Source organism: Streptomyces sp. STR69 (assembly GCF_024519455.1).
GTDB lineage: Bacteria > Actinomycetota > Actinomycetes > Streptomycetales > Streptomycetaceae > Streptomyces.
Genome location: NZ_JALJRY010000032.1, coordinates 1 through 56,234, shown reverse-complemented (window position 1 = coordinate 56,234; position 56,234 = coordinate 1). Strand labels below are relative to the sequence as shown.

Annotated in this window: 55 protein-coding genes and 1 pseudogene (1 of these 56 running past the window's edge); 22 read left to right on the top strand and 34 right to left on the bottom strand. The window is 70.9% G+C overall.

The window, feature by feature from the left end:
• Positions 1–35, bottom strand: partial view of an arsenate reductase family protein gene (locus tag OC490_RS40285; RefSeq protein ID WP_262063006.1) — the 5' portion only. It extends 325 nt beyond the left edge of the window; the window shows 35 of its 360 coding nt (coding positions 1–35); the start codon lies at positions 33–35; its stop codon lies off the left edge, out of view.
• A 164-nt stretch (positions 36–199) separates the two neighbouring features.
• Between OC490_RS40285 and OC490_RS40280 the strand changes: the two genes are divergently transcribed.
• Complete coding sequence (locus OC490_RS40280; RefSeq protein ID WP_262063005.1) at positions 200–514, top strand: hypothetical protein; 315 nt, start codon at positions 200–202, stop codon at positions 512–514.
• 284 nt (positions 515–798) lie between these two features.
• Here OC490_RS40280 and OC490_RS40275 read toward each other — a convergent pair whose 3' ends face one another.
• Positions 799–1,980 carry a winged helix DNA-binding domain-containing protein gene (locus OC490_RS40275; RefSeq protein ID WP_262063004.1) on the bottom strand — a complete coding sequence of 394 codons (1,182 nt, stop codon included), beginning with the start codon at positions 1,978–1,980 and terminating at the stop codon, positions 799–801.
• 132 nt (positions 1,981–2,112) lie between these two features.
• On the opposite strand from OC490_RS40275, the gene OC490_RS40270 reads away from it, so the two are divergent.
• Positions 2,113–3,453: a DUF2252 domain-containing protein gene (locus tag OC490_RS40270; protein ID WP_262063003.1), complete on the top strand. Its 1,341-nt coding sequence runs from the start codon at positions 2,113–2,115 to the stop codon at positions 3,451–3,453.
• Between the two features lie 232 nt (positions 3,454–3,685).
• Complete coding sequence (locus tag OC490_RS40265) at positions 3,686–3,988, top strand: hypothetical protein (protein WP_262063002.1); 303 nt, start codon at positions 3,686–3,688, stop codon at positions 3,986–3,988.
• A gap of 6 nt (positions 3,989–3,994) precedes the next feature.
• Here the strand turns inward: OC490_RS40265 and pspAB are convergent, their stop codons facing one another.
• The 5 genes from pspAB to glnA all read right to left on the bottom strand — a co-directional run bounded on the left by pspAB (position 3,995) and on the right by glnA (position 8,257).
• Entirely contained in the window at positions 3,995–4,588 is a 594-nt protein-coding gene (gene pspAB, locus OC490_RS40260; RefSeq protein WP_262063001.1) for a PspA-associated protein PspAB, read from the bottom strand.
• Between the two features lie 2 nt (positions 4,589–4,590).
• The gene (gene htpX, locus OC490_RS40255; protein ID WP_262063000.1) at positions 4,591–5,514 is read right to left on the bottom strand and encodes a zinc metalloprotease HtpX; all 924 of its coding nucleotides are present in this window, start codon (positions 5,512–5,514) and stop codon (positions 4,591–4,593) included.
• A 122-nt stretch (positions 5,515–5,636) separates the two neighbouring features.
• Positions 5,637–6,473, bottom strand: a complete 837-nt coding sequence (locus OC490_RS40250; protein ID WP_262062999.1) for a hypothetical protein — start codon at positions 6,471–6,473, stop codon at positions 5,637–5,639.
• A gap of 2 nt (positions 6,474–6,475) precedes the next feature.
• A complete protein-coding gene (locus tag OC490_RS40245) occupies positions 6,476–6,736 on the bottom strand; it encodes a hypothetical protein (RefSeq protein WP_262062998.1) in 261 nt (86 codons plus the stop codon).
• A 111-nt stretch (positions 6,737–6,847) separates the two neighbouring features.
• On the bottom strand, positions 6,848–8,257 hold the full coding sequence (gene glnA, locus OC490_RS40240) for a type I glutamate--ammonia ligase (protein WP_262062997.1): 1,410 nt from the start codon (positions 8,255–8,257) through the stop codon (positions 6,848–6,850).
• Positions 8,258–8,455: 198 nt separating this feature from the next.
• On the opposite strand from glnA, the gene OC490_RS40235 reads away from it, so the two are divergent.
• The 3 genes from OC490_RS40235 (at position 8,456) to OC490_RS40225 (ending at position 10,947) form a co-directional block, all read left to right on the top strand.
• Complete coding sequence (locus tag OC490_RS40235; RefSeq protein WP_262062996.1) at positions 8,456–8,926, top strand: RDD family protein; 471 nt, start codon at positions 8,456–8,458, stop codon at positions 8,924–8,926.
• 180 nt (positions 8,927–9,106) lie between these two features.
• Positions 9,107–10,276, top strand: coding sequence for an acyl-CoA dehydrogenase family protein (locus OC490_RS40230; protein WP_262062995.1), 1,170 nt, complete (start codon positions 9,107–9,109; stop codon positions 10,274–10,276).
• Between the two features lie 164 nt (positions 10,277–10,440).
• Positions 10,441–10,947 carry a flavin reductase family protein gene (locus tag OC490_RS40225; RefSeq protein WP_262062994.1) on the top strand — a complete coding sequence of 169 codons (507 nt, stop codon included), beginning with the start codon at positions 10,441–10,443 and terminating at the stop codon, positions 10,945–10,947.
• A 16-nt stretch (positions 10,948–10,963) separates the two neighbouring features.
• On the opposite strand, the gene OC490_RS40220 is transcribed toward OC490_RS40225, so the two are convergent.
• The 4 genes from OC490_RS40220 to lipB all read right to left on the bottom strand — a co-directional run bounded on the left by OC490_RS40220 (position 10,964) and on the right by lipB (position 14,038).
• Complete coding sequence (locus OC490_RS40220) at positions 10,964–11,668, bottom strand: DUF4191 domain-containing protein (RefSeq protein WP_019075887.1); 705 nt, start codon at positions 11,666–11,668, stop codon at positions 10,964–10,966.
• A gap of 59 nt (positions 11,669–11,727) precedes the next feature.
• Entirely contained in the window at positions 11,728–11,928 is a 201-nt protein-coding gene (locus OC490_RS40215; RefSeq protein WP_262062993.1) for a hypothetical protein, read from the bottom strand.
• Positions 11,929–12,170: 242 nt separating this feature from the next.
• On the bottom strand, positions 12,171–13,136 hold the full coding sequence (gene lipA / locus OC490_RS40210) for a lipoyl synthase (protein WP_019075885.1): 966 nt from the start codon (positions 13,134–13,136) through the stop codon (positions 12,171–12,173).
• Positions 13,137–13,240: 104 nt separating this feature from the next.
• Positions 13,241–14,038, bottom strand: a complete 798-nt coding sequence (gene lipB / locus OC490_RS40205; RefSeq protein ID WP_262062992.1) for a lipoyl(octanoyl) transferase LipB — start codon at positions 14,036–14,038, stop codon at positions 13,241–13,243.
• A gap of 282 nt (positions 14,039–14,320) precedes the next feature.
• On the opposite strand from lipB, the gene OC490_RS40200 reads away from it, so the two are divergent.
• Entirely contained in the window at positions 14,321–15,757 is a 1,437-nt protein-coding gene (locus OC490_RS40200; RefSeq protein WP_262062991.1) for a regulator, read from the top strand.
• A gap of 73 nt (positions 15,758–15,830) precedes the next feature.
• Here OC490_RS40200 and OC490_RS40195 read toward each other — a convergent pair whose 3' ends face one another.
• Positions 15,831–17,324, bottom strand: a complete 1,494-nt coding sequence (locus OC490_RS40195; protein ID WP_262062990.1) for an NAD(P)/FAD-dependent oxidoreductase — start codon at positions 17,322–17,324, stop codon at positions 15,831–15,833.
• Positions 17,325–17,515: 191 nt separating this feature from the next.
• A complete protein-coding gene (locus OC490_RS40190) occupies positions 17,516–18,412 on the bottom strand; it encodes a TIGR01777 family oxidoreductase (RefSeq protein ID WP_262062989.1) in 897 nt (298 codons plus the stop codon).
• A 73-nt stretch (positions 18,413–18,485) separates the two neighbouring features.
• On the opposite strand from OC490_RS40190, the gene OC490_RS40185 reads away from it, so the two are divergent.
• A complete protein-coding gene (locus tag OC490_RS40185; protein ID WP_262062988.1) occupies positions 18,486–18,974 on the top strand; it encodes a GNAT family N-acetyltransferase in 489 nt (162 codons plus the stop codon).
• A 1-nt stretch (position 18,975) separates the two neighbouring features.
• On the opposite strand, the gene OC490_RS40180 is transcribed toward OC490_RS40185, so the two are convergent.
• Positions 18,976–20,160 carry a MarP family serine protease gene (locus OC490_RS40180; protein ID WP_262062987.1) on the bottom strand — a complete coding sequence of 395 codons (1,185 nt, stop codon included), beginning with the start codon at positions 20,158–20,160 and terminating at the stop codon, positions 18,976–18,978.
• 188 nt (positions 20,161–20,348) lie between these two features.
• Between OC490_RS40180 and OC490_RS40175 the strand changes: the two genes are divergently transcribed.
• Positions 20,349–21,170, top strand: a complete 822-nt coding sequence (locus OC490_RS40175) for a peptidoglycan recognition protein (protein WP_262062986.1) — start codon at positions 20,349–20,351, stop codon at positions 21,168–21,170.
• Between the two features lie 88 nt (positions 21,171–21,258).
• Here the strand turns inward: OC490_RS40175 and OC490_RS40170 are convergent, their stop codons facing one another.
• On the bottom strand, positions 21,259–22,389 hold the full coding sequence (locus OC490_RS40170) for a lipid II:glycine glycyltransferase FemX (RefSeq protein ID WP_262062985.1): 1,131 nt from the start codon (positions 22,387–22,389) through the stop codon (positions 21,259–21,261).
• A 190-nt stretch (positions 22,390–22,579) separates the two neighbouring features.
• Here OC490_RS40170 and OC490_RS40165 point away from each other — a divergent pair, with 190 nt between their 5' ends.
• Positions 22,580–22,810, top strand: a complete 231-nt coding sequence (locus tag OC490_RS40165; RefSeq protein ID WP_262062984.1) for a hypothetical protein — start codon at positions 22,580–22,582, stop codon at positions 22,808–22,810.
• 167 nt (positions 22,811–22,977) lie between these two features.
• On the opposite strand, the gene OC490_RS40160 is transcribed toward OC490_RS40165, so the two are convergent.
• From OC490_RS40160 to OC490_RS40125, 8 genes are all read right to left on the bottom strand, one after another.
• Positions 22,978–23,505, bottom strand: coding sequence for a carboxymuconolactone decarboxylase family protein (locus OC490_RS40160; protein ID WP_262062983.1), 528 nt, complete (start codon positions 23,503–23,505; stop codon positions 22,978–22,980).
• A gap of 67 nt (positions 23,506–23,572) precedes the next feature.
• Positions 23,573–24,094, bottom strand: a complete 522-nt coding sequence (locus OC490_RS40155) for a DUF4240 domain-containing protein (protein WP_200716902.1) — start codon at positions 24,092–24,094, stop codon at positions 23,573–23,575.
• A 78-nt stretch (positions 24,095–24,172) separates the two neighbouring features.
• Positions 24,173–25,159 carry a helix-turn-helix transcriptional regulator gene (locus OC490_RS40150; protein ID WP_262062982.1) on the bottom strand — a complete coding sequence of 329 codons (987 nt, stop codon included), beginning with the start codon at positions 25,157–25,159 and terminating at the stop codon, positions 24,173–24,175.
• 164 nt (positions 25,160–25,323) lie between these two features.
• Positions 25,324–28,026, bottom strand: coding sequence for a pyruvate dehydrogenase (acetyl-transferring), homodimeric type (gene aceE / locus OC490_RS40145; RefSeq protein WP_262062981.1), 2,703 nt, complete (start codon positions 28,024–28,026; stop codon positions 25,324–25,326).
• A 273-nt stretch (positions 28,027–28,299) separates the two neighbouring features.
• Complete coding sequence (locus OC490_RS40140; protein ID WP_200716894.1) at positions 28,300–28,923, bottom strand: GntR family transcriptional regulator; 624 nt, start codon at positions 28,921–28,923, stop codon at positions 28,300–28,302.
• 196 nt (positions 28,924–29,119) lie between these two features.
• Positions 29,120–30,925 (bottom strand): 2-oxoglutarate dehydrogenase, E2 component, dihydrolipoamide succinyltransferase, encoded by a 1,806-nt coding sequence (sucB, locus tag OC490_RS40135; protein WP_262062980.1) that lies wholly within the window; start codon positions 30,923–30,925, stop codon positions 29,120–29,122.
• Between the two features lie 57 nt (positions 30,926–30,982).
• Complete coding sequence (gene lpdA / locus OC490_RS40130; RefSeq protein ID WP_019075829.1) at positions 30,983–32,371, bottom strand: dihydrolipoyl dehydrogenase; 1,389 nt, start codon at positions 32,369–32,371, stop codon at positions 30,983–30,985.
• A 291-nt stretch (positions 32,372–32,662) separates the two neighbouring features.
• Positions 32,663–34,180, bottom strand: coding sequence for a leucyl aminopeptidase (locus OC490_RS40125; protein WP_262062979.1), 1,518 nt, complete (start codon positions 34,178–34,180; stop codon positions 32,663–32,665).
• 247 nt (positions 34,181–34,427) lie between these two features.
• On the opposite strand from OC490_RS40125, the gene OC490_RS40120 reads away from it, so the two are divergent.
• Positions 34,428–35,216 carry an endo alpha-1,4 polygalactosaminidase gene (locus OC490_RS40120; RefSeq protein ID WP_262062978.1) on the top strand — a complete coding sequence of 263 codons (789 nt, stop codon included), beginning with the start codon at positions 34,428–34,430 and terminating at the stop codon, positions 35,214–35,216.
• Positions 35,217–35,306: 90 nt separating this feature from the next.
• On the opposite strand, the gene OC490_RS40115 is transcribed toward OC490_RS40120, so the two are convergent.
• Entirely contained in the window at positions 35,307–36,092 is a 786-nt protein-coding gene (locus OC490_RS40115; protein WP_262062977.1) for an adenosylcobinamide-GDP ribazoletransferase, read from the bottom strand.
• Between the two features lie 60 nt (positions 36,093–36,152).
• Here OC490_RS40115 and OC490_RS40110 point away from each other — a divergent pair, with 60 nt between their 5' ends.
• Positions 36,153–36,920: a hypothetical protein gene (locus tag OC490_RS40110; RefSeq protein WP_262062976.1), complete on the top strand. Its 768-nt coding sequence runs from the start codon at positions 36,153–36,155 to the stop codon at positions 36,918–36,920.
• 28 nt (positions 36,921–36,948) lie between these two features.
• Here OC490_RS40110 and OC490_RS40105 read toward each other — a convergent pair whose 3' ends face one another.
• The 3 genes from OC490_RS40105 to cobT form a co-directional block, all read right to left on the bottom strand.
• Complete coding sequence (locus tag OC490_RS40105) at positions 36,949–37,611, bottom strand: hypothetical protein (protein WP_262062975.1); 663 nt, start codon at positions 37,609–37,611, stop codon at positions 36,949–36,951.
• Positions 37,608–39,374, bottom strand: coding sequence for a phosphatidylglycerol lysyltransferase domain-containing protein (locus tag OC490_RS40100; RefSeq protein WP_262062974.1), 1,767 nt, complete (start codon positions 39,372–39,374; stop codon positions 37,608–37,610). Before OC490_RS40100 ends, OC490_RS40105 begins: the two co-directional genes overlap by 4 nt.
• 69 nt (positions 39,375–39,443) lie before the next feature.
• A complete protein-coding gene (cobT, locus tag OC490_RS40095) occupies positions 39,444–40,751 on the bottom strand; it encodes a nicotinate-nucleotide--dimethylbenzimidazole phosphoribosyltransferase (protein ID WP_262062973.1) in 1,308 nt (435 codons plus the stop codon).
• 138 nt (positions 40,752–40,889) lie between these two features.
• On the opposite strand from cobT, the gene OC490_RS40090 reads away from it, so the two are divergent.
• Positions 40,890–41,414, top strand: coding sequence for a class I SAM-dependent methyltransferase (locus OC490_RS40090; protein WP_262062972.1), 525 nt, complete (start codon positions 40,890–40,892; stop codon positions 41,412–41,414).
• Here the strand turns inward: OC490_RS40090 and OC490_RS40085 are convergent.
• Entirely contained in the window at positions 41,403–42,605 is a 1,203-nt protein-coding gene (locus OC490_RS40085) for a bifunctional adenosylcobinamide kinase/adenosylcobinamide-phosphate guanylyltransferase (protein ID WP_262062971.1), read from the bottom strand. The genes OC490_RS40090 and OC490_RS40085 overlap by 12 nt on opposite strands.
• Positions 42,606–42,719: 114 nt before the next feature.
• On the opposite strand from OC490_RS40085, the gene OC490_RS40080 reads away from it, so the two are divergent.
• On the top strand, positions 42,720–42,932 hold the full coding sequence (locus OC490_RS40080) for a hypothetical protein (RefSeq protein WP_262062970.1): 213 nt from the start codon (positions 42,720–42,722) through the stop codon (positions 42,930–42,932).
• Between the two features lie 277 nt (positions 42,933–43,209).
• Here OC490_RS40080 and OC490_RS40075 read toward each other — a convergent pair whose 3' ends face one another.
• Complete coding sequence (locus tag OC490_RS40075) at positions 43,210–43,947, bottom strand: methyltransferase domain-containing protein (RefSeq protein WP_200716470.1); 738 nt, start codon at positions 43,945–43,947, stop codon at positions 43,210–43,212.
• 47 nt (positions 43,948–43,994) lie between these two features.
• Positions 43,995–44,636 carry a DUF3043 domain-containing protein gene (locus OC490_RS40070; protein WP_262063060.1) on the bottom strand — a complete coding sequence of 214 codons (642 nt, stop codon included), beginning with the start codon at positions 44,634–44,636 and terminating at the stop codon, positions 43,995–43,997.
• Positions 44,637–44,884: 248 nt separating this feature from the next.
• On the opposite strand from OC490_RS40070, the gene OC490_RS40065 reads away from it, so the two are divergent.
• The 4 genes from OC490_RS40065 to OC490_RS40050 all read left to right on the top strand — a co-directional run bounded on the left by OC490_RS40065 (position 44,885) and on the right by OC490_RS40050 (position 48,038).
• Complete coding sequence (locus OC490_RS40065) at positions 44,885–45,691, top strand: PspA/IM30 family protein (protein WP_262062969.1); 807 nt, start codon at positions 44,885–44,887, stop codon at positions 45,689–45,691.
• Between the two features lie 34 nt (positions 45,692–45,725).
• Positions 45,726–46,004 carry a PspA-associated protein PspAA gene (gene pspAA / locus OC490_RS40060; RefSeq protein ID WP_262062968.1) on the top strand — a complete coding sequence of 93 codons (279 nt, stop codon included), beginning with the start codon at positions 45,726–45,728 and terminating at the stop codon, positions 46,002–46,004.
• A 133-nt stretch (positions 46,005–46,137) separates the two neighbouring features.
• Positions 46,138–47,358: a sensor histidine kinase gene (locus tag OC490_RS40055; protein WP_262062967.1), complete on the top strand. Its 1,221-nt coding sequence runs from the start codon at positions 46,138–46,140 to the stop codon at positions 47,356–47,358.
• Positions 47,355–48,038, top strand: coding sequence for a response regulator (locus tag OC490_RS40050; RefSeq protein ID WP_262062966.1), 684 nt, complete (start codon positions 47,355–47,357; stop codon positions 48,036–48,038). Before OC490_RS40055 ends, OC490_RS40050 begins: the two co-directional genes overlap by 4 nt.
• A 22-nt stretch (positions 48,039–48,060) precedes the next feature.
• On the opposite strand, the gene nadA is transcribed toward OC490_RS40050, so the two are convergent.
• Positions 48,061–49,245, bottom strand: a complete 1,185-nt coding sequence (gene nadA / locus OC490_RS40045) for a quinolinate synthase NadA (RefSeq protein ID WP_262062965.1) — start codon at positions 49,243–49,245, stop codon at positions 48,061–48,063.
• Between the two features lie 266 nt (positions 49,246–49,511).
• Here nadA and OC490_RS40040 point away from each other — a divergent pair, with 266 nt between their 5' ends.
• A complete protein-coding gene (locus OC490_RS40040; protein ID WP_019065032.1) occupies positions 49,512–49,868 on the top strand; it encodes an iron-sulfur cluster assembly accessory protein in 357 nt (118 codons plus the stop codon).
• Positions 49,869–49,960: 92 nt separating this feature from the next.
• On the opposite strand, the gene OC490_RS40035 is transcribed toward OC490_RS40040, so the two are convergent.
• Positions 49,961–51,814 (bottom strand): hypothetical protein, encoded by a 1,854-nt coding sequence (locus OC490_RS40035; RefSeq protein WP_262062964.1) that lies wholly within the window; start codon positions 51,812–51,814, stop codon positions 49,961–49,963.
• 212 nt (positions 51,815–52,026) lie between these two features.
• Entirely contained in the window at positions 52,027–52,248 is a 222-nt protein-coding gene (locus OC490_RS40030; RefSeq protein ID WP_262062963.1) for a hypothetical protein, read from the bottom strand.
• A 131-nt stretch (positions 52,249–52,379) separates the two neighbouring features.
• Here OC490_RS40030 and OC490_RS40025 point away from each other — a divergent pair, with 131 nt between their 5' ends.
• A complete protein-coding gene (locus tag OC490_RS40025; protein ID WP_262062962.1) occupies positions 52,380–53,354 on the top strand; it encodes a carbohydrate kinase family protein in 975 nt (324 codons plus the stop codon).
• 88 nt (positions 53,355–53,442) lie between these two features.
• On the opposite strand, the gene OC490_RS40020 is transcribed toward OC490_RS40025, so the two are convergent.
• A complete protein-coding gene (locus tag OC490_RS40020; RefSeq protein WP_262062961.1) occupies positions 53,443–54,819 on the bottom strand; it encodes a cysteine desulfurase/sulfurtransferase TusA family protein in 1,377 nt (458 codons plus the stop codon).
• A gap of 284 nt (positions 54,820–55,103) precedes the next feature.
• Between OC490_RS40020 and coxB the strand changes: the two genes are divergently transcribed.
• Together coxB and OC490_RS40010 are read left to right on the top strand one after the other, a co-directional pair.
• Positions 55,104–56,063 carry a cytochrome c oxidase subunit II gene (gene coxB, locus OC490_RS40015; RefSeq protein ID WP_200717620.1) on the top strand — a complete coding sequence of 320 codons (960 nt, stop codon included), beginning with the start codon at positions 55,104–55,106 and terminating at the stop codon, positions 56,061–56,063.
• A pseudogene (locus OC490_RS40010) lies at positions 56,060–56,234 on the top strand (cytochrome ubiquinol oxidase subunit I); the annotation flags it as partial. The gene coxB and the pseudogene OC490_RS40010, both read left to right, overlap by 4 nt.

Below are 56,234 nucleotides of genomic sequence, written 5' to 3'. Positions count from 1 at the left end.
CACTTGGAACAGGCCGGGTTGATCCAGATCTCCATGGGGCTCACGGTACGCGAAAACCCGTCTTCCACCTGCGTCACAACGCTCTCAACAGCCTTTGTGGCCAGGGCATTTGTCAGTGGTGGGCAGTAGAATAGAAGCAGTGTTCGAGGGTGTCGCCGGGGGGTCCGGACGGCGCCCTGACCGCGACAGGAGGATGTCCGTGCCCGCTGCCGCACTGAAGCCGAAGCCGCTGCCGACCCAGTCCACCGCGAAGCGTTCCGTCCAACTCGACCTGCCCTACGTGCCCGTGGCGAAGCGGCCGTTGCCGCCCGGACGCCCGCGGGACTGGTACGTCACGCACAACCGCCGCCTCAAGGCGATGCGGCTGGCCATCGCCCTGCTCGACTCGGGCGTGTACGTCCCGAACCAGGCCCGCAACGAGACGATCCGCAGCACCGCCGAACTGATCGGCGTCCACGCGCCGTCGGACACGACGTGTCACATGGTGCGGGCGCTGATGCGGTACTCGCGCTGAGGGGTGGCGCCGGGTGCCGTGTGTCTTTTCGGCGCCCGGTGCCCGGCGCCGGTGCGGGGGTCCCTGGGGGCTGCCGCCCCCAGACCCCCGCTTCGGCCTGAACGGCCTCGTCCTCAAACGCCGGACGGGCTGAATGATGCCGGCCGGAGCCGAAGACGCGGCGCGGGCTGAACGATGCCGGCCGGAGCCGGAGCCGGAGCCGAAGACGGGGCGCAGGCTGAATGATGCAGGCCGCGCTGAAAACGCCGGACGGGCCGATGGTTCCGGCCCCGATATCCGCACCCCTACACCGACAACTCCCGCTCCACCGGCGTCCGGAACCGCGGTGTCACCCGTGTCGCCCCCACCCACCCCCGCAGCCGTTCCGCCGCCTCCCCGATCGCCGCCTCGGCCTCCGTGCCGACGTCCGTCCGGTCGAGCACGCGCCACGCGATCTCTCCGTCCGGCCGCTGCGCCCAACTCCCCACCACCCGCCCGTTCCACCACACCGTGGGGCCCACGTTGCCGCTGTAGTCGAACAGTGCGGGGCGCAACTCCGGTGCCAGGTACCAGTCCCGGTGCTGCCAGCCCATCGCCGTCGGATCGAGAGCGGGCAGCAGGGCCGCCCATGGTTCGGCGGGGCCGGCCGGCGGATCGAGGTCCCCGGCGGCGACGTAACCCACCCCCTCGTCCAGGGACACCGGCTCGGCGCCGATCGCCGCCAGGGCCCGGCGGACCTCCGTCACCCGCCACCCCGTCCACCACTTCAGGTCGGCCTCGGTGGCCGGGCCGCAGGCCGTGAGCCAGTGCCGCAGCAGGGCCGACTGGGCCTCGGCGACGTCCAGTTCGGGATGTTCCGGCGCCACCGCCCAGCGCAGCTGGCTCGACGTCCAGCCGCCGAGCGGACGGCCACGCACGACCTTCCCCTCGACCCCCAGCACCCTCAGCAGCCGGGTCGACAAGGTGTGGACGCCCTCGTAGCTCTTCCCGGCCGCGTACACCCACTGTTCCCTCAACCTCGGCTCGTCCTCGGCGAGTTCGGCCGCCGTCGCCTGTCCGCGCCGGGCCAGCGCGGCGAGCGTCGCGTCCTCGACCTCCTTCAGCCAGACCGCGTCCGGCGCCCCCGCCTTCGCCATGTCCTTGACCAGGGAGGCCCGTTCACGTGCGGCGACGGCGAGTCCGGTCGAGGCGTGCACGACGGCGGTCAGGTCGGCGGGGAACACGAACACGGTGTGCCGCATGCCGTGCATACGGACGAGAGTGCGGTCCTCGTACAGGGCGCGAGCGGTCTCGTCCACGGTGCCGGCCGGATCGGCGAGGCGCGCGCCGACGGCCAGGTACACCGTCGCCGGGTCCGAGCCGTGCAGGGCGACGAGGGAGTCGGCGACGTCTTCGGGCGTTCCGGCGCGGGTGCTCGCGGAGAGGCGGTGGCGGAGGGCGAGCCGGGCACGCCGTTCGGCCGGGGTGATGTGGCGCGCGCTGCTCATCAGGACCTCCGCTTGAAAGGGTGACTTCTCGACCGACAGTAAACGGGTGGGTCGGTGGGCAGGCAGTCTGTTCGTTCACCCGATCGCCGGGCACGGAATGCGCTCCTGCGCCCACCCGGTTTCACTGCGTACATGACCACCCCGGCCGACCGAGCGGAACGTGGCCGTGCCGCGCGCAAACGCGTTTCCCGTTCCGCGCACGCCGGCTGGATCCCCTCCGTGGACCGCCCCGACCCCGTCGCCGTACTGGAACGCCAGGGCCGGGACCGGCTCCCGGAACTCCTCCCGATCCGCTACGGCCGCATGGTCGCCTCCCCCTTCGCCTTCCTGCGCGGCTCGGCCGCCGTGATGGCCGCGGACCTCGCGTCCCAGCCGCACACCGGGCTCACCGTGCAGCTGTGCGGTGACGCGCACCTCCTCAACTTCGGCCTGTACGCCTCCCCGGAACGCGCCCTGCTCTTCGACCTCAACGACTTCGACGAGACGTTCCCGGGCCCCTTCGAGTGGGACGTCAAACGCCTCGCCGCCAGCATCGCCGTCGCCGCCCGCGAGAACGGCCACGGCGACACGAAGGCCCACCGCGCCGCACTGGAGGCGACCGCCACGTACCGTACGGCGCTGCGTGCCCTGGCCCGTAAGGGCGAACTCGCGGTCTGGTACGACCGGATCGACGCCGACAGCCTGCTGCCCCTGGTCCGCTCCGCCCGCAACCGGCGCCGGGTCGAGTCCAGCCTCACCCGCGCCCGCCGCCGCACCAGCCTGCACGCCGTAGGCAAGCTCACCGAGACCGTCGACGGCCGCCGCCGTATCGTCCGGGACCCGCCCCTCCTGGAACCGGCCGGCGCCTCGGACATGGCCGCCGTACGCAAGATCTTCAGCGACTACCGCTCCACACTCTCCGAGGAGCGCCGTCTGCTGCTCGACCGCTACCGCTTCGTCGACGCCGCCCGCAAGGTCGTCGGCGTCGGCAGCGTCGGCACCCGCTGCTTCATCGTGCTGCTCTCCGGCCGCGACCAGGACGACCCGCTGTTCCTGCAGATCAAGGAGGCGCGGAAGTCCGTACTGGAGGAGCATCTGCCGAACGGGCCGTACGTCCACCCCGGTCACCGTGTCGTCGCCGGCCAGCGCCTGCTCCAGGCCGCGAGCGACATCTTCCTCGGCTGGATGACCGGACCGCAGGGCCGCGCCTTCTACTGGCGCCAGCTGCGCGACATGAAGGGCTCCGCGGACGTCGCCGGCATGAGCCCGGCCGAACTCCTCGCCTACGGCCGCCTGTGCGGCACCGCGCTGGCCCGCGCCCACGCCCGCTCCGGTGACCGGGTCGCCATCGCCGCGTACCTGGGCGGCACCGACACCTTCGAACACGCCGTGGCCGACTTCGCCTCGGCCTACGCCACCCAGACCGCCGCCGACCACTCCGCTCTGGGCGCGGCGGTGGCGGCGGGTGTGGTGACGGCGTCACCTGGGATCTGACACCACAACTCCAGGCCGGGAAAAGAAGATGCACACCGAGTGACCGACTCCCTACGCTGGAGACGCATTGCGGAGCAGGTCGCCACCGTTTCACGCAGGGGAGGCGTCACCCTGCGGAGTCGGCGCTACTCTCGTTCGCACCCAACCCACCGACGGTCGGCCGCCCACCCCAGCGTCCTGTCGGGACACGTTCACACCGCTTGGACCACACCCACGCCCACGGAGGCCCGTCATGGGCACCATCGTCATATCCGGGACCGTCGTCCTGGTCGTCTTCGGCTTCGGCAACCACGTCTGGTGGCTGGCCGCGGTCGCCGTCCTCTTCCTGTACCTGCAGTACGGCCGGGACTCCTCGTCCTCGTCCTCTTCCTCGGCGTCGTCCTCGTCGGCCGCGGGCTCCTCCTCGGGAGGCGGAGCCACCCCGTCGAGCTACCGCGCGTACCGCGACCGCCGGGACAAGCAGGCCAAGTGGGAGCGCCGCTACCAGCGCGAACGCCCCCTGGAGTCGCGTCGGCAGGCACGAGAGAAGAGCTAGCAGGACCTACAACCCGGGGGCGCCCCACACCGGGAACCACCGGCTCAGATCCTGCTCGATCCGCAGGTCGTTGCCGAGCATCGACTTGACCTGCAGTTCCAGTGAGCTGTCGCGCCGCTGCCCGTCACCGGCCAGCGGCGCGAACGGGAAGAACGTCCCGCGCTTGTAGAGATAGACGAGCGCGAGCCGCCGGCCCCCGTCGGCCCCTCCGTCCTCGAACCCGGCCAGCGAGCACAGCAGTTGGGGCCCGAAGCCGTTGACCTCCATCGCGCTGTTGACCGCGTGCAGATCGTTCACCAGCGCCGACAACTGATCCGGGGTCCGGCGCGAGACCAGCCACGAGTAGCCGTAGGCGTCCTGGGTCAACTCCACCGGGGGACCGGTGCGTTCGGCGTCCGCGTCCAGAAGTGCCTGGACCTCCCGGTGCGTCTGCTCGAACGCTCCGCCCTCCACCGTCGCGAAGCACACCGCACCGCGCCCGGTCGCCCTGAACCCGGCCGCCGCCTCCAGCGTCACCGCCGCCGAGGGCAGCGCGAACAGCTGGTCGAGATCGGGGGCGACCGGTTTCGTACGGCCGAGCAGGATGTCCAGCAGCCCCATCCTCAGCCCGCCTTGTCGATGCCGGGTACCGCCGCCTCACCCAACTCGGCGGAGATCCGCCCCAGTTGGTCGAGCCGCTGCTCCAGGCTCGGGTGCGTCGAGAAGTACTTGGAGATACCGGGCTCGGTGCCGGTCGCCGGGGTGAAGTAGAAGGCGTTGAAGGCCTGCGCGGTCCGCAGGTCCTTGGTCGGGATCCGCGCGATGTCGCCGTCGACCTTGGTGAGCGCGGAGGCCAGCGCCGAGGGCTTGCCGGTGAGCAGGGCCGCCGCCCGGTCCGCCGCCAGCTCCCGGTACCGGGACAGCGCCCTGATCAGCAGGAAGCTGATCGCGTACACGGCCGCCGAGATCCCCATGATCCCCGCGAAGACGGCGAGGGTGTTCTGGTCTTTCCGCCCCCGGAAGATCTGCGAATAGAAGGCGAACCGGACCATCAGCCCGGCGAGCACTCCGAGGAACGAGGCCACCGTGATCACGGCCACGTCCTTGTGCGCCACGTGCGACAACTCGTGCGCGAGCACACCCTCCAGCTCGGCCGGCTCCAGCCGCCGCAGCAGCCCGGTGGTCACACAGATCACGGCGTTGTCGGCATTGCGCCCTGTCGCGAACGCGTTCGGCATATCGATGTCCGACACGGCGACGACGGGCTTGGGCATGTCGGCCACGGCACACAGCCGGTCGATCACACCGTGCAGCTCGGGATACTCCTCCCGCTCCACGATCCGCCCCTTCATCGCGTACAGCGCGATCCGGTCGGAGAACCAGTACTGCGCGACGAGCAGCCCACCGGCCAGCACCACGACCAGCACCCAGGACTTCAGCAACACGATCAGCGCGGCCACGAACGCCACGTACAACAGCCCGAGCAGGAACAGCGTCAGACCCATACGCACGGTCAGTCGCCGGTCGCTCCGGAAGCGGCTCTGCATCTGCCATCACCCCGCAGTCAGGCACTCGTCCCAACGCCCAGTGTGCACCCGGCCTCTCCCATGAAGCGGTCCCGATCGGGCCTAGGCGGAGCAAAAGGTGCCTGTGAATCCGGGTCCGGTCCTCACCCCTGCTTTACGGCGCGCTCGGCCCATCCGCGCAGCTTCACATCCGGATCGTCCGACAACGCCTCGGCCGCCCGCCGTCGTACGCTCCCGCCCCGCGCGTCGAGCAGCCGGAACGCGGCGACCTGCACCGGCCGGGGCCACCGTGCCCCCAGCCGCTCCGTCAGCCACTCCTCGGGCACCAGCTCCGCGGACGGCAACTGCGCGGCCGTCACCTCACGCACGACCCCGGCCGCCGGATCGTCCACCAACGGCCGTAGCCGTCGTACGTCCGCCACGTCCAGCACCCGCAGCCCGGCCACGGCCCGCGCTGGAGCAGAGCGCGACGATCCGGTCGCGGGGGCCCGGCGCAGGGTCTCGTCGAGCAGGCCTACGGCGAAATCGGCGCGGTTGCGGCGGCCGACGAGCAGGATCATCGGCGCGAGCGAGACGGCGGTCAGGGCGTCGAGGCCCTCGGCCAGCCGCTGCCGGGCCCGGTCACGCACCGGCGGGGCCCACTCGGCGCAGCGCAGTACGACCACGGGCAGCAGCACGGGGTACCCGGCGGTCCGGTCCAGCGCCGCCTGCCTGATCCGGCCGTCCCGGTGACACAGGGCCAGCGCGAGCTGGGACTCGGTGAGCGGGCCGGGGCCGCGCAGGACGTCGGTGAGCTCACGGGCGCCGGCCATCCGGTCCCACTGCACGACGCCCGGCGGACAGAAGAACTCGTCCGCGCGCACCCCCGTGTCCAGCCCGAGCCACGCGCGCGGATCGCGGACGTCGAGCACGTCCCGTACCGATTCCCCCTGCGCGAGCCGCACCGCGGCGGCCACTCCACGTCTGATGTCGGCACGCATCTCTAGTACGGCGCCCGGAAGTCGACCCACCCCAGCAGCACGACGACCGCGGCGACACTCCCCAACACGATCACCGTCGACACCCAGGACGACCGCCGCGGCCCCACCCCCTCGGGCTCACCCCGGAACGGCACCGGCCCCGGCGGATTCTCCTTCCACCGGGAGGCCAGCATCCGGGCCCGCGCGGACGGCTCCTTGTGCTCGGCCCCGTCGGCCCACTTGATGTCGAACTCGCGCTCCTCGTCGTCCTGTTGCTGTCCCATCCCCGTTGCCCCTCCCGGAAAACAGTCTGCGTAAAACAGTCTGCGTACGACGGTGCCCCCGCCTCTCCGAAGAGAGACGGGGGCACCCGACGATCGGTTCGATCGGTTGGATCACACGTCGAAGTACAGCTCGAACTCGTGCGGGTGCGGACGCAGCTGCAGCGGCGCGATCTCGTTCGTGCGCTTGAAGTCGATCCACGTCTCGATCAGGTCGGGCGTGAAGACGTCGCCCGCGAGCAGGAACTCGTGGTCGGCCTCAAGGCGGTCGAGGACGGCCGGGAGGGAGGTCGGGACCTGGGCGACGCCCGCGTGCTCCTCGGGGGCCAGCTCGTAGAGGTCCTTGTCGATCGGCTCGGCCGGCTCGATCTTGTTCTTGATGCCGTCCAGGCCCGCGAGGAGCAGGGCGGAGAAGGCGAGGTACGGGTTGCCGGAGGAGTCGGGCGCGCGGAACTCGACGCGCTTGGCCTTCGGGTTGGAGCCCGTGATCGGGATGCGCATCGCGGCGGAGCGGTTGCGCTGCGAGTACACCAGGTTGACCGGCGCCTCGAAGCCCGGCACCAGGCGGTGGTACGAGTTCACCGTCGGGTTGGTGAACGCGAGCAGCGACGGGGCGTGCTTGAGGATGCCGCCGATGTAGTAGCGGGCGAGGTCCGACAGACCCGCGTAGCCGGCCTCGTCGTAGAAGAGCGGGGAGCCGCCCGCCCACAGCGACGAGTGGACGTGCATGCCCGAGCCGTTGTCACCGAAGATCGGCTTCGGCATGAAGGTCGCGGTCTTGCCGTTGCGCCAGGCCACGTTCTTCACGATGTACTTGAAGAGCTGGAGGTCGTCGGCCGCGGCGAGCAGCGTGTTGAACTTGTAGTTGATCTCGGCCTGGCCCGCGGTGCCCACCTCGTGGTGCTGGCGCTCGACCTGGAGGCCGGACGCGGCCAGCTCCAGGGAGATCTCCGCACGCAGGTCGGCGAAGTGGTCGACCGGCGGGGTCGGGAAGTAGCCGCCCTTGTAGCGGACCTTGTAACCGCGGTTGTCCTCGACCGCACCGGTGTTCCAGGCGCCGGCCTCGGAGTCGATGTGGTAGAAGCTCTCGTTCGCCTTGGTCTCGAAGCGCACGCTGTCGAAGACGTAGAACTCGGCCTCGGGACCGAAGTACGCGGTGTCGGCGATGCCGGTGGAGGCGAGGTACGCCTCGGCCTTCTTCGCCACGTTGCGCGGGTCACGGGAGTACTGCTCGCCCGTGATCGGGTCGTGGATGAAGAAGTTGATGTTGACCGTCTTGTCGCGGCGGAAGGGGTCCACGCGCGCGGTCGACAGGTCGGCGCGGAGCGCCATGTCGGACTCGTGGATGGCCTGGAAGCCGCGGATCGAGGAGCCGTCGAAGGCGAGTTCCTCATCCGGGTCGAAGGCCGTCGCCGGCAGCGTGAAGTGCTGCATCACACCCGGCAGATCGCAGAATCGGACGTCGACGAACTTGACGTCCTCGTCCGCGATGAACTTCTTGGCCTCGTCGGCGTTCTGGAACATCCAGCTCCTCCTACTCCCGACCGTCCGTGCCGGGGTGGTAGTTCGTTCGTGCGGCCAGTGCGGTGGCACACGCTGAATCCGACCTTAGGGACGGGGGATTTCTCAGGCGTGACCCATTTGTTTCGCCCAAGTTAACCGGTCTTGGGCCGCCTGGCCCCTCCTGTCCGCATGGCAGAACGGGGGCAGTACCGTGGACGGGTGGACAACAGGGATGCAATCGGTTCATGGCTCTCCGGGCCCCGGGAAGCCGCGGAGCGGGCAGGTGTCGACTTCGGCTACCGCGGTGAGCAGCTGGGCCTGCCCGAGCAGGGCCCCGGCTCGATCGCCCGCCCGGGCCGCCGCCTCGGCGCCCTCGCCGTCGACTGGGCGCTGTGCCTGTTGATCGCATACGGCCTGCTCACCCACGGCTACAAGCCGGGGTCGACCGGCAACTGGGCCCTCCTCGTCTTTTTCGTCCTCAGCGCCCTCACGGTCGGCACGATCGGCTTCACCCCGGGCAAGCGCCTCTTCGGCCTCCGCGTGTACGCCCTCGACACCGGCCGTCCGGGCCCCCTCCGCGCCCTGCTCCGTTCCGCCCTGCTCTGCGTCGCGATCCCGGCCCTGATCTGGGACCGCGACGGCCGCGGACTCCACGACCGGCTGGCGCGCACGGTGGAGGTGCGCATCTAGCGGCCGGCGGCAGCAGTCGTACGACCGAGGGGGCGCCCCGGAAGGACCCGGGCCGCCCCCTTCGGTGTGCCGGTTTCCGTGCCGGGCGGGTGACCGTCGGCCGGTCACGGCCCGGGGTGCGCTCCGTGACGGGCCGTGACCGGGACACTGTCGCCGTTCCCGACGGAAGTGGTGGGCAGGATGGCAGCAGGCGACAAGTCGACGGTCGTGGCCGGGGCGCCGATGGTCGCGGAGATCGCGGCCCGGTACGCGGACGAGGCGGAGAGTGCCCGGCGGCTCTCGCCGCAGGTGGTCGAGGCGGTGCGGGACGCGGGGTTCGCCCGGCATTTCGTACCGCGGGCCCATGGCGGCGAGGCCGGTGGTTTCGCCGAAGTGACCTCCGCGGTCGGCCTGGTGGGGGAGGGCTGCACCTCGGCGGCCTGGGCCGCCTCGCTGGCCGCGTACGCCGGGCGGTACGGGGCGTTCCTGCCCGAGGAGGGACAGGCCGACATCTGGGCGGACGGTCCGGACGTCCTGCTCGCCGGTGCGCTCATGCCGTCCGGCAAGGCGGAACCGGTGGCGGGTGGCTGGCGGCTGAGCGGTGAGTGGAAGTACATCAGCGGGGTGCACTTCGCCGACTGGGCGCTGGCCTGCGCGGCCGTGCCCACCGACGGTCCCGTGGACCCGGACGCGCGCCCCGAGGTGCGGTTCTTCGCCGTGCCACGGGCCGACTTCGCCATCGAGGACAGCTGGTTCACCGTGGGGATGCGCGGCACCGGCAGCGACACCCTGCTCCTGACCGACGCCTTCGTGCCCGAGCACCGGACCCTGGCCCGGTCGGCGGTCCATGCCGGACGGGCGCCCGCGTCGGACGCGCGCTGCCACATCGTCCCGATGTACGCCGTGAACGCGCTGCCGTTCGCCGCCCCGCTGGTAGGCGCCGCCCGGGGCGCGCTGCGGGCCTGGATCGCGCGGACCGGGGCGCGCGTCGACCGCCGGGGACAGGCCGTCGGCGAGAAGCCCTCGACGCAGGTCGCCCTGGCCCGCTCGGCCGCCGAGGTGGACGCCGCCGAACTCCTGATCCTGCGCACGGCGGCGGTGGCCGACGGCACGGAGCACGTCCCGGAGGGCGAGGCGGCGGTCCGCGGTGCCCGCGACCTCGCCCTGGCGGTGGAGCTGCTGGTCTCGGCGGTCGACCGGGTCTTCCGTGCCGGCGGCACCTCCGGCCAGTCCTCGTCCGACCCGGTGCAGCGCTTCTGGCGCGACGTGAACAGCGCCGCCTCGCATGTCGCGCTCTCCTTCGAGACGACCGGCGCGGCGTACGGCGCCTGGGCGCTGGCCGGCGGGGAAGGGGCGGGGGCCGTGCACTGAGCCGGTCCCGGTTGCCGGTCGGGGGTGGGGACCGCATAGTCGATCTGGAGCCGGGTGACGATCTCGATCACCGTCGGTGAGCCGTGTCCGAGGCCGTCCCGAGGCCACTGAACTCGCGGCGGCCTCCACGAAGGCCCGCAGAGGCCAACAGGTGGTGCACCGTCATGACGGAGCGTCAGGAAGTACTGGAAGCCGAAGCCGCGGTGGAGCCCGAGGACTTCCGGGCCGCGATGGCCCGCTTCCCCTCGGGCGTGGTGGTGGTCACCACCCGGTGCGGGGACGGCACACCCCGCGGGTTCACCGCCAGCTCCTTCTGCTCGGTCTCGCTGGAGCCGCCGATGGTGCTGGTGTGCCTGGCGAACTCGGCGGACTCGGCGCCGTCGTTCGAGTGCTGCGACCGCTTCGCCGTGAGCGTGCTGGCCCCGGCCCACCGCCCGCTCGCCCTGCGCTTCGCCACGAAGGGCACGGACAAGTTCGCGTCCGAGGGCCTCGGCCTCAGCCCGGACGGACTGCCGACGGTCGAACGCGCCCTGTCCGAACTGGACTGTGCCGCACACGCACGACACCCGGCCGGGGACCATACGGTCCTGATCGGCCGGGTGACGGGTGTGCGACTGGGGGAGGGTTCCCCGATGGTGTACTACGACCGCGCGTTCAGGACTCTGGCCTGACGCCTGAGCCCGAGGTTCAGCGGGCCTTGCCGCCGCCCTTCGGCAGCTTCATGCCCTTCGGCATCGGGCCCTTCGGCAACGGCATGTTGCTCATCAGGTCGCCCATCGCGCGCAGGCGGTCGTTGGTAGCGGTGACCTGCGGGCCCGTCAGGACGCGCGGGAGCTTCAGCATCGTCGTACGGACCTTCTTCAGCGGGATCTGGCCCTCGCCGGTGCCCACCATCACATCGTGCACCGGGACGTCCGCGACGATGCGGTTCATCTTCTTCTTCTCGGCGGCCAGCAGGGACTTCACCCGGTTCGGGTTGCCCTCGGCCACCAGCACGATGCCGGCCTTGCCGACCGCGCGGTGCACCACGTCCTGGCTGCGGTTCATCGCCACCGCCGGAGTCGTCGTCCAGCCCCGGCCGATGTTGTCCAGTACCGCCGCGGCAGCGCCCGGCTGGCCCTCCATCTGCCCGAAGGCGGCCCGCTCGGCGCGTCGTCCGAAGACGATCGCCGTCGCGAGGAAGGCGAGCAGCAGGCCGAGAATGCCCAGATAGATGGGGTGACCGAGCAAGAAGCCGATCGCGAGGAAGACACCGAAGGTGACAATTCCGACAGCCGCGAGTACAAGACCGATCGTCTTGTCGGCCTTGCGCGTCATCTTGTACGTCAGGACGATCTGCTTGAGTCGTCCGGGGTTCGCAGCGTTGTCCGCTGTCGTGTCCTTCCTCGCCATGCCACGAGTCTACGTGGCTCCCGGAGCGCCGACGACGGCGGTGCCCGGGGCGAGGGGGTTCAGGAGCGGGAGGTGAGGGACTGTTCCAGGACGAGCTGCGCCTCGACGCGGTCCTTGGCGCGGCGGCGGTCCTCCAGGACGGAGGTCCACGCGTTGCGGCGGGCGGTGCGCTGGCCGCCGCTCATCAGCAGCGACTCGACGGCGCGCAGGGCGTCGGTGACGGACGGGATGGCGGTGGCGCGGACGGGTGCGGCCTGCATCGTGGAGGTCCCCCCTCGGAACGGCTCTGGGTATGGGGCTACGTGCTGTAAGTCGAGTGTCACTGTTTGGTGTTACCAGGGCGTGACCGACCGGTCAAACGCCAATGAAGCCTTGATGCGCTGGGCCGAAACGCTGACGCGGCCCTGATGGACGCCCTCAACTGCGAGGACGGTCAGGGCCGCGCCGACGGCAGGTATTACTGGCGGGTAGCCACTTGTGCGCGAATTCACACAGCCTTGCTTCAGACCGCCTGGGACGCAACGTACGCGCCACGCTTCTCGATGGCCATCTGGTACAGGCGCCCGGCACGGTACGAAGAGCGCACCAGCGGGCCGGACATGACACCGGAGAAGCCGATCTGCTCGGCCTCCTCCTTCAGTTCGACGAACTCGTGCGGCTTCACCCAGCGCTCCACGGGGTGGTGACGCACCGAAGGCCGCAGATACTGCGTGATCGTGACCAACTCGCAGCCCGCCTCGTGCAGTTGGCGCAGCGCCTCGCTGACCTCCTCGCGGGTCTCGCCCATGCCGAGGATCAGGTTCGACTTGGTGACCAGGCCGTAGTCGCGGGCCTCGGTGATGACCTTGAGGGAGCGGTCGTAGCGGAAGCCGGGGCGGATGCGCTTGAAGATGCGCGGGACCGTCTCGACGTTGTGCGCGAAGACCTCGGGGCGGGACGAGAAGACCTCGGCCAGCTGCTCGGGCACCGCGTTGAAGTCGGGGGCGAGCAGCTCGACCTTCGTACGGCCGCCTTCGCGGGACTCCGTCTGCTGGTGGATCTGACGGACCGTCTCGGCGTACAGCCAGGCGCCGCCGTCCTCCAGGTCGTCGCGGGCGACGCCGGTGATCGTGGCGTAGTTGAGGTCCATCGTGACCACGGACTCGCCCACCCGGCGCGGCTCGTCGCGGTCGAGGGCCTCGGGCTTGCCGGTGTCGATCTGGCAGAAGTCGCAGCGCCGGGTGCACTGGTCGCCGCCGATGAGGAAGGTCGCCTCGCGGTCCTCCCAGCACTCGTAGATGTTGGGGCAGCCGGCTTCCTGGCAGACCGTGTGCAGGCCCTCGCTCTTCACGAGGGCTTGCATCTTTGTGTACTCGGGACCCATTTTCGCCCGGGTCTTGATCCACTCGGGCTTGCGCTCGATGGGGGTCTGGGCGTTCCGGACCTCCAGGCGCAGCATCTTGCGTCCGTCGGGTGCGACTGCGGACACATCGGCTCCCTGTAGCTTCGATTCTTCGGCGTACACCAGGGTACGCCCGTGATTTCAGGCCCCCGCCTTGAGGCCAACCTCAGAGCGGAAAGTCACATTCCCGGTCAGGCGGTCGCCTTCTCGATCTCCCGCGGCTTCAGGTCCGCGTGCTCCAGTACGTCCTTCAGGTGACGCTCGACCACGGGCAGGACCTCGTCGATCGTGACGTCCCGGCCCAGCTCGGCCGCGAGCGAGGCGACGCCCGCGTCGCGAATGCCGCACGGGATGATGCGGTCGAACCAGCGGTTGTCCGGGTTCACGTTCAGCGCGAAGCCGTGCATCGTGACGCCCTTGGCCACGCGGATGCCGATCGCGGCGATCTTGCGGTCCTCGCGGCGCTGGCCGGCGTTCGAGGGCGCGTACTCCGGGCCGTTCATCCGGGGGTCGAACTCCTCGTCGTGCAGACGGGGGTCGAAGTCGAGGGACAGCCCGCCGATCGACGGCCGCTGCTCCACCGGATCGCCCAGCACCCACACCCCGCTGCGGCCCTCGACCCGGCTGGTCTCCACGCCGAACTCCGCGCACACCCGGATCAGCGCCTCCTCCAGCCGTCGTACGTGCGCGACGACGTCCACCGGGCGGGGCAGCTTCTGGATCGGGTAGCCGACGAGCTGGCCCGGGCCGTGCCAGGTGATCTTGCCGCCGCGGTCCACGTCGACGACCGGGGTGCCGTCGAGCGGGCGCTCGCTGTCCGCCGTGCGGCGGCCCGCCGTGTAGACCGGCGGGTGCTCCAGGAGCAGCACGGTGTCGGGGACCGCGTCCTCGAAGCGGGCCGCGTGCACCCGGCGCTGCTCGTCCCACGCCTTCTGGTATTCGACGGCGTCCGCGCCGAACCCCATCCGGACGAACCGCAACTCACCCACGGCAAGCGCCTCCCTCACAGCACCCACGAGTCGTAAGGCACGAAACATGCCTACGCCACTGTACGACCGACTGCTGACAGCCCACCGGGTGGCCGGGGCCGTCAGCCCTACGACCAATCCTCACACGATCGGATGAATGCACGTCGGAATGTGCGACGAGCCGCTTACGCTCCGCTACATTCGCGCCGTTCACGAGGCCAAAAGGGCTGCTCACAGGCAATCCGGGCAGCAGGGGTCGCATCGGCCTCTGTGAGGCCCGAAAGGCAGGAGACCGCACCGCAGATGACGGAACGACCCGCGCAGCGCACTCCCAACCGTCAGCTCGCCGCGCTCATCGCAGAAGCGGGGTTCTCCAACGCAGGTCTCGCCCGTCGCGTGGACCAGCTCGGTCTTGAGCACGGACTCGACCTGAGATACGACAAGACGTCCGTCACCCGATGGCTGCGCGGCCAGCAGCCCAGAGGCACCACCCCCGCCCTCATCGCCGAGGTCTTCACCCGCCGGCTCGGGCGCCGGCTCACCGCGCAGGACCTCGGCCTCGACGCCTGCGCGCCGGTGTACGCCGGGCTCGAATTCGCCGCGACCCCCGAGGAGGCCGTCGACATCGTCAGCGGGCTGTGGCGCAAGGACTCCGGCAGCCACGCCGAGCTGCGCAAGATCGCCTTCACCCCGGCCGGTCTTGTCGTGCCCAGCCGGGACTGGCTGATCGGCCGCGCCGACGACCGGGTCGGCCGCGCCGAACCCGCCAACCGGGTGCCCCCGCAGGGCCGCCCCGCCGTACCCCGGCAGCGCGGTGCGGCCGAGCGCGGCCCCGGCCAGAAGGTCACCGGCGGCGACATCTCCGCGCTCCGCTCGGTCGGCGAACTCTTCCGCACCCTCGACAACGCCTACGGCGGCGGCCACGCCCGGCAGGCCCTCGTGCGCTACCTGGAGCACGAGACCGAGCCGATGCTGCGCGGCACCTACGGCGAACAGACCGGCCGGCGCCTGTTCGCCGCGGCGGCCGACCTCACCCGGCTCGCCGGCTGGACGTCGTACGACATCGCCGCGCACGGGCTCGCGCAGCGGTACTTCGTGCAGGCGCTGCGGCTCTCGCAGGCGGCTGGGGACCGGGCCTACGGCTCGTATGTGCTCATGACCATGAGCAGGCAGGCCGTCTATCTGGGTCATGGGCGCGAGGCCGTGCAGCTCGCGCGGGTGGCGCAGCAGGGGGTCGGGACCAGCGCGCCCCCTGTCGTGCAGGCGCTGCTGCACTCCGTGGAGGCACGGGCGCACGGGGTGCTCGGTGAGGTGCGGGCGTGCACCTCCGCGCTCGTCCGGGCCGAGCGCGCCCTCGAAACCGCGCGGGCCGGGGACGAAGTGCCGTACTGGGCGCGGTTCTTCGACGAGGCGCAGCTCGCCGACGAGTTCGGGCACGCGCACCGGGACCTTCAGCAGTTCCGCGCCGCCGCGCAGCACGCGGAGCGCTCGCTGCAGCTGCGGGCGCCCGCGTTCGCCCGCAGTCGGCTGTTCTGCCGGGTCGTGCTCGCCTCCGCCCGGCTCGGGCTCGGTGAACTCGATCAGGCCTGTGTGCTGGGGGCGGAGGCGGCGGGGCAGGCCGCGGAGATGCGGTCGGTGCGGGCCGTTGAGTATGTGCGGGATTTCGAGCGGCGGCTTGAGCCGTACAAGGATGCTGCGCCGGTGCGGGGGTATCGCGACAAGGTGGCCGCGTTCGGGTGAGGTGGGCTGGGGCCGGTGGGACTGCGCGGCGCCGTCGTGGCTGGTCGCGCAGTTCCCCGCGCCCCTGAAGACTTCAGGCGGCCTGTGTTGTCGGGATCGGGTCTGCCCTGTGTATCGAGCCCGTCGCGCCCAGGTCGGTCACAATCGCCGCCGCGGCCCGGTGGCCCGAGTGCAGCGCTCCCTGCACCGTGCTCGTGTCCCGGTGGTCGCCGCACACGTACAGGCCGGCCAACAGCCGTACGGGACGCCGTGGATCGTGCGGTGGGCGCATGGTCGGGACGGCCGCGGCGGTGTGGTGGACGGCGAGGGTCTCCCAGCGGGTGGTCGGGGTGCCGTAGAGGCGGGACAGGTGGGTGCGTACGGCGGTCTCGACATCCGGCGGGGGTGGGCCCAGGACCGTCGAGGAGACGAGGGCGCGGCCGGCCGGGGCGCGGCTCGGGTCGACTTCACTGACGATCGCGGTGTGCGCGACCGGGCCGCCGCGGTCGGAGTCCACGAGCAGGGCGGCTCCGGTCGCGGGCGGGTCGTCGGTCGTGTGGTGCACCACGGTCACCTGGTGGAAGTCGGGTACCCGCAGGCCGGGCAGGAGTTCGGCCGCCGCGCGTGCGTCCGTCGCGACGAGCACGGCCCGGCAGCGGATCTCGCCGTGTTCGGCGGTGGTCACCGATGTCGTCGATACGGCCGTGACGCGCACCCCGGTGTGCACGGTGCCCGGCGGCAGCGCCGCCGCCAGCACCTCGGGCAGCATCTCCGCGCCGCCCTCCGGCAGGCACAGCCGTCCGCCCGCGAAGGCGCGCAGCGCGAGGTCGGCGCACCGGCTGGAGGTGGTCAGCTCCGGGTCGCACAGCAGCGCGGCGAGCAGCGGGCGCAGGAACCCGTCGATGGTCCGCGCGGGCACCCCGCGCGCCGCGAGGGCCTGCCCGGCGGGCAACTCCGGGCGGGACAGGAGCCGTTCGACCGGCGTTCCGGCGAGGCGCGTCAGCGCGGCCCCGAGCCGGGCCTGGTCGACGGGGCCGCCGAGCGGGGCGCCGGTCCGTGGCCTGGGCACGGCGGCGACCCTCCGGGTGTCGACGGGACGGTCCTTGAGCGTGGGGCCGCCCCAGGAGGAGTCCGTACGCTCCCTGAGCGTCGTCCCGCGCCCGGGAGAGCCTGTCCCACCCCGTACGGACCCCGTCCGTACCCGCGGCACCACCCCCGCCCTGGGGGCGCTCGCCAGGGCGCGTACCGCGTGGAGTGCGCCCCATGCGCTCCCTCCGGGCGCCGGGGTGCCCGCGCGGTGGTGGCGGCCGTCGCTGTGGAGGAGGACGCCCGGGGCGAAGGGGCGCAGCACCAGGGCGTCGAGGCCCGGGGTGAGGCGCAGTTCGGGGTATGAGGTGGACAGGAGCTGTCCGATCCGGTCGAGCCGGAAACCGTCGACCTTCTCGGTCGACATACGGCCGCCCACGTAAGGGGCGGCCTCCAGGACTGCGGTCGTTACTCCTGCGCTGATCAGCCGATGTGCCGCGGCGAGTCCGGCGACCCCGGCTCCCACGACGACGACGTCCGCCTGGTACGCGTGCTCAAGCACGTGCCCCTCCTCAGGGTTGCGCGGCCGGTGGAAACGTCATGCCCCCAACAGCCTCCAGGGATACCCGAGTTCGGGTCGAGGTTAGGGCCGTGATCGGTCAGGGGAAGTCGCGCATACGCAGGGCACGGTCGCACGGCGGTCGCATACGGTCGCCGTGCGTCACCATGCGCGGTCGGTCGGGTCCCGGACGGTCACAGCGCCGCCCGGATCGCCCCCTCGATGTCCGGGAACGCGAAGGTGAACCCCGACTCCAACAGCCGCTTCGGCAGCACCCGTTGACTCCCCAGCACATCCCCCGACATCTCGCCGAGCACCAGCTTCAGCGCGGGCGCCGGCACCGTGAAGAGGGACGGGCGGCGCATGACGCGGCCCATCGCCGCCGTGATCTCACGGTTCGGCAACGGGTTCGGGGCGGTCAGGTTGAACGGTCCCGACAGGCCCTCGGTGTCGATGAGATGCCGGATCGCCGCGACCTCGTCGTGCAGCGCGACGAACGACCAGTACTGCCGCCCGTCGCCGAACCGCCCGCCGACACCCGCCTTGAAGAGGGGGAACAGCTTGGCCCACGCCCCGCCGTCCTTCGCCACGACCAGGCCGGTCCGCGCGAACACCGTCCGCACGCCCGCCTCCTGAACGGGCGCCGTCGCCTCCTCCCACTCCACGCACAGGGAGGGCAGGAAACCGTCACCCGGAGGCGCGTCCTCGTCCACGGCACGGTCGCCCGTCTCGCCGTAGAAGCCGATCGCGCTGCCGTTCACCCACACCCGCGGCGGCCGGTCCAGCGCGGCCACGGCCTCGGCGAGCGCCGCGGTGCCGAGCACGCGGCTGTCACGGACCGTCTTCTTGTATGCGTCCGTCCAGCGGTGGTCGCCGACCCCGGCACCGGCCAGGTTGACCACGGCGTCGCATCCGTCGAGCGCCGCCGCGTCCACGTACTCACCCTCGGGGTCCCAGCACACCTCGTCGGCGCCCCGGGCGGCCCGCCGGACCAGGCGCACCACCTCGTGACCGTCCGCGGTCAGGGACCGCACCAGTGCGCTGCCGATCAGACCGGAGGCGCCGGTCACCGCGATTCGCGAGCGTTCCATGGCGCCCATCCTGCCTCGTTGATCCATAAAAGCCCCATGAGGACGACACCGCCCCCGCCGTAGTCTGGCGCGTATGTCCGAGCCGAACATACGCGCCGCCCTGCCCGACGACGACGAGGAACTCGGCGCCCTGGACCGCGCGACCTGGTCGTACCTGCACGCGGTCATGCCGCGCCCGCAGCCGCCGTACGGCCCCTTCTTCGACGAGCGGCACGCGCCCGAGGACCATCTGGTCGCCGAACTCGACCGCCGGATCGTCGGCTACATCCGGCTGGCCTTTCCCACCCCGCTCGCCTGCAACGCGCACGTCCGGCAGATCCAGGGGCTCGCCGTCGCCGAGGAGGCGCGCGGGCACGGGGTCGGCCGGGCGCTGATCCGGGCCGCCGTCGAGGAGGCCCGGCGGCGCGGCGCCCGGCGGCTCACCCTGCGCGTGCTCGGCCACAACACCCCGGCCCGGAAGCTCTACGCGGCCGAGGGGTTCACGGTCGAGGGCGTGCTGCCGGAGGAGTTCCTGCTCGACGGGGAGTACGTCGACGACGTCCTCATGGGCCGGTCCCTGTGACCTATGAGGTGACCAGGTCGCCCGTGTCCACCTCCGCCGTCGCGGTCGCCGCGCGCTGCGCGTCCCCGGAGACCTCGTCGGCCGTCAGCACGTACCCCGTCTCGTCGTCCGAGGTGGAGCGGGCGAAGACCACGCCGTAGACCTTGCCGCCGGTCGTCAGGAGCGGGCCGCCGGAGTTGCCGGGGCGGACCGTGGAGCGGATCGAGTAGATCTCGCGGGTGACGGTCCCGTCGTTGTAGATGTTCTGCCCGGTCGCGTTCACACGGTTGGCGACGGTCGCGGCCTGGAGGTTCAGGTCGCCGTCCTGCGGATAGCCCGCGACCACGGCCGAGTCGCCGCGCGAGGCGCTGTCGTCGAAGCGCAGGACAGGTGCCTTCAGCCCCGGCACGTACAGCACGGCGACGTCCTTGTTCGGGTCGAAGAGGACCACCCGCGCCTCGTACGACCGCCCGACCCCGCCGATACGGACGGTCGGCTCGTCGATGCCCGCCACCACGTGCGCGTTGGTCATCACGTGCTGCGGCGCGTACACGAAGCCGCTGCCCTCGCGGCCCTGGGTGCCCGAGGAGCCCTCGATCTTGACCGTGCTCCGCTTGGCGGCGTTCGTCGCGCTCGCCGTGACGCTGTCGCCGGTGGGCTTGGCGACCTCGGCCGTCGACTCGTTCTCGAACGGGTTGAAGACCTGCGGGAAGCCCGCCTCGGTGAGGGCGGAGGTGGCCCGCGAGAACCACGTCGGGGTCGTGTCCGGCATCAGCTTCTGCACGCTGCCGAGCAACGTCGAGTCCTGGATCGCCGTCGCCACCGTCGCGGACGAGGACGCGCCCAGGACGCTCGCGGCCACCCACGCCACGATCATCACCGCCACCGAGTTCGCCGCCGCGCCGCCGATCCCGTCGGCCACCCGCAGTGGCCCCCGGTCCAGCTCCTTGCGCAGCTTCAGCGCCAGCCGCCCCGCCAGTTCGTGCCCCACCACCGCCGGGACCAGCACGGTGAGCACGGCGGTCACCGTCGCCGCCGTCGTCCCCGGTGTCACCAGGTCCATCACCCACGGCAGCACCCATACGCCGACGACCGCACCGCCCACGAACCCGGCGAGCGACACACATCCGGCGACTAGGCCGCGCCGGTACCCGGACGCCGCGTAGGCGAGGATCACCAGCAACAACAGCAGGTCGAGCAGGTCCACGGAGCCGCCTTTCTCTCGGAACCCTTAGTACGCGAGGAACGGGCCCACTGATCAGTCACGCGCGCGTGGCCCACGGGAAGCCACCACGCGTGCGTGTACCCCCAGAAACGTGCCGGACCAGGACGATGGTTCCACCGGGTGGCACAGCACACATCGCGGGCGGAGCGTTTCCGGCCGAGAGTGTGATCATGCGTGTTCTGAGAAGAACGCCGGGTGCGCGAAGACGCCGGCGACGGGTGCGGATACCCCGCCCACCCCGTCCCGCGCTCGTACTGCTGGCCTGTCTCCCCGGTCTCGCCGCCGTCCTGGCGCTCGCCCTGTGCGTGAACGGCGTCGGACGCAGGGCCACGGCCGCCGTGCACGCCCCGGTCGCGGCCCGCCCCGCGGCGGTCCGGCACACCGCGCCCCAGCCGCGCATCGTGCCCCGCTCCGCCTGGCTCGACGCGCTCTCCCGGCACGCGCAGCCGCCGCCGCGCTACGACGACAAGGTCGTCGCCGTCTTCGTCCACCACACCGACTCGCCGAACGGCTACGACTGCGCGGACGCGCCCCGCATCATCCGCTACCTCTACGCCGGGCAGACCGGCGTCCGGGACTGGGACGACATCGGCTACAACTTCCTCGTCGACCGCTGCGGCACGATCTACGAGGGGCGGGCGGGGGGTGTCGACCGGGCGGTCACCGGGGCGCACACGCAGGGGTTCAACCACCGTTCGGCGGGGATCGCGGCGATCGGTACGTTCACCTCCGGGATGGTGGTCCCGAAGGCGATGACGGATGCGATTGCCGCGCTGGCAGCCTGGAAGCTGGGGATCGCGGACGTCGATCCGCGCGGCAGGGCGCGGCTGGTCTCCAGCAACAGCCTCAGTCGGTATGCCGCGGGCAGGACCGCTGTGCTGCCCGCCCTTGCGGGACACAAGGACGGGTACATGACGAGTTGCCCCGGGGCGGCTCTGCTGGCGCGGCTTCCGGGGGTTCGGGAGGTGGCGGCGCGGCTGCAGGGGCGTTGAGTGTTGGGTGCGGGTCGGTGGGGGCTGGTCGCGCAGTTCCCCGCGCCCCTTGAAGGCGGCTGCGCCGCCACCCAAGGCTCAGCCGCTCCTACCTGCGGCCGAGATAGACGCTCAACGCCCGTTGCAGCATCTTCCCTTGGGTGCCCACCGGGCGTTCCCACTCGCCGAGGTACTCCACTGCCTGGCCGCCCGCGCCGGTCTTGAAGAGGAGGCGGCCGACCAGGCGGTCCTCCGCGACCAGGGACGGGGTGATCGACCGGAGGTCGTACGTGTCCGCGCCGGAGTCCAGTGCCTCGCACAGCATGCGCCACAACAGCAGGCTGCTGGGCCGGAGTTCGCGTCCTCGGCGGCCGGACGCGGGGTAGGAGTGCCAGACGCGGGGGCCGACGCCGATCATGAGTGCGGAGGACAGGACCTCGTCGTCGTACTCCGCGAGATAGATCCGCATCCGGTCGGACTCCTCGGCGTTGAGCGCCTGCCACATGCGCCGGAAGTAGTCCAGGGGGCGGGCCTTGAAGCCGTCCCGTTCCGCCGTCGCGCGGTACAGCCGGTGGAAGGCCGGCAGATCGTCGGCCGAACCCCAGAAGACCCCGACACCACCCCCCTCGGCGGTCTGCAGGGCCTGCAGCCAGTGCGGCGCGAGACCGCGACGCAGTTCGTCGACGGACCGTCCGGCCAAGGGAATCCGACACCCGTACCGGGGCTGCCCGAGCCCGAACCCGCTGCTCTCGTTCTCCTTGCACCGCCGCCATCCCAACCGCCTGAGCCGGTCGGCCGCATCCAGTGCGTACCCGTCGATCCCGTCCGTCGGCAGATCCCGCAGATGCCGTACGGCGGGGTCGGCGACGCCCGCCGAGACGGTGGCCGCGTCCCAGTGCCGGACCACGAGCGGCGGGCCGATGCGGACCGAGAACGCGCCCTCCTTCTCCAGGTGCGCGAGGAGCGGGTCCAGCCAGCGTTCGAGGCGCTGGCTCCGCCAGTCGATCGCGGGGCCGTCGGGGAGGTAGGCGAGACAGCGTCCGGTCCCGGGGAACGCCCGGTACAGCACGAGCGCCACGGCGACCAGAACGTCCCCCTCGAACCAACCGACGCTCTCCGCCGTCCAGTCGGGCTTCACATCGGCCCACTCGGGGATCTGCAGATGGCTCGCGTCCGGGTGCACCCGGAGATGGTCGAGGTGCTCCCGGCGGGTGATCCCCTTCACGTACGGGCTGGTCATGGGCACGGCGCTCCTGTTCGGCGGCGGCCACCGTAAGCCGGGCATCACGGCACGGGTCAAGACCTCAAGTCTGTGAACTGCGCCAACACTTGGTGGCGCCGCGCTCACAGGTTTCTCGCAGGCAACTCACCGAGTCCCCCGAGACAAGCTCCCTATCGTCATGCACACGCACTGACTGGAGGTGGGGAAAATGAACAGCAGTCACACCAACACCACGGAGAAGTCGGCCGGTTGGGCCAAGTCCGCCCGGGGCCCCTGGGCGGTGGTCTGCGCGGTCGCGACCGTGATCCTCGGTCCGGCCGCCGTCACGGCCTCCGCGCTCGACCAGGCCAACGCGGCCCCGATGCACCACGCGGTACGGGCCGACCAGACGCAGGCCTACATCCCGACGGACACGACCCGCCGCCGTACCGCCGCCTAGGACTCCTGACGGGACGGGACGGGTCGACTCGACGGCCGTCTTACAGATCGTTCGCGGGCGCGTCGGGGTTCCACCGGTACTGCGCGTCCTCGCTCTTCCGCAGCACTCCGGCCCCGGTCATCCGGTCGAGGATGTCGACGAGCAGCTCACCGCGGTCCGCTCATCGTTCAGGGCCTGCCCAGTTCCCAGTACTGCTCGCCCACCGGGTCGATGTCCACGCCCAGGCCGTTCAGCAGGCCGGCCAGCATCGTGTAGTACCCGACCGTCGTGATCAGCTCGACCACCTGACGGTCCGTGAAGTGCTTGCGCAGCGAGCCCAACGTGGCCTCCGCGAGGGTGTGTCGGGCCAGCAGTTCCTCCGTCGCGGTCAGCAGCGTCGACTCGGCCTCGTCGAACTCGCCGTCCGCCGCCCGGAGTTCGACGACGGCGTCCAACTGCTCGGCCGTCACCCCCGCGTGCAGCGCGATCGGGCGGTGCTGCACGATCCCGTACGCGCAGTCCGTACGCGCCGCCACCGTCACTATCACCAACTCGCGCAACCGCACCGGCAACGACGACCCGAGCACAGCCATCCCCAGGTCGATCGCCGGACCCGTCAGCTCCGGGGCGTGGGAGAGCATGCGGAACGCGTTCAGTTGAGTGGGAAGCTTGTCGAGGGCTTCGGCGGAACGCTCCGGGTACGGAATTCGAGCCACGGTGACCTCACTGGGATCCGGTCGGACGCTGGACGGGGCACCATCGCCGTACCCCGTTCACTCCTGCTCACTCCTGCCGGAACCTCTCCCGCAGTTTCGGGAAGCGTTCCGCCAGCACGGCCTCGTTCTCCAGGTCGAGCGGCGCCCCGAGCGGCTCGGCGGGCGCCGGCGGAATCCCCAGGTCGGGGGCGACGGTACCGGTGAGCTGCTCGTACGCCTCGTCGGCCGCGTACCCCAGTTCCTCCCCGTCGCCGTCGATCTCGTCGTCGAAGTCGTCGATGAGGTCGGCCAGCGCGTCGGCGTCGTGCACGGCACCCTCGTAGACCTCGCGGCCCTGACCGATCAGCCAGCACCGGAAGAAGTCGAACGCGTCGTCGCTCGCCCCGTCGAGCAGCACCCACGCGGCACCCCACAGGTCCCAGGTGTAGGCGCGGTTGTAACGGGCCTCGAAATGACGGGCGAAGTCCAGCACCAACTCCGGATCCAGCAGGAGCAGCCGGTCCACGAGCAGGTCCGCCTGCTCCTCGGGGTCGCCCTCGGCGGCCTCGCGGGTGGCGTCCACCAGCTCCCAGAACTCCGTCTCGTCCATCACGGGTCAAGCATCGGTCCTGGACGGGTGGTGCGCACGTGGAGTACGGCGGATTGTCACCTGGAGAGGGGCAGATCGTTATGGGCGGTACAGCGCCGCCAGCCGCACCGCGTCCTCCGCGAACCGTGCCCGCAGACTCGCCGGAGCCAGCACCTCCACCTCCGGACCCAGCCCCGCGAGCTGGCCGTGGGCCACCTCCTCGGACTCCACCGGGAGAGTCACCGTCACCCACCCGTCCCCGCCGTCGTCCGGTACGCCCGCGAGCTCCAGCGCCTCCCGCGCCGCGGTGGGATCGACGGCGTACGGCAGTCTTCGCGCGCCGTCGGGGGACACCCGTACCACCACCTCCGCCCGCAGGATCGACCGCGCGAACTGCTCGGCCCGGTCCTCCCAGAACGCCGGGAGGTCGAAGTCCTCCCGCCGCGTGAAGCGTTCGTCGGACGCCGCCGGATCGACCGCCGTGAAACGGTCGATCCGGTACACCCGGAAGGAATCACCGGCCGCGACCCGCGCGCACAGGTACCAGACGCCGGCCTTGAGCACGAGGCCGTACGGCTCCAACTCCCGTTCGACATCGGAGTCGCCGCGCCGGTACCGCGCCACCACCCGCCGGTCGTCCCACACCGCGTCCGCCACGGCGGGCAGCAGTTCGGGGGTCTTCGGCTCGGTGAACCAGCTCGGCGCGTCCAGATGGAACCGTTGGGCCGCCGCCCGCGAGGCGTCCGACAGGGACGGGAGCAGCGCCGCGGACACCTTCAGCCGGGCGGCCGACGCGGCGTCCTCCAGCCCCATCTCGCGCAGCGCGCCGGGCACACCGCTCAGGAAGAGCGCCTCGGCCTCACCCCGCGCGAGTCCGGTGAGCCGGGTGCGGTACCCGCCGATCAGCCGGTACCCGCCCGCGCGCCCCCGGTTCGCGTACACGGGGACTCCCGCCTCGGACAGTGCCTGCGCGTCCCGCGTCACCGTCCGCTCGGACACCTCCAGCTCCCGGGCCAGCTCGGCGGCGGTCATCGAGGGGCGGGACTGGAGCAGCAGCACCATTTTGATGAGACGGGCAGCGCGCATGGCTTCATGATGAGGGATCTCGCCCCCGCCGCCCCTACCCGTCCCGTCCCTGGGGGCTGCGCCCCCAGACCCCCGCTTCAACCTGAACGGCCTCGTCCTCAAACGCCGGACGGGCTGAAAGATCAGCCCGTCCGGCGTTTGAGGAGCGGGGTCACCGCCCGTATCTACAGCCCGTAGCGCTCCCGCGCCTCCTTCACCGCCGTCGCCTTGACCTCGCCGCGCCGGGCGAGCTGGGCCAGCGCCGCCACGACGATCGACTCCGCGTCGACGCCGAAGTAACGGCGAGCCGCGTCCCGCGTGTCCGACAGACCGAAGCCGTCCGCGCCCAGCGACGAGTAGTCCTGCTCGACCCACTGCGCGATCTGGTCGGGGACCTGGCGCATGTAGTCGGAGACCGCGAGCACCGGGCCTTCCGCACCGTGCAGCGCCTGCCGGACGTACGGCACCCGCTCCTCGCCGCGCAGCAGCGCCGCGTCCGCCTCCAGCGCGTCGCGCCGCAGCTCGGTCCAGGACGTCGCCGACCAGACGTCCGCCGCCACACCCCAGTCCTCGGCGAGCAGCTGCTGCGCCTTCAGCGCCCAGTGGATCGCCGTACCGGAACCGAGAAGCTGGATCCGCGCCGCGTTGGCGGCGGGCGAAAGTCCCGCCGATTCCGCCGTGTTGAAGCGGTACAGGCCCTTGACGATGCCCTCGTCGATACCGAGTCCGGCCGGCTTGGCGGGCTGCGGGATCGGCTCGTTGTAGACGGTGAGGTAGTAGAAGACGTTCGGGTCCTCACCCTGGGCCGTCTCGCCGTACATCCGGCGGATGCCGTCCTTCACGATCGCCGCGACCTCGTACGCGAACGCCGGGTCGTACGACAGTGCCGCCGGGTTCGTCGCCGCGATCACCGGCGAGTGACCGTCCGCGTGCTGCAGACCCTCGCCCGTCAGCGTCGTACGGCCCGCCGTCGCACCGACCAGGAAGCCGCGGCCGAGCTGGTCGCCGAGCTGCCACATCTGGTCGGCCGTGCGCTGCCAGCCGAACATCGAGTAGAAGATGTAGAAGGGGATCATCGCTTCGCCGTGCGTCGCGTACGACGTCGACGCGGCGATGAAGTCCGCCATGGAGCCCGCCTCGGTGATCCCCTCGTTGAGGATCTGGCCGTTCTTGGCTTCCTTGTAGTACATGAGCTGGTCGCGGTCGACCGGCTCGTACGTCTGGCCCTTGGGGGAGTAGATCCCGAGGGAGGGGAACAGCGATTCCATGCCGAAGGTGCGGGCCTCGTCCGGGACGATCGGCACCCAGCGCTTGCCCGTCTCCTTGTCGCGGACCAGGTCCTTGACGAGCCGTACGAACGCCATCGTCGTAGCGACGTTCTGGCTGCCCGACCCCTTGTCGAAGGCCGCGAACGCCTTCTCCGAAGCGGAGGGCAGCGGGGCGAGCGCGTGCGTACGGCGAGCCGGGGCCGGGCCGCCGAGGGCCGCACGGCGCTCCTGGAGGTAACGGACCTCGGGGGAGTCGGTGCCGGGGTGGCCGTAGGGCACGACCCCGTCGACGAACTGAGCGTCGGAGATGGGGAGTTCGAGCAGGTCACGCATCTGCTTGAACTCGTCCGTCGACAGCTTCTTCATCTGGTGGTTGGCGTTCTTCGACGCGAAGCCCTCGCCCAGCGTGTGGCCCTTGACCGTCTGCGCCAGGATGACCGTCGGGCCGCCCTTGTGCTCCACGGCCGCCTTGTACGCGGCGTACACCTTGCGGGACTCGTGACCACCGCGCGAGAGGTGGAAACACTCCAGGATCTTGTCGTCGCTCAGCAGCTTCGCCAGCTCGACGAGCGCCGGGTCCTTGCCGAAGAAGTCCTCGCGGATATAGGCGGCGCCGCGGGTCTGGTACGTCTGCACCTGGGCGTCGGGTACCTCGCGAAGGCGTCGTACGAGCGCGCCCGTGGTGTCGAGCTGGAACAGCTCGTCCCAGGCGTTGCCCCACAGCGACTTGACGACCTTCCAGCCGGCGCCCCGGAACTGGGCCTCCAGCTCCTGAACGATCTTGAAGTTCGCGCGGACCGGGCCGTCGAGGCGCTGGAGGTTGCAGTTGATGACGAAGGTCAGGTTGTCCAGACCCTCGCGGGAGGCGAGTGCGAGGGCGGCCGTCGACTCGGGCTCGTCCATCTCGCCGTCGCCGAGGAAGGCCCACACGTGGGACTCGGAGACGTCCTTGATGCCGCGCGCGGTGAGGTAGCGGTTGAAGCGCGCCTGGTAGATCGCCGACAGCGGGCCGAGGCCCATCGACACCGTCGGGAACTCCCACAGCCAGGGCAGCCGGCGCGGGTGCGGGTACGACGGGAGGCCGTTGCCGCCCGCCTCCTGGCGGAAGTTGTCGAGGTGCGCCTCGGTGAGGCGGCCGTCGAGGAAGGCGCGGGCGTAGATGCCGGGGGAGGCGTGGCCCTGGATGTAGAGCTGGTCGCCGGAGCCGTCCGCCTCCTTGCCCTTGAAGAAGTGGTTGAAGCCCGTCTCGTACAGCCAGGCCGCGGACGCGAAGGTCGCGATGTGGCCGCCGACGCCGTGTTTCGCGCCCCGGGTCACCATCGCCGCCGCGTTCCAGCGGTTCCACGCGGTGATCCGGCGCTCCAGCGCCTCGTCGCCGGGCGCCGAGGGCTCGGCGGCGGTCGGGATGGTGTTGACGTAGTCCGTCTCAAGCAGCTTGGGCAGCGCGATGCCGTTGCCCTCCGCGCGCTCCAGTGTGCGGCGCATCAGATACGCGGCACGGTGCGGACCCGCAGCCTGCGTGACGGCGTCCAGGGAGGCCTGCCATTCGGCGGTCTCCTCGGGGTCGCGGTCCGGGAGCTGGTCGAGCTCGCTCGGCTGGATGGCGTAGGGGTCGGTCATAACGCCGCCTTCCTCAGTCGAAGGGGGGTTCCCTCGTCGGCAAGGGGTTTTCGGGGGTGCCCTTGGTCTTTGGCAGGACAGGGCGGCGGGCCCTTGTAGGAGCCCGTCGGTGACTGTAACTCCCTGATCGATGATCGATCAAAGGTTCCCGGGCAAAATATCTTGATTACGAGAAAGTCGGCACGGCGTGCCTTTTGTGGGGGCACCGGGTGCCGTGTTTTTCACCGTTTTCCGGGGAGTTTTCGCAGGTGAGCATAGCTGCGCTCGGCTGCGTCAAGGGCGCGGGGCGCAGCCCAGAACGTGCGCCTTCACCAGCTCCGCGATCCGCGGATCCCGGCGCCGGAACGCGGCCACCAACTCCTCGTGCTCCTCCGCGTACGACTGCTGCACCGTCCCCAGCCAGCGGATCGACAGCGCCGTGAACACCTCGATGCCGAGGCCCTCCCAGGTGTGCAGCAGCACCGAGTTGCCGGCCGCCCGGACCAGCTCCCGGTGGAAGCCGACCGTGTGCCGCACCTGGCCCGTCCCGTCCGCCTCGCGGTCCGCCTCGTACAGCGCGGCGACATGCGGTTCGAGCGCCGAGCAGTCCTCGGCCAGCCGCTCGGCCGCCAGCTCCGCCGCGATCGCCTCAAGACCGGCCCGCACCGGGTAGCTCTCCTCCAGGTCGGCCGCCGTCAGATTCCGCACCCGGACGCCCTTGTTCGGCGCCGACTCGATCAGCCGCAGCGACTCCAGCTCGCGCAGCGCCTCCCGCACCGGCGTCTGGCTGACCTCCAGCTCGGTCGCGATCCGACGCTCCACGATCCGCTCGCCCGGCTTCCAGCGCCCGCTGACGATCCCCTCCACGATGTGCTCGCGGATCTGTTCGCGCAGCGAGTGGACGACGGGCGCGGTCATGAGAGCTCCTTAAGGGCGTTTGACGTTTAGACAATAAGGCCGCACGCCCGCTCGGGAGGGGCGCACGGGGGCGCTTTCATGCAGGTGAGACGAGACTTACACGGGGTCGGCCCTGCCGTGTCGGTACGGAAACGCACGGTGCCCCCGCCCGGAAAGCTCCGGACGGGGGCACCGTACAAACAGGCCAGGTGGCTGACTACAGGCCGAGCTCCACCTCGAACTCGCCCGCCTCCAGGATCGCCTTGACGGCCGTCAGGTAACGGGCCGCGTCGGCGCCGTCGACCAGGCGGTGGTCGTAGGAGAGGGTCAGGTACGTCATGTCGCGGACGCCGATGACCGTGCCGTCCTCCGTCTCGATGACGGCCGGGCGCTTGACCGTGGCGCCGATGCCGAGGATCGCGACCTGGTTCGGGGGCACGATGATCGTGTCGAAGAGCGCGCCGCGCGAACCGGTGTTGGAGATGGTGAAGGTCGCGCCGGACAGCTCGTCCGGGGTGATCTTGTTCGCCCGGACCTTGCCCGCGAGCTCGGCGGTGGCCTTGGCGATACCGGCGATGTTCAGGTCGCCCGCGTGCTTGATGACCGGGGTCATCAGGCCCTTCTCGGAGTCCACCGCGATACCGACGCTCTCGGTGTCGAAGTAGGTGATCGTGCCCTCTTCGACGTTGATCCGGGCGTTGATGGCCGGGTGGGCCTTCAGCGCCTGGGCCGCCGCCTTCACGAAGAACGGCATCGGGGAGAGCTTGACGCCCTCACGGGCCGCGAAGGAGTCCTTCGCCTGGCCACGCAGGCGCATCAGGCGCGTGACGTCGACCTCGACGACCGAGGACAGCTGCGCCTGCTCGTGCAGCGCCTTGACCATGTTGTCGCCGATGACCTTGCGGATGCGGGGCATCTTCACGGTCTGGCCTCGGAGGGGAGAGGCCTCCAGGGTCGGCGTCTTCTTCGCGGCGACGGCGGCCGGAGCGGCAGCGGCTGCGGGAGCCGGAGCAGCGGCGGCGGCCTTGGCGGCCTCGGCGGCGGCGAGGACGTCCTGCTTGCGGATACGGCCGCCGACGCCGGTGCCCTTGACGGTGGACAGGTCGACGCCGTTCTCGGCGGCGAGCTTGCGCACCAGCGGGGTGACGTAGGCGCCGTCGTCCGTGGCCTGCGCGGCGGCGGGCGCCGGAGCGGCCGGGGCCACCGGAGCCGGAGCGGCGACCGGCGCGGGGGCCGGGGCGGCGGGGGCGACCGGAGCCGGTGCGGCGACCGGAGCGGCGGCGACCGGGGCGGGCGCCGGAGCCGGGGTCGGGACCGGGGGTGCGACGGGGGCGGGCGCCGGAGCGGCAGCCACCGGAGCCGGTGCCGGAGCGGCCGGAGCCGGGGCAGCCGCCGGAGCGGCACCCGCGGCGCCGACGACGGCGAGCCTGGCGCCGACCTCGGCGGTCTCGTCCTCGCCGACCAGGATCTCCAGCAGTACGCCGGCCACCGGCGAGGGGATCTCGGTGTCGACCTTGTCGGTGGAGACCTCCAGGAGGGGCTCGTCCTCCGCGACCTCCTCGCCGACCTGCTTCAGCCAGCGGGTGACGGTGCCCTCGGTGACCGACTCGCCCAGTGCGGGCAGCACGACGTCGGTACCGGAGGCGCCGGCCGCCGGAGCGGCGGCAGCGGGGGCCGGAGCGGCCGGGGCGGGCGCCGGAGCCGCAGGGGCCTCGGCGACCGGAGCCGGAGCGGCCACAGGGGCCGGCTCTGCGGCCGGGGCGGGGGCAGCGGCGGGGGCGCCGGTGCCGTCGTCGATCACGGCCAGCTCGGCGCCGACCTCGACGGTCTCGTCCTCGGCCACCTTGATGGAGGCCAGGACACCGGCTACGGGCGAGGGGATCTCGGTGTCGACCTTGTCGGTCGACACCTCCAGCAGCGGCTCGTCGGCCTCGACGCGCTCGCCCTCGGCCTTCAGCCAGCGGGTGACAGTGCCCTCGGTGACGCTTTCACCGAGCGCCGGAAGGGTTACGGAAACCGCCATGGTTTCGGTTGCTCCTTACGAATTGCGGAAGTCTGTGTCGTCGTCCGACCGAGGGGGTCAGTCGTGGGAGTGGAGAGGCTTGCCCGCCAGTGCCAGGTGGGCCTCGCCGAGCGCCTCGTTCTGCGTCGGGTGGGCGTGGATGAGCTGGGCGACCTCGGCGGGCAGCGCCTCCCAGTTGTAGATCAGCTGGGCTTCGCCGACCTGCTCGCCCATGCGGTCGCCGACCATGTGGACGCCGACCACGGCACCGTCCTTCACCTGGACGAGCTTGATCTCGCCCGAGGTGTTGAGGATCTTGCTCTTGCCGTTGCCCGCGAGGTTGTACTTCAGAGCGACGACCTTGTCCGCGCCGTAGATCTCCTTGGCCTTGGCCTCGGTGATGCCCACGGAGGCGACCTCGGGGTGGCAGTAGGTCACCCGGGGGACACCGTCGTAGTCGATCGGGACGGCCTTCAGACCGGCCAGCCGCTCCGCCACCAGGATGCCCTCGGCGAAGCCGACGTGCGCGAGCTGGAGCGTCGGGACCAGGTCGCCGACGGCGGAGATGGTCGGCACGTTCGTCCGCATGTACTCGTCGACCAGGACGTAGCCGCGGTCCATGGCGACGCCCTGCTCCTCGTAGCCGAGACCGGCGGAGACGGGCCCGCGGCCGACGGCGACGAGCAGCAGCTCGGCCTCGAACTCCTTGCCGTCGGCGAGGGTGACCTTGACACCGCTCTCGGTGTACTCGGCCTTCGAGAAGAAGGTGCCCAGGTTGAACTTGATGCCGCGCTTGCGGAACGCGCGCTCAAGAAGCTTGGAGGAGTTCTCGTCCTCAAGGGGGGCGAGGTGCTTGAGGCCCTCGATGATCGTCACGTCGGCGCCGAAGGACTTCCACGCGGAGGCGAACTCCACGCCGATGACACCGCCGCCCAGGATGATCGCGGACTGCGGCACGCGGTCCAGGACGAGGGCGTGGTCCGAGGAGATGATCCGGTTGCCGTCGATCTCCAGGCCCGGCAGCGACTTCGGCACGGAGCCGGTCGCCAGCAGGACGTGGCGGCCCTGGATGCGCTGGCCGTTCACATCGACGGAGGTGGGGGAGGAGAGCCTGCCCTCACCCTCGATGTAGTGCACCTTGCGGGACGCGATCAGACCCTGCAGACCCTTGTACAGGCCGGAGATGACGCCGTCCTTGTACTTGTGGACGGCCGGTACGTCGATGCCCTCGAAGGTGGCCTTGACACCGAACTGCTCGCTCTCGCGGGCCTGGTCGGCGATCTCGCCCGCGTGGAGCAGAGCCTTGGTGGGGATGCATCCCCGGTGCAGGCAGGTGCCGCCGACCTTGTCCTTCTCGATCAGGGCGACGTCCAGTCCCAGCTGCGCCCCGCGCAGCGCCGCGGCGTAACCGCCACTGCCACCGCCGAGGATCACTAGGTCGAAAACGGTGCTGGCGTCGTTCGCCACGTCACGTCCTCCATGCATGTGCGCCGTACGCCGGTCGTCAGTGACCGCGCGGCGGCTGGTGTCCGGCCGCTCTTTCTTCGGCCCTGTGGTGGGGGCCCTGTCCTGCCGAGCCCATCTTCGCACTTGTCGAGGCCCAACGAGACGCCGGGCCTGGGTGTGAGACGCCACACGCTCACTTGAGAACACCGGCTCAGGTGACCCACCCAGGGGCGCGGGGAACTGCGCGACCGGCCCAAAACCGTCCCGCAGTCGCCCACGCACCCCAGGTATCGAGTTATCGGGCGCAGAACGTCAGCCCAGATCCCCCGCCGCGGTCAACTCCGCAAGCCGCACCAACGTCCGCACCGCAGACCCGGTCCCACCCTTGGGTGTGTAGCCGAACGGCCCGCCCTCGTTGAACGCCGGCCCCGCGATGTCGACGTGGGCCCAGGTGATCCCCTCGCCCACGAACTCGCGCAGGAACAGCCCGGCGACCAGCCCGCCACCCATCCGCTCACCCATGTTCGCGATGTCGGCGGTGGGGGAGTCCATCCCCTTGCGCAGGTGCTCCGGCAGAGGCATCGGCCACGACGGCTCACCGACCTCCTCGGCGGCGTCGACGATCGCGGCGCGGAACGCGTCGTCGTTCGCCATGACCCCGAACGTCCGGCTCCCGAGAGCCAGCACCATCGCCCCGGTCAGCGTCGCCACGTCCACGATCGCGTCCGGCTTCTCCGCCGACGCCGCCCACAGCGCGTCCGCGAGGACGAGCCGGCCCTCGGCGTCCGTGTTGAGGACCTCGACGGTCTTGCCGCTGTACATGCGCAGCACGTCACCGGGACGGGTCGCGGAACCGGACGGCATGTTCTCGGCGAGCGCCAGCCAGCCGGTCACATTGACCTCAAGGCCCAGCCGGGCGGCGACGACCACGGCGGCGAAGACCGCCGCCGCACCGCTCATGTCGCACTTCATCGTCTCGTTGTGCCCGGCCGGCTTGAGCGAGATACCGCCCGAGTCGTAGGTGATGCCCTTGCCGACGAACGCGAGGTGCTTGCTCGCCGCCTCGTGCGTGTACGACAGCTTCACCAGGCGCGGACCGGCCGCGGATCCGGCGCCGACGCCGAGGATGCCGCCGTAGCCGCCCTCTTCGAGGGCCTTCTCGTCGAGCACCTCGACCTTGATGCCGTGCTCCTTGGCCGCGGTCTGCGCGACGGCGGCGAAGGCCTCGGGGTCGAGGTCGTTCGGCGGGGTGTTGATCAGGTCGCGGGCGCGGTTCAGCTCCTCGGTGACCGTCAGAGCACGCTCTACGGCCGCCTTGTACTCCTTGTCGCGCGGCTTGCCGCCGAGCAGGGCGACCTCGCCGAGCGGGCCCTTGCCCTTGGCGTCCTTGCCGTTGTCCTTGTACGCGTCGAAGGAGTACGCGCCGAGCAGCGCGCCCTCGGCGATCGCGCCGGCGTCGGCCGCGTCGGCGAGGGGCAGCGCGAAGGCGGCCTTCTTGGCACCGGTCAGGGCGCGGGCGGCGACGCCGGCGGCCCGGCGCAGCGCCTCGGCGTCGTACGCGTCGCCGTTCTCGGGCTCGGCGCCGAGGCCCACCGCGAGCACGAGCGGCGCCTTGAAGCCGGCCGGGGCGGGCAGCTTCGTGATCTCGCCTTCGGCACCGGAGGCGCCCAGGGTCTCCAGGACGCCGGCGAGCCTGCCGTCGTACGCCTTGTCCACGGCGTCGGCGCCCGGTGCGACGACCGGGCCCTTGCCGCCCTTGCCGACACCGATCACGATCGCGTCGGCCCGCAGGCCGGGCGCCGCGGCGGTGCTGAGAGTGAGAGCAGTCACAGTGGTGAATTCTCGCTTCCGATGTGAAGTTTCCGCGGTCGAACGGGGTGGGTCGACCGGGCCCGGCAACCGACCCTATTTCCGACCTGCGGCGGCGGTGGACACAGGGGGCTGGTGACGGCCCAGAACGGAGCCTACGCGCGTGTGCGCGACGGGGCGTTCGCACGGGGGCCTCGGCGCACCGCGCGGTACCGGGCATGGGAGATCATCCTTGGGGTCCCTCGCCCCACACCCTGGAGCCCGTCCCGTGAGACGCCCCACCGCGTTGTTCCCCCTGCTTCTCCTCCTGCTCCTCGCGGGCTGCGCCTCCACCCCCGACGACAGGCCGGAGACCGGGAAGCGCTGGCAACCCCGCCCGGGCGTGGCCTGGCAGTGGCAGCTCAGCGGACGCCTGGACACCTCCGTCGACGTCCCGGTCTACGACATCGACGGCTTCGACCAGTCCAAGGCCACGGTGACCGCGCTGCACGACAAGGGCCGCAAGGTCATCTGCTACCTCTCCACCGGCGCCTGGGAGGACTTCCGCCCCGACGCCGAGAAGTTCCCCAAGTCGGTGCTGGGCAAGGGCAACGGCTGGAAGGGCGAACGCTGGCTCGACATCCGCCGCACCGACATCCTCGAACCCCTGATGGCGACCCGCCTCGACATGTGCCGGGAGAAGGGCTTCGACGCGGTGGAGCCCGACAACATGGACGGCTACCGGAACGACACCGGCTTCCCCCTGAAGGCAGCCGACCAGCTCCGCTACAACCGCCTGATCGCGAAACTCGCCCACGACCGGGGCATGGCGGTCGGCCTCAAGAACGACCTCGACCAAATCCCGGCCCTGGTAGGCGACTTCGACTTCGCGGTCAACGAACAGTGCGCCCAGTACGGCGAATGCGACGCCCTGAAGCCCTTCATCAGGGCCAACAAGGCGGTCTTCCACGTCGAGTACGAACTCCCGACCACCAAATTCTGCGCGAACTCCCGCCGCCTGAAGCTGAGTTCACTGGAGAAGAAGTACGAACTGGGAGCCTGGCGCCGGTCCTGTTGAACAAGCCTCAGGGCAACCCCCTCAGGGGCGCGCGGCTGTGACGGTTGCGGCTCCGCCGCGCGGGCGCGACCGGCCACGACGCACCCGCACTCAGCCCCCCAGTGCAAGCACCACGAGCGCAGTCGTCGCAGCAGTCTCCGCAAGCCCCCCGAACACGTCCCCCGTGACCCCGCCGAACCGCCGCCTGCAATGCCGGAGAAGGAGTTCAGCCGCGACCAGCGCCACGACAACGGCAACAACCGCCCGCACCCTGCCCTGCGCCCCGAAGAACGGCCCGAGCGCCGCAGAGATCACCAGGTAGGACACGGTCACGGCCACCGCACCCCCCACCGGCACAACCTCCGCGACCGCAGCCCCCAGCCCCTCCGGCCGAGCCGCAGGCACGCCCGCACGGGCAGCCCAGGTCAACGCAAGCCGCGAGGCGGCTGCGGACACGATCGCCGCAGCGGCTCCCCGCGCCCACGAGTCGTCGTAGAGCTGCGCCAGCGCGGCCACCTGAGCGAGCAGGACGAAGACAAGACTCAGGACCCCGAACGGGCCGATGTCCGACTGCTTCATGATCCGCAGTGCGTCCTCCGCGGGCTTCCCGCTGCCCAGCCCGTCGGCGGTGTCCGCGAGCCCGTCCAGGTGCAGGCCGCGGGTGAGGACGGCGGGCACGGCGACCGTGCCGACAGCGGCGAGCAGCGGGCTCGCGCCCAGGAACAGCAGCAACAGCCCGAGCCCCGCCGAGCACGCACCGACGACCGTCCCGACGATCGGGGCGGCCATCATTCCGGCGCGCGCGGTCTCCCGGTCCCAGCGGGTCACCCCGACCGGGAGAACCGTCAGGGTGCCGAAGGCGAAGCGGAGGCCGGTGCGAGGCGGGGTCTTGGACACCGGCGCAGGTTACCCGGCGGTCCGGAGGGCGGTGACGGCGGCCATCGCTAAAGTGCGCATATGGGACATTGGCTGCACCGCAACATCGTCGAGCCGGGCAAACTCCCCCTGCTCCTCGCGCTCACCGCCTTCGTCCTGACGTTCGTCATCACCCGTGTCATCACCCGGCTGATCCGCGCGGGCAAGGGCCCCTTCGGCAACATCAAGGCGGGTGACGTGCACATCCACCACGTCGTCCCGGGCGTGGTCCTCTCCGTGCTCGGCGGTTTCGGCGCGGTGGCCAGCACGCGCTACGGCGTCGGGTCCGCCCTGTTCGCGATCGTCTTCGGCATCGGTGCGGGCCTGGTGCTGGACGAGTTCGCGCTGATCCTCTATCTCGACGACGTCTACTGGACCGAGGCGGGCCGCAAGAGCGTCGAGGCGGTGGTGCTCACGGCGGCCCTGGTCGGGTTCGTCCTCGCCGGTTTCTCGCCCTTCGGCGTCAACGACCTCAGCGCCGCCGAACTCCACGACCGCGCCGGCGTGATCGTCAGCGTCGGGGTCAACTTCCTGTTCTCCCTCATCGCCCTGAGCAAGGGCAAGGCGCGTACGGCGGTCTTCGGCGTCCTCGTCCCGCTGGTCGCTGTCGTCGGCGCGATCAGGCTGGCCCGCCCGGGTTCTCCCTGGGCCAAGCGCTTCTACCGCAAGCGCCGCCATCGGGCCCGGGCCCGTTCGACCCTCCGCGCCTACCACCACGACCGCCGCTGGGCGGGCCCGCGCCGGGCCTTCCAGGACTGGATCGGCGGCAAGCCGGATCCGGATCCGGTGCGGATCCCCGGTCGGCAGTGAGTCGGCAGTGAGTCGGCTCCCGCCGTACCTACCGTATGCGCAGCCGCCGGTGCCGTAGCGCCGAAGCCAGGCACAGCAGGCCCACCGCGATGATCGCCGCCAGATGTTCCTTGCCGGCGAGGTTGCCCTTCAGCATGACCTCGATGGCCATCGCGCCGGTCACGGCGAGCGCCGTCGCGTAGGCGCCGTAGCGCCAGGCGACGAACACCGCGAGGCCGACCACCGCGGCCGAGGGGCCCGTGTCCACGACCAGCCGGTCCGAGCCGGGCAGCCCGAACGGGTTGTCGAAGCCGAGCCAGATGCCGAGGCGGGCGTAGAGCGTGCCGGCGAGGGTCGCGGCGTAGGCGATGACCAGCGTGCGCCAGCGGCCGAGGCAGATCTCCGCGATGCCGAACACGAAGAGGATCTGGGCCAGGGCGCCCCACACCGGGAGGTCCAGCGCCGGGACGAACAGGGAGAGCGGGGTGCGGAGGAGGGCCGGCCACAGCGGGTCCTCGGCCCGTACCGCGCCCGCGTCCTGCACGAACTGATAGCCCCACGACTGGTTCTGCACGAACTGCAGCGCCGCCGTCAGCAGCACCGCCCCGATCGTCATCGGGATCGCCCGCAGGCGCCGCTTCAGGAGCGGCTCGCGCACGGTGACGTAGAGCAGTCCCCATTCGGCGCGGGCCCAGCGGGCGAGGCGGTTCATCTGTGCGTCTCCAGGTGCTTGCGGTGCAGCCACTTCGGCAGTCCCGGCGCCTCCAGGAACCCTTCGGCGCGCGCCGACGCGAGGCCGATGCGCAGCAGGTCCGCGCTCTTCTCGAAGAGCAGGAACCGGGGTTCCCAGATGGGCCGGTACTTGGCGTTGGCGCGGTACAGCGACTCGATCTGCCACCACCGGGAGAAGAAGCTGAGGAGCGACCTCCACAGCCGCAGCACCGGCCCGGCGCCGATCCGCGCCCCACGTTCAAAGACCGAACGGAACATGGCGAAGTTGAGCGATACCTGGGTGATTCCGATTTCCCGGGCGCGGCGCAGGAGTTCGATCACCATGAACTCCATGAGGCCGTTGTCGGAGTCGCGGTCCCGGCGCATCAGGTCGAGGGACAGCCCGTGCGGACCCCACGGCACGAAGGACAGCACCGCCCTCAACTCGCCGTCCCCGTCGGTGCATTCGAGCATCACGCACTGCCCGTCGTCGGGGTCCCCGAGCCGTCCGAGCGCCATGCTGAAGCCGCGCTCGGTGGCCCCGTCCCGCCAGTCGTCGGCCCGCTTCAGCAGGTACGCCATCTCCTCGGCCGGAATGTCCTCATGGCGGCGGATCCGCACGGTGTAACCGGCCCGCTTCACCCGGTTGTAGGCCTGCCGCACGGTCCGCATGGCGCGCCCCTCAAGGGTGAAGTCGGCGACCTCGACGAGGGCTTCGTCCCCGAGTTCGAGGGCGTCGAGTCCGTGCCGTGCGTAGACGGTGCCCGCCTCCTCGCTCGCGCCCATGACGGCCGGAATCCATCCGTGAACGCGGGCTTCCGCGAGCCAGGGCTCGATCGCGCCGGGCCACGCCTCCGGGTCGCCGATCGGGTCACCGGACGCCAGCGACACCCCGCCCACGACCCGGTAGGCGACGGCGGCCTTGCCGGTCGGCGACCACACCACGCTCTTCTCCCGGCGCAGCGCGAAGTACCCGAGCGAGTCCCGCTCGCCCTGCCGGTCGAGGAGCGCCCGCAGCTTCTTCTCGTCGTCCTCGGTGAGCGGGTCGACGGCACGCCGGGAGCGGAACGCGGCGTAGAACACGGCGAGGACGAGGACCGTACTGAGCACGTTGATGGCGACGTTGACCCAGTTCGGGGTCCAGATCCCGGGGAAGCGGTTCTCCGGGGCGTCGATCGTGACCAGCCGGAACGCGCCGTAGTGCCAGCGCTCCACGAACGTCGAACGGGACGCGTCGTGCGCCTGGTTGGTGACCGTCACCAGCAGCCCGGCCAGCAGCGAGGCGGCCACCGTGCCGCCGACGGCGACGACGGCGGCCAGCCGGGGGTTGGACCGGTCGCCCTTGGCGTAGAACTCCCGGCGCCCCACCAGCAGTGCGGCGACGAAGGCGGCGGTCAGGCCCAGGGAGATCCAGTTCTGCGCGTACTGGCGGATCTCCTGGAACGACATCGCGAACCCGAACAGCGCCAGGAACAGCCCGCTGACCACCAGGTTCAGAATCCACGCGGCGCGTTTGCGGCGCCGCATGGTGATGGCGAGGAACGCCGTGAACACCCCGGACGCGAAACCGGCCGTCAGCAGATACGGCGTGAAGAAGTTCTCCTGGTTGTGCCGTCGTACGTCCTGCCCCAGCGAAACCCACGCCGCGCTGAGGAAGTTGATGAACGCGACGGCCCGCAGATACCAGACGGCGAAGGCCGCGGCCCGCCGCGAGGCGCCTGAGCTATGACGTTCTTGAACGGGCCCGACCCGGACATCTCCCATGAAGGAGGATCATATGGGTGTTGTTGCGGCGAACGTTTCTTTTCCGTCGCCGCAACGATCACACCTAGGTCACTCCTGGGGCTTCTCGACGTCGGCGGGCGTCCCGACCTCGACGGAGTCTTCGGCCTTCTCCGACCCCACGGCCGCTTCCGGCCGCGCGGCCTGTTCCGACCTTGCGGCGCTCTCGGGCTCCACGGCCCGCTCCGGCCGGGCGGCACTCTCCGGCTCCGCGACGGGTGCGGGCGGCACCGCGGCAGCCGCAGGCTCTGCCGCGGCAACGGGCTCCACGGAAGGGGAAGGCTCCTCCGGCTCTTCCGGTTCCGCCGACTCGTCCCGCTTGAGCGGGAGTTCGGCCGCCAGCGCCGCCGCGGCCTGCACCAGCGGCAGCGCGAGCAGCGCGCCCGCGCCCTCGCCGACGGTCACGCCGTGGTCGAGCAGCGGTTCCAGGGCCATCCGGTCCAGTGCCTTCGCCTGCCCCGGCTCCCCGCTGTTCTGCCCGGCCAGCCACCAGTCCGGCGCCCGGAACGCGACCCGCTGACCCACCAGCGCGCAGGCGGCGGCCACCACCCCGTCCAGGATCACCGGCAGCTTCCGTACGGCGCTCTGCAGCAGGAACCCGGTCATCGCGGCGAGGTCGGCTCCGCCCACCGTCGCGAGCAACTGCAACTGGTCGCCGAGCACCGGCCGGGCCCGGCGCAGCGCGTCCCGGATCGCCGCGCACTTGCGCATCCACGCCAGGTCGTCGATCGCGAGGCCGCCCCGCCCGGTGACCACGGACGCGTCGGTGCCGCACAGCGCGGCGATCAGCACGCAGGCCGGGGTCGTACCGCCGACGCTCACATCGCCGAGGACCACCAGATCCGTACCGGAGTCGGCCTCCTCGTCGGCGACGGCCACCCCGGCCCGGAACGCGGCCTCCGCCTCCTCCAGGGTCAGCGCGTCCTCGATGTCGATCCGCCCGCTGCCCCGCCGTACGCGATGCTTCACGACCTCGTCGGGCAGCGAGTCCGGCTCGCAGTCCAGGGCCATGTCCACGATCCGCACCGGCACCCCGAGCCGCCGGGCCAGTACGGCCGCCGGGCTGCCGCCGTCCAGCAGCGACCGCACCAACTGGTCGGCGGTGCCCACGGGCCGTGCGGACACGCCGAGTTCGGCGATCCCGTGGTCGCCCGCGAACAACACCAACCGAGGCCGTTCGACCGGCCGCACCGGCACGGAGGACTGCGCCGCCGCCAGCCACTCACCCAGGTCGTCGAGTCGGCCCAGCGACCCGGGCGGCACGATCTGACGTTCACGCCGCGCCTCGGCGTCACGGCGCACACCGCCGTCGGGGCGCTCGATCAGATCGGTGAAGTCGTCGAGATTAAGCGAGCTCATTCGCCGAACAGTACCGGCAGCGATCGAACGTCACAGAGCCACATGGCCACCACACCCCCAGGACGTCCTTGCCTCGAAGATCGAGATCCCGTACGTATCGTTTTGCACCGTATTGTCGTACGTCTCCGGGAGCCGCCCATGAACAGCCTGCGCACCCGCGTCAGCGCCCTCGACGAGCGACGCCGTCACCGGACGCTGGCCCGCGCGATCCTGCGCCTGCTTCCCGAACCGGAGAGCTGGCTCGACGTGGGCACGGGCGACGGCCACTTCCCCGAGACCGCGAAGGCACTCTTCCCGTACACGTCCTTCGACGGCATCGACCCCACCCCCCGAGTCGTCCGCGCCCGCGCCGCCGAACGCATCGAGGAGGCCTACGCCGGCCACCTCACGGACCCGCACATCACCACGGTCCTGCACGCCCGCTACGACATCGTCACGCTCCTCCGTGACCGCACCCCCGCCCCCGACCCCGCCGCCGAACTCCACGCGGCCCTCACGGTCCTGCGCCCCGGCGGCCTCCTCCTGCTGGAAGGGCGACCGGACGACCTGCGCACCCAACTGGCGCCCCAGGACTGCGAGATCGTCCCGGAACACCGCCGCCTCCCGGACCGGCTCCCGGCCCCGCAGCGACTGATCGCGCGCCGGAAGCCGTCAGCCCCGTAGCGCGATCGCCTGGCCCGCCACCACCAGCAGCACGTGCTCGCACTCACCGGCGACCGCGGTGTTCAGCCGCCCGAGCTCGTCGCGGTACCGGCGCCCGGACGCGGTCGCCGGCACGATCCCCGAACCGACCTCGTTCGACACGGCGACCAGGGTGCGCCGGGTGGCCCGCACGGCGGCGGTCAACTCCCTTACCCGCTCGCGAAGTTGCTTCTCCCCGCCGTCCCCCCACTCCGTGTCGTCCCACGCCCCCACGGAGTCCATCGCGTCCGTCAGCCACAGCGACAGACAGTCGATCAGCAGCGGCGGCCCGTCCTCCGCCAGCAAGGGCACCAGGTCACAGGTCTCCGCCGTACGCCACGACCCCGGCCGCCGCTCCCGGTGCGCGGAGACCCGGGAGGCCCATTCGGTGTCCCCGTTGCGCGAGCCGCCGGTCGCGACGTACAGCACATCGGGAAAGGCCTCCAATCGCCGCTCGGCCTCGACCGACTTCCCGGACCGCGCCCCGCCGAGCACCAGCGTCCGCCGCGGCACATCGGGCACGTCCTCGTAGACCCCCACGGTCAGCGTCGTCCCGTCCGGCACGGCCCGCGCCCCCACGGCGGCCAGCCGCCGCGTCAACTCGGCGCCCGGCGGCACATCGTGGTCGAGATGCACGGCGATCACATCGGTCGCGGGCCCCATCGCCCCCACCGCCCGCAGCTTGGCCAGCGCGTCCGGCCGCCCCACGACATCGGCGAGCACCATGTCGTACGACTCGACGCCCCCCTCCTCGAGCCCGGCCGGCGCGGCGCCCGGCGGCAGATACAGCAACCGCTGCCCATCGGGGCCCGTGACGGCGTACCCGGTACCGGGCGCGTCCATCGCCACCGCCCGCACCCGGTGCCCCGTCAGCAGCGCCAGCTCCCGCCCGTCCGGCACCCGCCCCGGCTGCGGCAGCCCCACCGGCACCTCCACGGGGGGCCCGTCGTGCGGATGCGACAGCAGCACCTGCCGTACGCCCCCCAGCGAATGCCCGGCCCGCGCCGCCGCGAAGGCCGCCCCGGGCGTCAGATCGAGCAACAGGGTCCCGTCCACGAGCACGGCGGTAGCCGCCCGGGCATCCACCCCGAGCGACACGGCACAAGCCGCACAGGGGCAGTCGAGGCGGGGGAGTCCAGCGGGGGCACCGGTGCCGAGCAGAGTGAGTTCCACGGTGTTGATTTTCGCGCGCCTGACCAGGTGTTGCGCATCAGACTAGGCTTCTCGGCAGAAGCCGGACCAAGATCCGGCTTCTGCTCTGCATGCGCTGAGACCTTGGAGGCGTACATGGCGGCATGGACGTGGCGGTTCGAGAAGTCCGACGGGACCGAGGTCGAACCCGCGGTCCCGCCGGAGGAGTGGACCACGCAGGGAGACGCGGAGTCCTGGCTCGGCGAGGTGTGGAAGGAACTCGTCGCGGGCGGCGCGGACCAGGTGTTCCTCTTCGAGGACGGCACACAGATCTACGGGCCGATGAGCCTGCACGCCGAGAACGCGTAACACGGCGAGGGGCGGCCGGAGGAATCCCGGCCGCCCCACCTCACTGCTCGCCCAGCGTCACATCGACCTTCTTCGACGCGCCGTTCCGCGTGTACGTCGAGGACCCGGCGCCCGAACACCCGGCGACCAGCGCGAGCGAACAGACGAGAAGAGCCACGGGCCGGAGGGCACGCGTACGGGTTCGGGTACGAGAAGAGTCCATACGCCGAGTGTCTCTTTGGGGTGAATGTCGGGCTTCTGCTGCTGACCCGAACGGGCCCTCTCCATGGGGCCGCGCTCAGCCCCGCACGCCGCACAGATGCAGCAGCGCGGCCACCGAGCGATACGGATCCGTCCGCCCGGCCCGCTCCTCGGCGGCCAGCAGCGGTTCGACGTCCGCCGGGATCTCGACGCCTTCCGGAGCCGTGTCGGTGAAGACCCGCACGCCGTACCAGGCCTGCAGCGGCGCCCCGATCCCCGCCAGCGTCGCCGTCAGGGTGTCCAGCCGGTCCGCGCGCACATCCAGGCCCAGCCGGTTGCGGTACGCGGTGGAGTCGAACGCGGTCAGCGCGGTCGCCCAGTCCCAGGACAGCCCGGGCCGCATCGCCAGCGCGTCGGCGTTCCGCACGAGCAGCGACAGCAGCCCGCCCGGCGCCAGCATCCGGGCAAGCCCGGCGAGCAGCGGATCGGGCTCGGACACGTACATGAGTACGCCATGACAGAGCACGACGTCGAAACTGCCCGGCAGGAAGTGCACGCCCGTGTCCCGGCCGTCGCCCTCGATGATCCGCACCCGCTCCCGGATGCCCTCCGGCTCGCCGGACAGCGCCGCACGGGCTGCGGCGATCATCTTCGGTTCCTGTTCGAGCCCGGTCACCTGATGTCCGGCCCGGGCCAGCCGCAGCGCCTGCGTGCCCTGCCCCATCCCGACGTCCAGCACCCGAAGCCGCTGCCCGACCGGATACCGGCCGGCTATCTGCTCGTCGAGCTGCCGGGCGACGAGCTCCTGTCGTACGACATCCCGCAGCCCGCCCAGCCTGGCCAGCCAGGCATCCGCCGCGCCCCCGGAGAAGGAGTCCGCGCTCAGGGCTTCTCTCCGCGCTTGACCTGCGGCTTCGGCAGCCGGAGTCGACGCATCTGGAGGGAGCGCATCAGCGAGTACCAGACCGTGCCCTTGGTGTCCTGGCCCGGGAAGCGCTCGGCGAGCTGCTTGCGCAGCCGGAACACGTTCAGGAACGAGTCGACCACGATCAGGATGATGATCACGAGCCACAGCAGCAGCGCGATGTTCTGCAGCGCGGGCACCTGCACCACGCTGAGCACGAGGATCACCACGGCCATCGGCAGGAAGAACTCGGCGACGTTGAAGCGCGCGTCGATGTAGTCACGCGCGAACTTGCGGACCGGGCCCCTGTCGCGGAGCGGCAGATCCCGCTCGTTGCCGCGGCCGGCCAGCGCCGAGCGCTGCTTCTCCAGCTGCACCCGCCGCTCGTCGCGCTGGCGCTTGGAGGCGTCCTTGCGCGTCATCGAAGTGTTGGCGACGCTGCGGCGCTGAGTCTGTGACTCACTGCGCTTGGGCGTGGGCCGACCCTTCGGGGCCTGAGGGTCTCGGGGCTGCGTGGAGTCGGTCAGCGGCACCTTGTCGGCGGGCGCTGCCTTCTCTTCCTTGGAACGGCTACGGAACACAAAAGCCAAGCTTACGGGGTGGATGCGGTTGGACCCCAGTCCGGTGGGGAACGATCCGGCAACACCAGTCGTCTGTAGGGGGACAAGAGAGACGTCGCAGACGGTCGGCTCCGGGTTGTTACCCGGGGAACACCTACTCCTTACGCCGGAGCGGGACCGTAGGCAGTCGTCCTTGGGGATGAGCGCATCCGTCCCCGAACAGTGCGGTAATGGATGCAGGGCCCGTACTGTTGGTCCTGTTGTAGTCGCTGGAGCTGGAGTCCGTCAGAAGGGGGCGCGCGAAGCCCATGAGCGGTGTCATGAAGCGTATGGGGATGATCTTCCGCGCGAAGGCGAACAAGGCCCTTGACCGGGCCGAGGACCCGCGCGAAACCCTCGATTACTCGTACCAGAAGCAGCTGGAGCTGCTTCAGAAGGTGCGCCGGGGTGTGGCCGACGTCGCCACGTCACGCAAGCGTCTGGAGCTCCAGCTCAACCAGCTGCAGTCGCAGTCCTCGAAGCTGGAGGACCAGGGCCGCAAGGCGCTCGCCCTCGGCCGTGAGGACCTGGCCCGCGAGGCACTCTCGCGCCGGGCCGCGCTCCAGCAGCAGGTGACCGACCTGGAGACCCAGCACACCACCCTCCAGGGCGAGGAGGAGAAGCTCACCCTCGCGGCCCAGCGCCTCCAGGCCAAGGTGGACGCCTTCCGTACGAAGAAGGAGACCATCAAGGCCACGTACACGGCGGCCCAGGCGCAGACCCGGATCGGCGAGGCCTTCAGCGGCATCTCCGAGGAGATGGGCGATGTCGGGCTTGCCATCCAGCGCGCCGAGGACAAGACCCAGCAGCTCCAGGCCCGCGCCGGCGCCATCGACGAACTGCTCGCCTCCGGAGCCCTCGACGACCCCACCGGCATGGCCAAGGACGACATCCAGGCCGAGCTGGAACGGCTGTCGGGTGGTACGGATGTAGAGCTGGAACTCCAGCGGATGAAGGCGGAGCTGGCCGGCGGTTCGTCGTCGCAGCAGGCGATCGAGGGCGGCAAGGACCAGTCCCAGTCGCAGTCGAGCTCATCGGCTCAGCCGCAGGACACCCCGCGCTTCGACAAGCAGTGACCTGATGTGACGTCCCACGCCTGAGGAGGGCGACATGATCGTACGGATCATGGGGGAGGGGCAGGTGAGGCTGGCCGACGGCCACCTCACCGAGCTGAACAAGTTGGACGAGGCACTCCTCACGGAAGTGCGCAACGGCGACGGACCCGCCTTCCGCGAGACCCTCCAGGCCCTCCTGGCCAAGGTCCGCGAACTGGGCGAGCCGTTGCCCGACGACTCCCTGGAGCCGTCGGAGCTGATCCTCCCGTCCCCGGACGCGACCCTGGAGGAAGTCCGGGACCTGCTGAGCGACGACGGCTTGATCCCGGGGTGACCTTTCAACGCCGGTCCGCATGATTCAGCCCGTTGGGGGTCCCCCTCTGGGGGAGTTTGAGGACGAGGCCCCTTAGGGGCCGAAGGGGGGTCTGGGGGCGCAGCCCCCAGGAGGGACGCCGTACGGTGCCACAATGAGCGTTCTCGACCGAGCCCGCTGCCAAGCGAAGGCACACCCCTCCGCGCTGGACGCGGTGCTCGCCGCCGCGGTGCTCGTGTGCATGGTGGCCGGGTCGTTCGTGGACCCGCACGGCGGGCACGGCGTCAGCTGGGGCATCCGCACCCCTGACCCGCTCAGCCTGGTCCTCATGGCGGTCGGTGCCGCCGCACTCGTCTTCCGCCGCCGCGCGCCCATGCTGGTCCTCGCCGTCACCGGCACCGCCTCCCTGATCGAGAGCGTCACCAGTGATCCCCGCGCCCCGGTCGCGATGTGCGCGGTGGTCGCCCTGTTCACCGTCGCCGTCACCACCGACCGCCCCACCACCTTCCGCGTCGGCCTGCTCACGATGACCGTGCTGACCGGCGCCGCGATGCTCGGCGGCCCCCTGCCCTGGTACGCCCAGGAGAACCTCGGCATCTTCGCCTGGACCGGTATGGCCGCCGCCGCCGGAGACGCCGTACGCAGCCGCAAGGAGTTCGTGCACGCCATCCGCGAGCGCGCCGAACGGGCCGAGCGCACCCGCGAGGAGGAGGCCCGCCGCCGGGTCGCCGAGGAACGGCTGCGCATCGCCCGCGACCTGCACGACGTCGTCGCCCACCACATCGCCCTGGTCAACGTCCAGGCCGGAGTCGCCGCGCACGTCATGGACAAGCGCCCCGACCAGGCCAAGGAAGCCCTCGCGCACGTACGCGAGGCCAGCCGCTCCGCGCTCAACGAACTCCGCGCCACCGTCGGCCTGTTGCGCCAGTCCGGCGACCCCGAGGCCCCCACCGAACCGGCCCCCGGCCTCGACCGCCTCGAAGAACTCGCCGGCACCTTCCGCAGCGCGGGCCTCCAGGTCCTGGTCGCCCGCGCGGACAACGGCACCACCCTCCCCGCGGCCGTGGACTTGGCTGCCTACCGGGTCATCCAGGAGGCCCTCACCAACGTGCAGAAGCACGCCGGTATCGAGGCGAAGGCCGAGGTGAGTGTCGTACGGGTCGGCCCGAACGTGGAGGTCACCGTCCTCGACAACGGCTCCGGCGAGGGCCAGGACCCCGACTCCGGCGGCGGCCACGGCCTGCTCGGCATGCGCGAGCGCGTCACCGCCCTGCGCGGCACCCTCACCACCGGTCCCCGGTACGGAGGCGGCTTCCGCGTCCATGCGATCCTGCCGGTCAAGACCCGCCCACGTGCTTCGGGGGACCCCGTATGACGACGATCCGTGTCCTGCTCGCCGACGACCAGGCCCTGCTGCGCAGCGCCTTCCGCGTACTCGTCGACTCCGAGCCCGACATGGAGGTCGTAGGGGAGGCCTCGGACGGTGCGCAGGCCGTACGGCTGGCGAAGGAGGAGCGGGCCGACGTGGTGCTGATGGACATCCGGATGCCCGGCACGGACGGCCTCGCCGCCACCCGCATGATCAGCGCCGACCCGTCCCTCGCCCATGTCCGGGTGGTGATACTGACGACCTTCGAGGTCGACGACTACGTGGTGCAGTCGCTGCGCGCGGGCGCCTCCGGCTTCCTCGGCAAGGGTTCCGAGCCCGAGGAACTCCTCAGCGCGATCAGGGTGGCCGCGGCCGGCGAGGCACTGCTGTCCCCGGTGGCGACCAAGGGCCTGATCGCCCGCTTCCTCGCCCAGGGCGACCTGGACGAGGACCGCGACCCGGCCCGCGCCGAACGCCTCGAAGCCCTCACCGTGCGCGAACGCGAGGTCCTCGTCCAGGTCGCCGGCGGCCTCTCGAACGACGAGATCGCCGAACGCCTGGAGGTCAGCCCGCTGACGGTGAAGACCCACGTCAACCGCGCCATGTCCAAACTGGGCGCCCGCGACCGGGCCCAACTCGTCGTCATCGCCTACGAGTCGGGGCTGGTCCGGCCGCGGGTGGAGTAGCAGCAGAGAGGGACGGACGGGCTTACGGCAGCGCCAGCATCCGCTCCAGCGCCAGCTTGGCGAAGGCCTCTGTCTCCTTGTCGACCTCGATGCGGTTGACGAGGGTGCCCTCGGCCAGGGACTCCAGGGTCCAGACCAGGTGCGGGAGGTCGATGCGGTTCATCGTCGAGCAGAAGCAGACCGTCTTGTCGAGGAAGACGATCTCCTTGCCCTCGGGCGCGAAACGGTTCGCGAGGCGTCGTACGAGATTCAGCTCGGTGCCGATGGCCCACTTCGAACCGGCCGGAGCGGCCTCAAGTGCCTTGATGATGTACTCAGTTGATCCGACGTAGTCCGCCGCGGCCACGACCTCGTTCTTGCACTCGGGGTGGACGAGGACGTTGACGCCCGGGATCCGGGCCCGTACGTCCTCCACCGACTCCAGCGAGAAGCGGCCGTGCACCGAGCAGTGGCCGCGCCACAGGATCATCTTCGCGGCCCTCAACTGCTCAGCGGTGAGGCCCCCGTTGGGCTTGTGCGGGTTGTAGACGACACAGTCGTCCAGGCTCATGCCCATGTCCCGCACCGCCGTGTTGCGGCCGAGGTGCTGGTCGGGCAGGAACAGCACCTGCTCGCCCTGCTCGAAGGCCCACTCCAGCGCGCGCTGCGCGTTCGACGAGGTGCAGATCGTGCCGCCGTGCCTGCCCGTGAACGCCTTGATGTCCGCGGACGAGTTCATGTACGACACGGGCACGACCCGCTCGGCTATGCCGGCCTCGGTCAGCGCGTCCCAGCACTCGGCGACCTGCTCGGCGGTGGCCATGTCGGCCATCGAGCAGCCGGCCGCGAGGTCGGGCAGGACGACCTTCTGGTCGTCGCCGGTCAGGATGTCCGCGGACTCCGCCATGAAGTGCACACCGCAGAACACGATGTACTCGGCCTCCGGGCGCGCGGCGGCGTCCCGGGCCAGCTTGAAGGAGTCGCCCGTGACGTCGGCGAACTGGATGACCTCGTCGCGCTGGTAGTGGTGGCCGAGCACGAAGACCTTGTCGCCGAGCTTCTCCTTGGCCGCGCGGGCCCGCTCGACCAGGTCCGGGTCGGACGGCGAGGGCAGGTCGCCGGGGCACTCGACACCGCGCTCGCTCCTCGGGTCGGCCTCACGGCCGAGCAGCAGCAGGGCGAGGGGCGTCGGCTGAACGTCGAGCTCCTGGGTCTGGGCGGTGGTCACGACACGCACCCTTTCTGTTCTGACAGACAAGCCTTTTCGTCGAATTGACGCTATCTATCATAACTGCTTCACGTCAGTTTGACGATGCCCATAGCGTCGATGTGACATCAATCCCGGTACGCACTCAGCGGGGGACCTTGCGGGGGTGTGCGAGCATGGAGGGAGGTGCCGACGGAAAGACACCGGACGTGGTCCGGAATGAATCCGCGGCCCCGGCGGTTGAACTCGTCGGCAAGCAGTCTCCGTACAACCCGGGAGAGATGTAGATGTCCGTATCGGACGAGACCAGCACCGTCACCGACGGCATCCTTCTGTCCGACGCCGCCGCGGCGAAGGTCAAGGCCCTGCTCGACCAGGAAGGCCGGGAGGACCTGGCCCTGCGCGTCGCCGTGCAGCCCGGTGGTTGCTCCGGCCTGCGCTACCAGCTCTTCTTCGACGAGCGCTCCCTCGACGGCGATGTCGTCAAGGACTTCGGTGGCGTCAAGGTGGTCACCGACCGCATGAGCGCCCCCTACCTGGGCGGCGCCTCGATCGACTTCGTCGACACCATCGAGAAGCAGGGCTTCACGATCGACAACCCGAACGCGACGGGCTCCTGCGCCTGCGGCGACTCGTTCAGCTAAGCCCCACAGAGCAGTTGTGGTACGGCGAAGGCGGCGGCCCCCTCCGACAGGGTCGCCGCCTTCGGGCTTTTCCGGTGCTCGTGGAGAAGTGCCTACCGGGCCAGCGAGGGACCCGCGCCCGCCGTCGGCTGTGTGTTCTTCTCCACGGGGATCGCCTTGCCGTCCGGACCCACGACCGCCCGGTCGCCGAGCGGCGCCTTCAACTGCACGGTCTGGTGGTAGATCTTGGCGATCATGATGCAGATCTTGTTCGGCCAGGGCGTCGCGGTCACCGTGACCGTCACCTTGTCCGAACTCTCCACGGCCGCCGTCTTGTAGTCCGCGCACACCCCGCCGGTGAAGGCCACGGTGAGGCTCTTTCCGTCGGCCGAGTAGCCGTCCGCCTTCACATCGTGCGGAGCCGCGGTCGCCGTCGAAGTCGGCGTCGGAGTGGGCGAGTTGGCCGAGGTCAGATACTTCGGGTCGATCGCCGGGTACGTCACCGTGAAGCTGTCCTGCCCACCCGGCTGCCGCACCTCGAACAGCCAGGACGGCACCAGCGTCTGCTTCCCGCTCACGGAGTGCACGGCGAGCCCGAACACCGCGTGCTCGACGGTGGCCGCAGCCTGGGCGGGTGTGGCGGAGCCGGCGGTCGACGATCCGCAGGGCGCCTCCAGCCGGTCCTTCAGCGGTACGGGACTGGCGCAGCCGCCGATGCCCATACGGTGGTCGGTCCCCGGCGCCGCGTTCAGCAGGGCCAGCGTCTTCTGCGCGCTCAGCACCGGATAGACGTCCCCCTTCATCGGCGCCGCCAACTGCCCGCTCCCGCCCACGACTTCACCCTGGGCGCTGACGGTCAGCCCGGTCGTCCAGCCGTGCGTGGGCAGCCCGCCGATCACCGGTTCGGCGTTCACCATCCGCTGCGCGCCCATGAGTTGACTCGCGTCCACCTTCGCGTCGTCCTGGCCGACGGCCTTGAGGATCGGGGCGGCGGCCTGCTTCGCGACCGCGACACTCACCGGGTCGGTGGCCGAAGTGCCGGGATCCTGCGCGCACTTGAGGGTGTCGGTGCAGTCGTCGGTGCCGGGTGCGTAGCGGTTGAACGTCCACAGGCCCGGCGCCGCCTTGTTCACCTGCAGACTCGGCCCGCTGCCGTCCTGCCCGCCGACCTTCCAGTACTGCCCCTCGGCCACCGGTGTCCCCACGACGCCGAGCGCCTTCGCGAGCCGGGCCACATCGTCCTTGGCGACCTGGCCCTCCGGCGAATACACGGCCGCGGAGCCGGGTCCGGTGGGCAGGGTGCCGGTGGCCTTGTACGTCTCGCCGTAGGGATTCGGCTCCCCGGACGCGATCCCGTTCGTACCGCCCGTCGTGTACCCGTCGAGCACCAGCGGCGGGGGAGTGCCGTCGGCGCCGGACGCCGCGGATCCCGTCCCGTCCCCCGAACCTCCGGAGGACGAGGAGGACGACGCGAGGTACGCCCCGCCGCCCCCGACGAGGAGTACGGCGGCGGCCACGGAAGCGATGACGAGGGGGGACCGGGACCTGGATCGCGCCGGGTGCCCGTCGTCGGTGTGGTCCGAGTGGTCCGCGCGGTCGGTGTGGTCGTGCGGGTGGGCGGCTTCGGGGGCTTCGGGGGCTTCGGGACGGTCGGTCCGCGCCTCGGACGTCACCGGGTCGAGCTCTTCCGAGGGGTCGGGTGCTACGTCGGATGCCTCGGGCTCGGTCTCCTCGGCCCCGGTCTCCTCGGGTTCCGTCCCCTCCGATCGGCCGGCTTCCTCGGAAACGGCACCCTCATCCGTGTCCTCGCCGTCCTCGCCCGCGACGGCAGGCGTCGTAGCGCCTTCGCCGGCCCCGGTGTCCTCGGCCTCGGGCCCCTCCACGGCACCCTTCGCGGCGTCCCCCACGCCCGGCACATCATCGGAGGCGCCGATCGCGTCCTCGTTGTCGGGTCGCTCGGTGTTCACCGCATCGCTCCTTCGGCTGCGCAACTGTCCCATGACCCTGACCCGCCCCTGTCAAAGAGGCAGGCAGAAGGGTCGTATCCCGCATCCCCTTTACGGGGGACAGCGATGGGACGCAGCGGGGGAGCGCACGGTTCCCCAGAGCGCTCCTGTCGAGCCGACGAGCTCCGGACCCGGCCGGAATCCGGTCCGAATCCCCGGCTCGGCCCCTGCTCTCAGTCGCCGTACTCCCCCATCGCGTCCAGCAGCCGAGCCGACTTCGACGGTACCGACACGCCGTGGATGAGGGACGGGGACACCGGAAGGGCAACGATCCGGTCGGGAACCGCCCAGTGGGGAGCCATCCGGGCGCAGTCGCCGCGCAGCGCCGCGAGGTCCGCCTCACCTTCGCCTTCGAGGTGGACCGGAACGGGGCCGTCGACCTTTGGGTTCGTCATAGCCGCACCGTACGCACGCTTTACCTCGCGAAGAAAGATCTACTATCGGGTAGTTTTGGCCGCTTCAGAGCCGCCGCGCCGACCGGGTAGCGTGAACTGTCAACGCAGCCTCCCTCAGGAGAGTCCTCGCCGTGCGCATCGCAGTCACCGGCTCCATCGCCACCGACCACCTCATGACCTTCCCCGGCCGCTTCGCCGACCAACTGGTCGCGGACCAGCTGCACACGGTGTCGCTCTCCTTCCTGGTCGACAACCTCGACGTACGCCGGGGCGGCGTCGGCGCCAACATCGCCTTCGGCATGGGCCAGCTCGGCACCAAGCCGATCCTGGTCGGTGCCGCCGGCTCCGACTTCGCCGAGTACCGCGACTGGCTCGACCGCCACGGCGTCGACACCGACTCGGTCCGTATCTCCGAGACGCTGCACACCGCCCGCTTCGTGTGCACGACCGACGCCGACCACAACCAGATCGGCTCCTTCTACACCGGCGCCATGAGCGAGGCCCGCCAGATCGAGCTGAAGACCGTCGCCGACCGCGTGGGCGGTCTCGACCTGGTCCTGATCGGCGCCGACGACCCCGAGGCGATGCTCCGCCACACGGAGGAGTGCCGTACCCGCTCCATCCCCTTCGCCGCCGACTTCTCCCAGCAGATCGCCCGCATGGGCGGCGACGACATCCGCATCCTGCTGGACGGCTCGGCCTACCTCTTCTCGAACGAGTACGAGAAGGGCCTCATCGAGTCCAAGACCGGCTGGAGCGACGAGGAGATCCTGTCCAAGGTCGGCACCCGCGTCACCACCCTCGGCTCGCGCGGCGTCCGCATCGAGCGCGTCGGCGAGGACCCGATCGAGGTCGGCTGCGCGGAGGAGGAGCGCAAGGCCGACCCCACGGGTGTCGGCGACGCCTTCCGCGCGGGGTTCCTCTCGGGGCTGGCGTGGGGTGTCTCGCTGGAGCGGGCGGCGCAGGTCGGGTGCATGCTCGCGACTCTCGTCATCGAGACGGTTGGTACGCAGGAGTACCAGGTGTCTCGTGGGCACTTCATGGAGCGGTTCACCAAGGCGTATGGGGACGATGCGGCCGTGGAGGTTCGTAAGCACCTGGGCTGAGCTGGTTGTTGTCTGCGGGCGCGCGGGGGCTGGTCGCGCACACGCGGCGGTAGCCGCAAATCGACACGGCCCCGCGCCCCCAGGTGTCTCAGGTCAACCGGCGGATCAAGTACGCCGTGCCTTGGTCCGCCTTCTCCTCGCCCATGTACTCCTGGTCCCGCATCTCGCACCACGCCGGGATGTCCAGTCTCGCCGCCTCGTCGTCGGACAGGACCCTGACCGTCCCGCCGACCGGCACATCGCCGATGACCTTGGCCAGCTCGATCACCGGGATCGGGCAGCGCTTGCCGAGGGCGTCCACGACAAGCGAGTCCTTCTCTACGACGGCCACGGGCGCCGCCGCCCCCAGCTTCTCCCGCACCCCCGCCACCGCCCCCGGCAGCACCGCGAGGAAACGTTCGACGTCCTCCGCCGTCGTGCCCGGCGGCAACGACACCCGCACGTTTCCCTCACTCAGCACCCCCATCGCCTTCAGCACATGGCTGGGCGTCAGCGTGCTGCTCGTGCAGGACGATCCGGACGAGACGGAGAAACCGGCGCGGTCCAGTTCGTGCAGGAGAGTCTCTCCGTCGACATAGAGACAGGAGAAGGTGACGATCCCGGGCAGCCGCCGCACCGGATCGCCGACCACGTCCACGTCCGGCACCGACCGCGGTACCAGGGTCCGGATCCGCTCCGTCAGCTCCCGTAGCCGTAGCGCCTCCTCGGTCGCCTCCGTGCGGACCGCGCGCAGGGAGGCCGCCGCGGCCACGATCGCCGGGATGTTCTCGAAGCCGGGGGAGCGCCCCGACTCCCGTTCGTCGACGGGGCCTTGGGCCGCGAACCGCACGCCCTTGCGTACCGCCAGCAGCCCGACCCCGGCCGGTCCGCCCCACTTGTGCGCGCTCGCCGTGAGCAGCGACCAGGCGCCCTCGACCGGCCCCCACCCCAGCGACTGCGCCGCGTCGACCAGCAGCGGCACCCCGGCCGCCCGGCACACCTCGGCCACCTCGGCGACCGGCTGAACGGTCCCCACCTCGTGGTTGGCCGACTGGAGACAGGCCAGCGCGGTGTCCGGGCGCAGGGCCTCGCCGTAGGCCCGCGCGCTCACCGCGCCCGTCCGGTCCACGGGAACCTCGGTCACCGAACCGCCCGCCGCCACCAGGCCCTCGGCCGAATGGAGCACGGAAGAGTGTTCAACCGCTGACACGATCAGGTGACGTCCGACGCGCCGCCGCCCTGCCAGAGCCCCCGCAATTCCCGTGTGCACGGCCCGAGTACCCGAGGTGGTGAACACCAGCTCGTCGGCCCGACATCCGACCGCCTCGGCGGCGGCCTCCCGCGCGGCATCGAGCAGAAGCCGTGCCTTGCGTCCTTCTTTATAGAGCCGAGCCGGATCGGCCCACCCGTCGTCGAGAGCGGCCAACAGGGCCTGCCGGGCTACCGGATGAAGGGGCGCGGAAGAGGCCGCATCAAAGTAGGACACACGGCAACGTTAAAACGAGGGCGAGCAAAAGAGGGGCGCGGGGAACTGCGCGAGCAGCCACAACGAGCCCGCACCCGCCCAAATCACCTGAACCCCCGAGCTATTAGGCGCAAGGAGTAACGGGCGGCGCGTATGCCACCCTCCCCGCGAACCCCTGGAAGGCGTCGGCTAGGGTTTGGTCCGCATAAACATCCAAACCCCTGCCCGACGCAGGGCGGCGACCGACCCGCGTGAAGGCAGGCCGCAGCCAATCCGCGCGGGCGAGACTCTCGGGAAGGCGCTACGTGAGTCCCAACGGCTCCGACCGCTCGCCGCGGCGCCCGATGCGGCGGAAGCTGCTGCAGGCAATGACTGCGGGCCTGGTCCTGGCGACCGCGACCGGTTGCACATCCAAGGACTTCCCTCGCCTTGGTTTCCCCACCCCGACCACGGAGGAGGGTCCGCGGATCCTCTCCCTGTGGCAGGGATCCTGGGCTGCCGCGCTCGCCGTCGGCGTCCTGGTGTGGGCCCTGATCATGTGGAGCGTCGTGTTCCACAGGCGCAGCCGCACCAAGGTCGAGATCCCCCCGCAGACCCGGTACAACATGCCCATCGAGGCGCTGTACACGGTTGTTCCGCTCATCATCGTCTCGGTGCTGTTCTACTTCACCGCCCGCGATGAGACGAAGCTCCTGAGCCTCGACAAGAAGCCCGATGTGACGGTCAACGTCGTGGGCTTCCAGTGGAGCTGGGGCTTCAACTACATCGAGAACGTCGACGGTGTCAGTGGTGACGCGACGACCGACAAGAACCTGGCCGCGATCCCGGACCGGTTCAAGAAGGACTTCCCGGCGAACGCCGGCGGTGTCTACGACGTCGGTACGCCCGCCACGAAGAACCCGCAGACCGGCAACCCGGGTCCGACCCTCTGGCTCCCCAAGGGTGAGACGGTCCGCTTCGTTCTCACCTCGCGTGACGTCATCCACGACTTCTGGGTGGTGCCGTTCCTCATGAAGATGGACGTCGTCCCGGGTCACACCAACGCCTTCCAGGTGACTCCCACCAAGGAGGGCACCTACCTCGGCAAGTGCGCCGAGCTCTGCGGTGTCGACCACTCCCGGATGCTGTTCAACGTGAAGGTCGTCTCCCCCGAGCTTTACCAGCAGCACCTCAAGGACCTCGCCAAGAAGGGGCAGACCGGTTACATCCCCGCTGGCATCGCGCAGACGAGCCACGAGAAGAACCGGGAGACGAACAACCTGTGAGCATCCTCAACGAACCTCAGGGTGCCGCGGCAGCAGAGTCCCACTACGCGGATGAGCTGCCGGTAAGGCGCAAGCAACCCGGCAACGTCGTGATCAAGTGGCTCACCACCACCGACCACAAGACGATCGGCACGCTGTATCTGGTCACGTCGTTCGCGTTCTTCCTGATCG

Coding starts and splice junctions, on each gene's coding strand:
- OC490_RS40245 (WP_262062998.1), bottom strand. CDS start 6,736: ATGGGACAGCAACAGGACGACGAGGAGCGCGAGTTCGACATCAAGTGG.
- OC490_RS40090 (WP_262062972.1), top strand. CDS start 40,890: ATGAACAGCCTGCGCACCCGCGTCAGCGCCCTCGACGAGCGACGCCGT.
- OC490_RS40225 (WP_262062994.1), top strand. CDS start 10,441: ATGACGGAGCGTCAGGAAGTACTGGAAGCCGAAGCCGCGGTGGAGCCC.
- OC490_RS40265 (WP_262063002.1), top strand. CDS start 3,686: ATGGGCACCATCGTCATATCCGGGACCGTCGTCCTGGTCGTCTTCGGC.
- OC490_RS40040 (WP_019065032.1), top strand. CDS start 49,512: ATGTCCGTATCGGACGAGACCAGCACCGTCACCGACGGCATCCTTCTG.
- OC490_RS40150 (WP_262062982.1), bottom strand. CDS start 25,159: ATGCGCGCTGCCCGTCTCATCAAAATGGTGCTGCTGCTCCAGTCCCGC.
- aceE (WP_262062981.1), bottom strand. CDS start 28,026: ATGACCGACCCCTACGCCATCCAGCCGAGCGAGCTCGACCAGCTCCCG.
- OC490_RS40080 (WP_262062970.1), top strand. CDS start 42,720: ATGGCGGCATGGACGTGGCGGTTCGAGAAGTCCGACGGGACCGAGGTC.
- pspAB (WP_262063001.1), bottom strand. CDS start 4,588: ATGGGGCTGCTGGACATCCTGCTCGGCCGTACGAAACCGGTCGCCCCC.
- OC490_RS40065 (WP_262062969.1), top strand. CDS start 44,885: ATGAGCGGTGTCATGAAGCGTATGGGGATGATCTTCCGCGCGAAGGCG.
- OC490_RS40185 (WP_262062988.1), top strand. CDS start 18,486: ATGTCCGAGCCGAACATACGCGCCGCCCTGCCCGACGACGACGAGGAA.
- OC490_RS40170 (WP_262062985.1), bottom strand. CDS start 22,389: ATGACCAGCCCGTACGTGAAGGGGATCACCCGCCGGGAGCACCTCGAC.
- OC490_RS40230 (WP_262062995.1), top strand. CDS start 9,107: ATGGCAGCAGGCGACAAGTCGACGGTCGTGGCCGGGGCGCCGATGGTC.
- OC490_RS40055 (WP_262062967.1), top strand. CDS start 46,138: ATGAGCGTTCTCGACCGAGCCCGCTGCCAAGCGAAGGCACACCCCTCC.
- OC490_RS40250 (WP_262062999.1), bottom strand. CDS start 6,473: ATGCGTGCCGACATCAGACGTGGAGTGGCCGCCGCGGTGCGGCTCGCG.
- OC490_RS40200 (WP_262062991.1), top strand. CDS start 14,321: ATGACGGAACGACCCGCGCAGCGCACTCCCAACCGTCAGCTCGCCGCG.
- OC490_RS40110 (WP_262062976.1), top strand. CDS start 36,153: ATGGGACATTGGCTGCACCGCAACATCGTCGAGCCGGGCAAACTCCCC.
- OC490_RS40215 (WP_262062993.1), bottom strand. CDS start 11,928: ATGCAGGCCGCACCCGTCCGCGCCACCGCCATCCCGTCCGTCACCGAC.
- OC490_RS40270 (WP_262063003.1), top strand. CDS start 2,113: ATGACCACCCCGGCCGACCGAGCGGAACGTGGCCGTGCCGCGCGCAAA.
- OC490_RS40220 (WP_019075887.1), bottom strand. CDS start 11,668: ATGGCGAGGAAGGACACGACAGCGGACAACGCTGCGAACCCCGGACGA.
- OC490_RS40175 (WP_262062986.1), top strand. CDS start 20,349: ATGCGTGTTCTGAGAAGAACGCCGGGTGCGCGAAGACGCCGGCGACGG.
- OC490_RS40050 (WP_262062966.1), top strand. CDS start 47,355: ATGACGACGATCCGTGTCCTGCTCGCCGACGACCAGGCCCTGCTGCGC.
- OC490_RS40275 (WP_262063004.1), bottom strand. CDS start 1,980: ATGAGCAGCGCGCGCCACATCACCCCGGCCGAACGGCGTGCCCGGCTC.
- OC490_RS40030 (WP_262062963.1), bottom strand. CDS start 52,248: ATGACGAACCCAAAGGTCGACGGCCCCGTTCCGGTCCACCTCGAAGGC.
- glnA (WP_262062997.1), bottom strand. CDS start 8,257: ATGTTCCAGAACGCCGACGAGGCCAAGAAGTTCATCGCGGACGAGGAC.
- OC490_RS40105 (WP_262062975.1), bottom strand. CDS start 37,611: ATGAACCGCCTCGCCCGCTGGGCCCGCGCCGAATGGGGACTGCTCTAC.
- sucB (WP_262062980.1), bottom strand. CDS start 30,925: ATGGCGGTTTCCGTAACCCTTCCGGCGCTCGGTGAAAGCGTCACCGAG.
- OC490_RS40165 (WP_262062984.1), top strand. CDS start 22,580: ATGAACAGCAGTCACACCAACACCACGGAGAAGTCGGCCGGTTGGGCC.
- OC490_RS40190 (WP_262062989.1), bottom strand. CDS start 18,412: ATGGAACGCTCGCGAATCGCGGTGACCGGCGCCTCCGGTCTGATCGGC.
- OC490_RS40100 (WP_262062974.1), bottom strand. CDS start 39,374: ATGGGAGATGTCCGGGTCGGGCCCGTTCAAGAACGTCATAGCTCAGGC.
- htpX (WP_262063000.1), bottom strand. CDS start 5,514: ATGCAGAGCCGCTTCCGGAGCGACCGGCGACTGACCGTGCGTATGGGT.
- pspAA (WP_262062968.1), top strand. CDS start 45,726: ATGATCGTACGGATCATGGGGGAGGGGCAGGTGAGGCTGGCCGACGGC.
- OC490_RS40155 (WP_200716902.1), bottom strand. CDS start 24,094: ATGGACGAGACGGAGTTCTGGGAGCTGGTGGACGCCACCCGCGAGGCC.
- OC490_RS40140 (WP_200716894.1), bottom strand. CDS start 28,923: ATGACCGCGCCCGTCGTCCACTCGCTGCGCGAACAGATCCGCGAGCAC.
- cobT (WP_262062973.1), bottom strand. CDS start 40,751: ATGAGCTCGCTTAATCTCGACGACTTCACCGATCTGATCGAGCGCCCC.